60 protein-coding genes and 2 pseudogenes (1 of these 62 running past the window's edge) are annotated in these 54,146 nt (G+C 71.7%); 30 read left to right on the top strand and 32 right to left on the bottom strand.

Translation table 11 applies throughout. The features are described 5' to 3' along the window. From ACGFZK_RS30635 to ACGFZK_RS30605, 7 genes are all read left to right on the top strand, one after another. Positions 1-763 carry the final stretch of a VgrG-related protein gene (locus ACGFZK_RS30635; protein ID WP_393852103.1) on the top strand. Its footprint begins 1,055 nt before the window's first position, so only the last 763 of its 1,818 coding nucleotides appear in the window; its start codon lies beyond the left edge, outside the window; the stop codon is at positions 761-763. 57 nt (positions 764-820) lie between these two features. Further along, positions 821-1,138: a PAAR domain-containing protein gene (locus ACGFZK_RS30630; RefSeq protein ID WP_393852102.1), complete on the top strand. Its 318-nt coding sequence runs from the start codon at positions 821-823 to the stop codon at positions 1,136-1,138. Continuing rightward, positions 1,138-1,560: a GPW/gp25 family protein gene (locus ACGFZK_RS30625; protein WP_190184825.1), complete on the top strand. Its 423-nt coding sequence runs from the start codon at positions 1,138-1,140 to the stop codon at positions 1,558-1,560. The genes ACGFZK_RS30630 and ACGFZK_RS30625 overlap by 1 nt, the downstream gene beginning before the upstream one ends. Further along, the gene (locus ACGFZK_RS30620; RefSeq protein ID WP_393852101.1) at positions 1,560-3,539 is read left to right on the top strand and encodes a putative baseplate assembly protein; all 1,980 of its coding nucleotides are present in this window, start codon (positions 1,560-1,562) and stop codon (positions 3,537-3,539) included. Before ACGFZK_RS30625 ends, ACGFZK_RS30620 begins: the two co-directional genes overlap by 1 nt. Next, on the top strand, positions 3,536-4,099 hold the full coding sequence (locus ACGFZK_RS30615) for a phage tail protein (protein WP_393852100.1): 564 nt from the start codon (positions 3,536-3,538) through the stop codon (positions 4,097-4,099). Before ACGFZK_RS30620 ends, ACGFZK_RS30615 begins: the two co-directional genes overlap by 4 nt. 518 nt (positions 4,100-4,617) lie before the next feature. After that, on the top strand, positions 4,618-5,364 hold the full coding sequence (locus ACGFZK_RS30610) for an NADase-type glycan-binding domain-containing protein (protein WP_393852099.1): 747 nt from the start codon (positions 4,618-4,620) through the stop codon (positions 5,362-5,364). 39 nt (positions 5,365-5,403) lie between these two features. Then, positions 5,404-5,964, top strand: a complete 561-nt coding sequence (locus ACGFZK_RS30605) for a GNAT family N-acetyltransferase (protein ID WP_393852098.1) — start codon at positions 5,404-5,406, stop codon at positions 5,962-5,964. Here the strand turns inward: ACGFZK_RS30605 and ACGFZK_RS30600 are convergent. After that, positions 5,948-6,844 carry an NADP-dependent oxidoreductase gene (locus tag ACGFZK_RS30600; protein WP_393852152.1) on the bottom strand — a complete coding sequence of 299 codons (897 nt, stop codon included), beginning with the start codon at positions 6,842-6,844 and terminating at the stop codon, positions 5,948-5,950. The two genes, ACGFZK_RS30605 and ACGFZK_RS30600, sit on opposite strands and share 17 nt — an antisense overlap. Before the next feature lie 128 nt (positions 6,845-6,972). On the opposite strand from ACGFZK_RS30600, the gene ACGFZK_RS30595 reads away from it, so the two are divergent. Both ACGFZK_RS30595 and ACGFZK_RS30590 read left to right on the top strand, forming a co-directional pair. Then, positions 6,973-7,389 (top strand): winged helix-turn-helix transcriptional regulator, encoded by a 417-nt coding sequence (locus ACGFZK_RS30595; protein WP_393852097.1) that lies wholly within the window; start codon positions 6,973-6,975, stop codon positions 7,387-7,389. Between the two features lie 42 nt (positions 7,390-7,431). Next, positions 7,432-8,160, top strand: coding sequence for a Mut7-C RNAse domain-containing protein (locus tag ACGFZK_RS30590; protein ID WP_393852096.1), 729 nt, complete (start codon positions 7,432-7,434; stop codon positions 8,158-8,160). A 35-nt stretch (positions 8,161-8,195) separates the two neighbouring features. Here the strand turns inward: ACGFZK_RS30590 and ACGFZK_RS30585 are convergent, their stop codons facing one another. Continuing rightward, positions 8,196-8,687: a hypothetical protein gene (locus tag ACGFZK_RS30585; RefSeq protein WP_393852095.1), complete on the bottom strand. Its 492-nt coding sequence runs from the start codon at positions 8,685-8,687 to the stop codon at positions 8,196-8,198. A 173-nt stretch (positions 8,688-8,860) separates the two neighbouring features. On the opposite strand from ACGFZK_RS30585, the pseudogene ACGFZK_RS30580 reads away from it, so the two are divergent. Together ACGFZK_RS30580 and ACGFZK_RS30575 are read left to right on the top strand one after the other, a co-directional pair. Further along, positions 8,861-9,118: pseudogene (locus ACGFZK_RS30580) on the top strand (YnfA family protein); the annotation flags it as partial. 63 nt (positions 9,119-9,181) lie between these two features. Beyond that, positions 9,182-9,946 (top strand): SDR family NAD(P)-dependent oxidoreductase, encoded by a 765-nt coding sequence (locus ACGFZK_RS30575; RefSeq protein WP_393852094.1) that lies wholly within the window; start codon positions 9,182-9,184, stop codon positions 9,944-9,946. A gap of 57 nt (positions 9,947-10,003) precedes the next feature. Here ACGFZK_RS30575 and ACGFZK_RS30570 read toward each other — a convergent pair whose 3' ends face one another. Then, a complete protein-coding gene (locus ACGFZK_RS30570; protein WP_393852093.1) occupies positions 10,004-10,177 on the bottom strand; it encodes a hypothetical protein in 174 nt (57 codons plus the stop codon). 169 nt (positions 10,178-10,346) lie between these two features. Here ACGFZK_RS30570 and ACGFZK_RS30565 point away from each other — a divergent pair, with 169 nt between their 5' ends. Then, a complete protein-coding gene (locus ACGFZK_RS30565) occupies positions 10,347-10,955 on the top strand; it encodes a Uma2 family endonuclease (protein WP_393852092.1) in 609 nt (202 codons plus the stop codon). A gap of 75 nt (positions 10,956-11,030) precedes the next feature. Here ACGFZK_RS30565 and ACGFZK_RS30560 read toward each other — a convergent pair whose 3' ends face one another. Next, on the bottom strand, positions 11,031-12,224 hold the full coding sequence (locus ACGFZK_RS30560; protein ID WP_393852091.1) for an RtcB family protein: 1,194 nt from the start codon (positions 12,222-12,224) through the stop codon (positions 11,031-11,033). A 191-nt stretch (positions 12,225-12,415) separates the two neighbouring features. Between ACGFZK_RS30560 and ACGFZK_RS30555 the strand changes: the two genes are divergently transcribed. The 3 genes from ACGFZK_RS30555 (at position 12,416) to ACGFZK_RS30545 (ending at position 15,543) form a co-directional block, all read left to right on the top strand. After that, positions 12,416-13,267 carry a DUF3558 domain-containing protein gene (locus ACGFZK_RS30555; protein WP_393852090.1) on the top strand — a complete coding sequence of 284 codons (852 nt, stop codon included), beginning with the start codon at positions 12,416-12,418 and terminating at the stop codon, positions 13,265-13,267. 114 nt (positions 13,268-13,381) lie between these two features. Then, the gene (locus ACGFZK_RS30550) at positions 13,382-14,143 is read left to right on the top strand and encodes a DUF3558 family protein (RefSeq protein WP_393852089.1); all 762 of its coding nucleotides are present in this window, start codon (positions 13,382-13,384) and stop codon (positions 14,141-14,143) included. Positions 14,144-14,256: 113 nt separating this feature from the next. Further along, positions 14,257-15,543 (top strand): DUF2637 domain-containing protein, encoded by a 1,287-nt coding sequence (locus tag ACGFZK_RS30545; RefSeq protein WP_393852151.1) that lies wholly within the window; start codon positions 14,257-14,259, stop codon positions 15,541-15,543. Between the two features lie 76 nt (positions 15,544-15,619). Here ACGFZK_RS30545 and lysS read toward each other — a convergent pair whose 3' ends face one another. Then, positions 15,620-17,347, bottom strand: a complete 1,728-nt coding sequence (gene lysS, locus ACGFZK_RS30540) for a lysine--tRNA ligase (RefSeq protein ID WP_393852088.1) — start codon at positions 17,345-17,347, stop codon at positions 15,620-15,622. Between the two features lie 180 nt (positions 17,348-17,527). On the opposite strand from lysS, the gene argS reads away from it, so the two are divergent. Beyond that, entirely contained in the window at positions 17,528-19,297 is a 1,770-nt protein-coding gene (argS, locus tag ACGFZK_RS30535; RefSeq protein ID WP_393852087.1) for an arginine--tRNA ligase, read from the top strand. A gap of 66 nt (positions 19,298-19,363) precedes the next feature. Here argS and ACGFZK_RS30530 read toward each other — a convergent pair whose 3' ends face one another. Further along, complete coding sequence (locus ACGFZK_RS30530) at positions 19,364-19,768, bottom strand: PIN domain nuclease (RefSeq protein WP_393852086.1); 405 nt, start codon at positions 19,766-19,768, stop codon at positions 19,364-19,366. Continuing rightward, positions 19,765-20,007, bottom strand: coding sequence for a type II toxin-antitoxin system VapB family antitoxin (locus ACGFZK_RS30525; RefSeq protein ID WP_393852085.1), 243 nt, complete (start codon positions 20,005-20,007; stop codon positions 19,765-19,767). The genes ACGFZK_RS30530 and ACGFZK_RS30525 overlap by 4 nt, the downstream gene beginning before the upstream one ends. A 182-nt stretch (positions 20,008-20,189) precedes the next feature. Here ACGFZK_RS30525 and ACGFZK_RS30520 point away from each other — a divergent pair, with 182 nt between their 5' ends. From ACGFZK_RS30520 to ACGFZK_RS30510, 3 genes and pseudogenes are all read left to right on the top strand, one after another. After that, positions 20,190-20,537 carry a DUF6247 family protein gene (locus ACGFZK_RS30520; RefSeq protein WP_393852084.1) on the top strand — a complete coding sequence of 116 codons (348 nt, stop codon included), beginning with the start codon at positions 20,190-20,192 and terminating at the stop codon, positions 20,535-20,537. A 318-nt stretch (positions 20,538-20,855) separates the two neighbouring features. Further along, on the top strand, positions 20,856-21,653 hold the full coding sequence (locus ACGFZK_RS30515) for a VOC family protein (RefSeq protein ID WP_393852150.1): 798 nt from the start codon (positions 20,856-20,858) through the stop codon (positions 21,651-21,653). 82 nt (positions 21,654-21,735) lie between these two features. After that, positions 21,736-22,065: pseudogene (locus tag ACGFZK_RS30510) on the top strand (DUF3995 domain-containing protein); the annotation flags it as partial. A gap of 32 nt (positions 22,066-22,097) precedes the next feature. Here the strand turns inward: ACGFZK_RS30510 and ACGFZK_RS30505 are convergent. Further along, a complete protein-coding gene (locus tag ACGFZK_RS30505) occupies positions 22,098-22,424 on the bottom strand; it encodes an ATP-binding protein (RefSeq protein WP_393852149.1) in 327 nt (108 codons plus the stop codon). A gap of 263 nt (positions 22,425-22,687) precedes the next feature. On the opposite strand from ACGFZK_RS30505, the gene ACGFZK_RS30500 reads away from it, so the two are divergent. Together ACGFZK_RS30500 and ACGFZK_RS30495 are read left to right on the top strand one after the other, a co-directional pair. Beyond that, on the top strand, positions 22,688-23,473 hold the full coding sequence (locus ACGFZK_RS30500; protein WP_393852083.1) for a helix-turn-helix domain-containing protein: 786 nt from the start codon (positions 22,688-22,690) through the stop codon (positions 23,471-23,473). Continuing rightward, positions 23,470-23,649, top strand: a complete 180-nt coding sequence (locus ACGFZK_RS30495) for a DUF397 domain-containing protein (protein ID WP_393852082.1) — start codon at positions 23,470-23,472, stop codon at positions 23,647-23,649. Before ACGFZK_RS30500 ends, ACGFZK_RS30495 begins: the two co-directional genes overlap by 4 nt. A 15-nt stretch (positions 23,650-23,664) precedes the next feature. Here ACGFZK_RS30495 and ACGFZK_RS30490 read toward each other — a convergent pair whose 3' ends face one another. Next, a complete protein-coding gene (locus tag ACGFZK_RS30490) occupies positions 23,665-24,426 on the bottom strand; it encodes a TetR/AcrR family transcriptional regulator (protein WP_393852081.1) in 762 nt (253 codons plus the stop codon). Positions 24,427-24,527: 101 nt separating this feature from the next. Between ACGFZK_RS30490 and ACGFZK_RS30485 the strand changes: the two genes are divergently transcribed. Further along, positions 24,528-25,463: an ATP-binding cassette domain-containing protein gene (locus ACGFZK_RS30485; protein ID WP_393852080.1), complete on the top strand. Its 936-nt coding sequence runs from the start codon at positions 24,528-24,530 to the stop codon at positions 25,461-25,463. 5 nt (positions 25,464-25,468) lie between these two features. Continuing rightward, a complete protein-coding gene (locus ACGFZK_RS30480) occupies positions 25,469-26,215 on the top strand; it encodes an ABC transporter permease (protein ID WP_393852148.1) in 747 nt (248 codons plus the stop codon). Positions 26,216-26,263: 48 nt separating this feature from the next. Here ACGFZK_RS30480 and ACGFZK_RS30475 read toward each other — a convergent pair whose 3' ends face one another. The 8 genes from ACGFZK_RS30475 to ACGFZK_RS30440 all read right to left on the bottom strand — a co-directional run bounded on the left by ACGFZK_RS30475 (position 26,264) and on the right by ACGFZK_RS30440 (position 31,584). After that, positions 26,264-26,536, bottom strand: a complete 273-nt coding sequence (locus tag ACGFZK_RS30475) for a DUF1876 domain-containing protein (RefSeq protein ID WP_393852079.1) — start codon at positions 26,534-26,536, stop codon at positions 26,264-26,266. Positions 26,537-26,617: 81 nt separating this feature from the next. Further along, the gene (locus ACGFZK_RS30470; protein ID WP_393852078.1) at positions 26,618-27,274 is read right to left on the bottom strand and encodes a contact-dependent growth inhibition system immunity protein; all 657 of its coding nucleotides are present in this window, start codon (positions 27,272-27,274) and stop codon (positions 26,618-26,620) included. A 12-nt stretch (positions 27,275-27,286) separates the two neighbouring features. Next, positions 27,287-27,586, bottom strand: coding sequence for an RNase A-like domain-containing protein (locus tag ACGFZK_RS30465; protein ID WP_393852077.1), 300 nt, complete (start codon positions 27,584-27,586; stop codon positions 27,287-27,289). A 12-nt stretch (positions 27,587-27,598) separates the two neighbouring features. Continuing rightward, positions 27,599-28,171, bottom strand: a complete 573-nt coding sequence (locus tag ACGFZK_RS30460; protein WP_393852076.1) for a hypothetical protein — start codon at positions 28,169-28,171, stop codon at positions 27,599-27,601. Then, positions 28,168-29,985 (bottom strand): RNase A-like domain-containing protein, encoded by a 1,818-nt coding sequence (locus ACGFZK_RS30455; RefSeq protein ID WP_393852075.1) that lies wholly within the window; start codon positions 29,983-29,985, stop codon positions 28,168-28,170. Before ACGFZK_RS30455 ends, ACGFZK_RS30460 begins: the two co-directional genes overlap by 4 nt. Next, positions 29,985-30,290, bottom strand: a complete 306-nt coding sequence (locus ACGFZK_RS30450) for a WXG100 family type VII secretion target (RefSeq protein WP_393852074.1) — start codon at positions 30,288-30,290, stop codon at positions 29,985-29,987. Before ACGFZK_RS30450 ends, ACGFZK_RS30455 begins: the two co-directional genes overlap by 1 nt. Before the next feature lie 23 nt (positions 30,291-30,313). Then, positions 30,314-30,703: a WXG100 family type VII secretion target gene (locus ACGFZK_RS30445; RefSeq protein ID WP_393852073.1), complete on the bottom strand. Its 390-nt coding sequence runs from the start codon at positions 30,701-30,703 to the stop codon at positions 30,314-30,316. A 149-nt stretch (positions 30,704-30,852) separates the two neighbouring features. After that, positions 30,853-31,584 (bottom strand): helix-turn-helix domain-containing protein, encoded by a 732-nt coding sequence (locus tag ACGFZK_RS30440; RefSeq protein WP_393852072.1) that lies wholly within the window; start codon positions 31,582-31,584, stop codon positions 30,853-30,855. 245 nt (positions 31,585-31,829) lie between these two features. Here ACGFZK_RS30440 and ACGFZK_RS30435 point away from each other — a divergent pair, with 245 nt between their 5' ends. Genes ACGFZK_RS30435 through ACGFZK_RS30425 form a run of 3 tightly spaced genes read left to right on the top strand, consistent with a single transcriptional unit; the run spans position 31,830 to position 34,248 of the window. Next, complete coding sequence (locus tag ACGFZK_RS30435; RefSeq protein WP_393852071.1) at positions 31,830-32,495, top strand: DUF4097 family beta strand repeat-containing protein; 666 nt, start codon at positions 31,830-31,832, stop codon at positions 32,493-32,495. An 11-nt stretch (positions 32,496-32,506) separates the two neighbouring features. Beyond that, on the top strand, positions 32,507-33,466 hold the full coding sequence (locus tag ACGFZK_RS30430; protein ID WP_393852070.1) for an ATP-binding cassette domain-containing protein: 960 nt from the start codon (positions 32,507-32,509) through the stop codon (positions 33,464-33,466). Then, positions 33,463-34,248, top strand: a complete 786-nt coding sequence (locus tag ACGFZK_RS30425) for an ABC transporter permease (RefSeq protein WP_393852069.1) — start codon at positions 33,463-33,465, stop codon at positions 34,246-34,248. The genes ACGFZK_RS30430 and ACGFZK_RS30425 overlap by 4 nt, the downstream gene beginning before the upstream one ends. Before the next feature lie 132 nt (positions 34,249-34,380). Here the strand turns inward: ACGFZK_RS30425 and hemB are convergent, their stop codons facing one another. Both hemB and ACGFZK_RS30415 read right to left on the bottom strand, forming a co-directional pair. Further along, positions 34,381-35,382 carry a porphobilinogen synthase gene (gene hemB, locus ACGFZK_RS30420; RefSeq protein ID WP_393852068.1) on the bottom strand — a complete coding sequence of 334 codons (1,002 nt, stop codon included), beginning with the start codon at positions 35,380-35,382 and terminating at the stop codon, positions 34,381-34,383. 96 nt (positions 35,383-35,478) lie between these two features. Next, entirely contained in the window at positions 35,479-36,549 is a 1,071-nt protein-coding gene (locus ACGFZK_RS30415) for a saccharopine dehydrogenase NADP-binding domain-containing protein (protein WP_393852067.1), read from the bottom strand. 107 nt (positions 36,550-36,656) lie between these two features. Between ACGFZK_RS30415 and ACGFZK_RS30410 the strand changes: the two genes are divergently transcribed. Beyond that, the gene (locus ACGFZK_RS30410; RefSeq protein ID WP_393852066.1) at positions 36,657-37,634 is read left to right on the top strand and encodes a GlxA family transcriptional regulator; all 978 of its coding nucleotides are present in this window, start codon (positions 36,657-36,659) and stop codon (positions 37,632-37,634) included. 117 nt (positions 37,635-37,751) lie between these two features. On the opposite strand, the gene ACGFZK_RS30405 is transcribed toward ACGFZK_RS30410, so the two are convergent. The 5 genes from ACGFZK_RS30405 to ACGFZK_RS30385 form a co-directional block, all read right to left on the bottom strand. Next, positions 37,752-39,419, bottom strand: a complete 1,668-nt coding sequence (locus ACGFZK_RS30405; protein ID WP_393852065.1) for a uroporphyrinogen-III synthase — start codon at positions 39,417-39,419, stop codon at positions 37,752-37,754. Then, positions 39,416-40,384 carry a hydroxymethylbilane synthase gene (gene hemC, locus ACGFZK_RS30400; RefSeq protein WP_393852064.1) on the bottom strand — a complete coding sequence of 323 codons (969 nt, stop codon included), beginning with the start codon at positions 40,382-40,384 and terminating at the stop codon, positions 39,416-39,418. The genes ACGFZK_RS30405 and hemC overlap by 4 nt, the downstream gene beginning before the upstream one ends. Then, entirely contained in the window at positions 40,381-42,096 is a 1,716-nt protein-coding gene (locus ACGFZK_RS30395) for a glutamyl-tRNA reductase (protein ID WP_393852063.1), read from the bottom strand. The genes hemC and ACGFZK_RS30395 overlap by 4 nt, the downstream gene beginning before the upstream one ends. Further along, complete coding sequence (locus ACGFZK_RS30390) at positions 42,093-42,899, bottom strand: redox-sensing transcriptional repressor Rex (protein ID WP_393852062.1); 807 nt, start codon at positions 42,897-42,899, stop codon at positions 42,093-42,095. The genes ACGFZK_RS30395 and ACGFZK_RS30390 overlap by 4 nt, the downstream gene beginning before the upstream one ends. A gap of 273 nt (positions 42,900-43,172) precedes the next feature. After that, positions 43,173-43,451, bottom strand: coding sequence for a glutaredoxin family protein (locus ACGFZK_RS30385; protein WP_351302573.1), 279 nt, complete (start codon positions 43,449-43,451; stop codon positions 43,173-43,175). Between the two features lie 106 nt (positions 43,452-43,557). Between ACGFZK_RS30385 and ACGFZK_RS30380 the strand changes: the two genes are divergently transcribed. The 3 genes from ACGFZK_RS30380 to ACGFZK_RS30370 all read left to right on the top strand — a co-directional run bounded on the left by ACGFZK_RS30380 (position 43,558) and on the right by ACGFZK_RS30370 (position 47,142). Continuing rightward, on the top strand, positions 43,558-44,532 hold the full coding sequence (locus ACGFZK_RS30380) for an HAD family hydrolase (RefSeq protein ID WP_393852061.1): 975 nt from the start codon (positions 43,558-43,560) through the stop codon (positions 44,530-44,532). A gap of 360 nt (positions 44,533-44,892) precedes the next feature. After that, positions 44,893-45,708: an ECF subfamily RNA polymerase sigma factor, BldN family gene (locus ACGFZK_RS30375; RefSeq protein WP_393852060.1), complete on the top strand. Its 816-nt coding sequence runs from the start codon at positions 44,893-44,895 to the stop codon at positions 45,706-45,708. A 228-nt stretch (positions 45,709-45,936) separates the two neighbouring features. Next, positions 45,937-47,142 (top strand): DUF5667 domain-containing protein, encoded by a 1,206-nt coding sequence (locus ACGFZK_RS30370; protein ID WP_393852059.1) that lies wholly within the window; start codon positions 45,937-45,939, stop codon positions 47,140-47,142. A 60-nt stretch (positions 47,143-47,202) separates the two neighbouring features. Here ACGFZK_RS30370 and ACGFZK_RS30365 read toward each other — a convergent pair whose 3' ends face one another. The 8 genes from ACGFZK_RS30365 to ACGFZK_RS30330 all read right to left on the bottom strand — a co-directional run bounded on the left by ACGFZK_RS30365 (position 47,203) and on the right by ACGFZK_RS30330 (position 53,931). Then, positions 47,203-48,195, bottom strand: a complete 993-nt coding sequence (locus tag ACGFZK_RS30365) for a lysophospholipid acyltransferase family protein (RefSeq protein WP_393852058.1) — start codon at positions 48,193-48,195, stop codon at positions 47,203-47,205. Then, complete coding sequence (locus tag ACGFZK_RS30360) at positions 48,195-49,292, bottom strand: NAD-dependent epimerase/dehydratase family protein (protein WP_393852057.1); 1,098 nt, start codon at positions 49,290-49,292, stop codon at positions 48,195-48,197. The genes ACGFZK_RS30365 and ACGFZK_RS30360 overlap by 1 nt, the downstream gene beginning before the upstream one ends. Positions 49,293-49,387: 95 nt before the next feature. Beyond that, positions 49,388-49,486, bottom strand: a complete 99-nt coding sequence (locus ACGFZK_RS30355; RefSeq protein ID WP_003948845.1) for a 30S ribosomal protein bS22 — start codon at positions 49,484-49,486, stop codon at positions 49,388-49,390. Positions 49,487-49,628: 142 nt separating this feature from the next. Continuing rightward, positions 49,629-49,838, bottom strand: a complete 210-nt coding sequence (locus ACGFZK_RS30350; RefSeq protein WP_008738568.1) for a helix-turn-helix domain-containing protein — start codon at positions 49,836-49,838, stop codon at positions 49,629-49,631. 114 nt (positions 49,839-49,952) lie between these two features. After that, complete coding sequence (locus tag ACGFZK_RS30345) at positions 49,953-50,783, bottom strand: phosphatase (RefSeq protein ID WP_393852147.1); 831 nt, start codon at positions 50,781-50,783, stop codon at positions 49,953-49,955. Positions 50,784-50,875: 92 nt separating this feature from the next. Then, on the bottom strand, positions 50,876-52,024 hold the full coding sequence (locus tag ACGFZK_RS30340) for an acetoin utilization protein AcuC (protein ID WP_393852146.1): 1,149 nt from the start codon (positions 52,022-52,024) through the stop codon (positions 50,876-50,878). Then, a complete protein-coding gene (locus tag ACGFZK_RS30335; protein WP_393852056.1) occupies positions 51,996-53,222 on the bottom strand; it encodes an MFS transporter in 1,227 nt (408 codons plus the stop codon). The genes ACGFZK_RS30340 and ACGFZK_RS30335 overlap by 29 nt, the downstream gene beginning before the upstream one ends. Positions 53,223-53,265: 43 nt before the next feature. After that, positions 53,266-53,931 (bottom strand): HAD family hydrolase, encoded by a 666-nt coding sequence (locus tag ACGFZK_RS30330; protein ID WP_393852055.1) that lies wholly within the window; start codon positions 53,929-53,931, stop codon positions 53,266-53,268. Positions 53,932-54,146 lie beyond the last annotated feature (215 nt).

Raw genomic sequence — 54,146 nt, 5'->3', positions numbered from 1 at the left:
CACCGTGTGGGTCAGCTCCAGCCCGGACCGCTCCCTGGCCGGCCTGGTGACCGGCGCCAACGCGCCGGGGCGCGGCCCCCGCATCCCGGGGCTCGCGATCGGCGTGGTGACGGACGTGCGCGAGCCGAACGGTTCCGAACGCGGCGCCGTGCGGCTGAAGTTTCCCTGGCTGGACGACACCTACGTCACCGGCTGGGTGCGCACCGTCCAGTGGGGCGGCAAGGGCGGCGGCGGTGTGGTGAGCCCCGAGGTCAACGACGAGGTGCTCGTCGGGTTCGAGCAGGGACTGCTCGACAGCCCGTACGTCATCGGCGGGCTCTACAACGGCGTGGACCAGCCCTCACCGCACGACGTGCCGCTGATCGACAAGACCAGCGGAAAGGTCAACCGCCGCTCGGTGGTGTCACGTTCGGGCCACCGCGTGGAGCTGCTGGACGCGGCGGCGCCGGGCCCTTCCGGACTGCGGCTGGTGACCGGGGACGAGCGGCTGGAAGTACGCATGGACGACCGCCGGGACCGCATCGAGCTCACCGTGTACGCGGGGCGGGGCCGCCCGCTGACCTCGGTCCTCCTGGACAAGAGCGGCATCACCCTGGACGCCGGCAAGGGCACGGTGAAGGTGTCCGGCCGGCAGGTGGACATCGACGGCTCCGCCGGGGTCAGCATCGGCGGCCGGTCGGTGCGGGTGAACGGAACCTCGGACGTCACCGTCAACGGCGGCCTGCTCGCCGTCCTCAAGGCCCGGCTCATCCGGATCAACTAAAAGCCCTTCCATGTCACTTGCCCTTCCACCCCGGCCCCCTTCCCCGAGGAGCACCCGATGCCAGCCGCAGCCCGTACGGGCGACCCCACCAACCACGGTGGCCGGATCGCCACGCCGCCGCCCGGCGCCGCCGCGGCGGTCGCGACGGTGCTGATCGGCGGGCAGCCCGCCGCCGTCGTGGGAAGCCTGCACGTCTGCCCGGTCCCGCCGCACGCGGCAACGGGACCGGCCAACGTGCTCATGCCGAACCCGGCCGCCCTCGCCGCGGGCGCGGTGCTCATCGGCGGGCTGCCCGCCGCGCGGGCGCGCGACCAGACCGCGTGCGGCGCGATGGTCCTGACCGGCGCCGTGAACGTCCTGATCGGCGGTGTGTGATGAGCGAACGGTTCATCGGGCGCGGCTGGGCGTTCCCCCTGCGGGTCGGGCCGACCGGCGGGATCGCCATGGTCGAGCGGGAACGGGAGCTCGAGGAGGCCATCCGGCTGGTCCTGGGCACCGCTCCGGGGGAGCGGCCGATGCGGCCCGAATTCGGCTGCGGCATCCACGAGTACGTGTTCGCCCCCGGCGACGGCGACACCGCCGGGCGCGTCGCCCAGCAGGTGCGCGAGGCCCTGGAGCGCTGGGAACCCCGGATCGCGGTGGACGAGGTCGTCGTGGCCTTCGACGCCGTGGAGGCGGGCACCCTCTACATCGACGTGCACTACACGGTGCGCACCACCAACGACCGGCGCAACCTGGTCTTCCCCTTCTACACGATCCCCTCCGAGGAGGGGGCCGAGGAAATGGTCGCGGACTGATGGCGCTGCCCTCCCCCAACCTGGACGACCGACGGTTCCAGCAACTCGTCGACGAGGCGAAGCGGTACGTGCAGCAGCGCGCGCCGGAGTGGACCGACCACAACGTCTCCGACCCGGGCGTCACCCTGATCGAGACGTTCGCCTACCTCGTCGACCAGCTGCTGTACCGGCTGAACCGGGTCCCGGACAAGAACTACCTGGCGTTCCTGGACCTGTTGGACATCCAGCTGTACCCGCCCTCGGCCGCCGTCGCCGACGTCGACTTCTGGCTGTCGGCCCCGCAGCCCGACACGGTGACGCTGCCCGCCGGCACCGAGGTGACGACCGCCGCCGGTGAGTCCGAGGAAGCCGTGGTGTTCGCGACCACCGGCGATCTGCGCATCGTGCCGTCCGAGTTGACGCGCCTGGTCACCGCACCCCGCACCGGTGACATGACCGACCGGACCGGTGCGCTCGCCGAGGGCCGCGACATACCGTGCTTCCAGGCGACGCCCGAGCCCGGCGACGCGCTGCTGTTCGGCCTGCCGACGGCGGTACCGCGCTGCGTGGTCGCGGTCCGTCTCGACAGCCGCGTCGAGGGCGTCGGTGTCGACCCGCGCCAGCCCCCGCTGGTGTGGGAGGCATGGGACGGCGGCCGGTGGCAGCGCTGCGAGACCGACTCCGACAGCACCGGCGGCCTCAACCGGCCCGGTGAGGTCATCGTGTACGTACCCGCCGGGCACACCGCATCGCTGCTGAGCGGCACCCGCGCGGGCTGGCTGCGCTGCCGGGTCACCGAGCCGGAGCCCGGCCAGCCGTTCTACTCGGAGTCCCCGACCGTGCGCGAGGCCGCCGTCTTCACCGTCGGCGGCACGATGACCGTGGAGCACGCCGAGCGGGTGAACGAGGTACCGCTCGGCGCGTCGGAGGGGGTGGCGGGGCAGACCTTCCGGCTCGGCCGCCCGCCCGTGCTGCTCGACGGGGAACCGCCGGTGGTGGAGGTGTCCTCCACCGAAGGATGGCAGCGCTGGGAGGTGGTGGAGCACTTCGGCCGCTCGGGTCCCGACGACCGGCACGTGCGTGTGAACGCCACCACCGGCGAGTTCGCGTTCCCGCCCGTGCTGCGCGAGGCCGACGGCACCCTGCGGCCCTGCGGCGCCGTGCCGCCCAAGGGCTCCCAGGTCCGCGTCGCCCGCTACCGCACCGGCGGAGGCCCTGCGGGCAACGTCTCGCGCGGCGCGATCTCCGTACTGCGCAGCTCCGTCCCGTACGTCGCCCGGGTCACCAACCGGGAGGCGGCGCGCGGTGGAGTCGCCGGGGAGACGATCGACAACGCCAAGCTGCGGGCACCGCAGACGCTGCGCATGCAGGAGCGCGCGGTGACCGCCGAGGACTACGAGATCATCGCCCGCCAGGCGGCGCCCTCGGTGCGCCGGGTCCGCTGCCTGCCCGCCACGGACGCGACGGGCGGACCGGCCGGCGCGGGCGCGGTACGCGTACTGGTGGTGCCGGACGCGGTGGCCGACGAGGGCGACGACCGGCTCCGCTTCGAGCAGTTGATCCCCTCCGACCAGGTGCTCACCTCGATCACCACCACCCTCGACGAACGGCGCCTGATCGGCACCCGCCTCGTCGTGGAGCCGCCCGTCTACCAGGGCGTCACCGTGGTCGCCCGGCTGTCGGCGCCCGCCCCGGACGCCGACCGGGTACGCGAGGCGGCACTGGCCGCGCTGTTCCGCCACCTCAACCCCCTGCGCGGCGGGCCCGACGGCGCCGGCTGGCCGTTCGGACGGCCCGTCCAGTACGGCGAGGTGTTCGGCGTACTGCAACGCGCCATCGGGGACGTCCTGGTGGAGGAGATCCGGATGTTCGCCGCCGACCCGATCACCGGGCGGCGCGGCGCCCCCGTCGACCGGATCGACATCGGAGCGGGCTCGCTGGTCTTCTCCTACCAGCACCAGGTGGTCGTGACGGAACCGGAGAAGGGGGTGCACCGATGAACCGAGCCGCCGTCCCCGGCCTGCCCAGCCGGCACCCGATCGGCGGGCAGCTGCCCGCGCTGTACGCCGACGACGACTTCGCCCAGCGGTTCACGGCGGGGCTGGACACCGTTCTCGCCCCGGTGTTCACGACCCTCGACAACCTGCCCTCCTACTTCGACCCCCGGCTCGCCCCGGCCGACTTCCTGTCCTGGCTGGCCTCCTGGGTGGGCGGCATCGACGACCCCGGGTGGCCCACCGGGATACGGCGCGAGGCGGTGGCGCGCGCGGTGGAACTGCACCGCTGGCGCGGCACCCGGCGCGGCCTGACCGAGGCCCTGCGCCTGGTGCTGGGTGTGTCCGCCGAGGTCAGCGGGGACGGCGGGGCCGCGTGGTCCCGTACGGCCGGTGCCGAGCTGCCCGCCGCTCCGGCCGGCGAGGTCCTGGTCCGGGTGTGGCCGTACCGCGAGGCCGCGGTGGATGCGGACCGGGTCCGCGCGCTCGTGCGCACCCTGTGCCCCGTCCACACGGTCTGCCGGGTCGAGGTCCTGTCCGGGCCGCCCGCAGGCGAAGGGAAGTGACAGTGGTGCGTGCGTGTCCCGTGTGCGGGTCGTCCAACGGCGTGACGGACGACTTCTGCGGCAACTGCGGCGCCTACCTGGGCTGGTCGGGCTCGGCTCCGGCGCGGAGCCCGGCCGCTCCGGAGGCCGGCGCCCCCGACCCGGCCGGCGACGCCCGACCCGCGGCAGAGCCGCCGGCTCCGCCCGCCGAGACGGGCTCGGCCCGACCTGCGCCCGGCAGGGCCGGGTCGGCCCCGGCTGCTCCCTCCCGAGCGGAGTCGGCCCCCTCCGCACCCCCCGCGGCAGAGCCGCCGGCTGCGCCCGCCGAGACGGGCTCGGCCCCTGCGGCAGAGCCGGCCCCTCCGGCGCCCTCCGGGGGACAGTCGTCCGGCCCCGCGGCGACGCCCAGCGCAGCGCGGCCGCCCCACGCACCACCGGCACCTGACGCCCGGCCGCCGGCCGCCGCGGAGCCCGCTGCCCGCCCACCCGCCGCCCCCGCGGGAGCGGCCCCGCAGGCCGTCCGGCCCGCGAAGGCCGCCGTGCCGCGCCCGGTCGTGCGCCCCGCCGCGGTGAGCGACGACGACGTGTCCGGCGTGCCGTGCCCCGCCTGCCGGACGCCCAACCCGCCGGACCGCCGGTTCTGCCGTCGCTGCGCGGCTCCGCTGACGCCCACCACCGCACCGGCTTCCCTGCCGTGGTGGCGGACGGTTTGGCCGTTCCGCCGCCGCACGCGCGCGGGTTCGGGCCGTACGACGCGCTTCCTGGTGGTCCTGGCCGTCGTACTGGCCCTCTGCGCGGGCGGCTTCCTGCTGCTGCCGGCCGGACGCCACCTGATCGAGGACACCCGCGACAAGCTCGGCAAGGCCAAGGCGGTGACCGCCGCCCGCATCGAGGCGAGCGCCGAGGTACCCGGGCATCCGGTGGGTGACGCCACGGACGGGCTCAGCAACCGCTACTGGGGCACGCCGGGCCCCGGCGCCTCGGTGACGTACACCTTCGCCAAGCCGTTCCGCCTGGTCGACGTGATCATCACCAACGGCGCCTCCTCATCGCCCGAGGAGTACGCGAAGCAGGCGCGGGCGCTCCAGATCGACATGGAGGTGACGGCGCGGGACGGCCGGAAGGTCCACAGGAAGCTCGCCCTGAGCGACAAGCCCGGACCCCAGACGTTCCCCACCGGCATCAGCGACGCCATGACGGTCCGGCTGGTCCTGGAGGCACCCGCCGGGGCGGCGCCGGACCGCCATCTCGCCCTGGCGGAGGTGGAGTTCTTCCAGCGGAGCTGACGGCCCCCGGACGGGACAGGACCGCAGTAGCGTGTCCGGATGGAGACACACGTACGACTGGAAGCCTGGTCCGCGGGGGACTTCTGGCTGCTGGAGCGCAAGAACGAGCCGGCCATGACCGAGTTCCTCGGCGGCCCCGAACCGGCCGCGAAGCTCGTCGACCGGCAGCGGCGCTACGAGGCCCTGAGCGCGCGGGAGCCGGCCGCCGGACGGATGTTCCGCGTGGTGTGGACACCCGCCGGGGACGAAGGCGCCGAGAGCGTCGGCTCCGTCGGCTTCTGGGAGCGGGCTTGGCAGGGCGAGCCGGTCTACGAGGCCGGCTGGGGCATCCTGCCCGAGTTCCGGGGCCACGGGCTGGCGGTCGCGGCGCTGACGGAGCTCCTGGCGTACGTCCGCGTCCACGGCACCCGCGACAGCGTCCACGCCTTCCCGGGCACCGACCACCCGGCGTCCAACGCCGTGTGCCGGCGGGCCGGCTTCGAGTACCTGGGCGACGTCGACTTCGAGTACCCGCCCGGAGTGCCCCACCCGAGCTGCGACTGGCGCTACCGGGTGGGGCGGCCGCAGGGCGCGGTGGGCCCGGTCACGCCGTCAGGATGATCCGGCCGCGGACCCCCGCGGTCCCGAGGCGGGCGTGGGCCTCGGCGGCCTCGCCGAGCGGGAAGGTGGCCGCGACCCGGAGGGTGAGCGCACCCGCGTCGACCAGGGCCACCAGGCGGGCCAGGTGCGCCCCGTCCGCCGCGACCTCCTGCTCCTCGACCCGGATGCCGCGCTCCGCGGCCGGGGCGTGGTTCGGGATCAGGCCGACGTAGACCCCGCCGTCGCGGACGGAGTCCAGCGCGGTCCCGCCCAGCACGGCCGCGTCCAGGACCCCGTCCACGGGCCCGGCCGGAGCCGCGCCGCGCGGCACGAAGCCGGCCGCACCCAGGGACCGCAGGAGCTCCTCGTCCTCCGGGGCCGCCAGGGCCGTCACCACCAGGCCGGCCCGGGCGGCGAGTTGCACGGCCAGGCCGCCGACCACGCCCGCGGCTCCGGTGATCAGCACCGAGGCCCCGGGGGCGAGCCCCAGCAGGTCCACCGCGCGGGCGGCGGTGAGACCGGCGAGCGGGAGCCCGGCGGCGGTCACGGCGTCCACGGTGGCCGGCGCGGCGGCGACGGCGGTGGCGTCGAGGACCACGTACTGCGCGTGCGTGCCCAGCGGCTTCACCGGCCCGTAGTGCAGTCCGACGACCAGGTCGCCGGCATGCCAGCCGGTCACGCCCGCGCCGACCTCGTCGATCTCGCCGGCCACGTCCCAGCCGAGGCCGAGCCGCTGTCCGGCGCCCCCGAAGATCCCGGCGCGGACCGCGCCGTCCACCGGGTTGAGGCCCGCCGCCGCGACCCGGACCCGGAGCTGGCCGGCCGCGGGGCGGGGCGCCGGCACTTCGGCCAGGAGGACCTGCTCCGGGCCGCCGAACTCCGTCACGACGGCCGCCAGCATCGTCTGCTCGCTCATCTTCGTCTCTCCCCTTGGTCGGTTGTTCTCCTGAGCACTAACCTAGGGAGAGGTACTCTCTTTTCGTAAGTACGCACTCCAAGGTGCGTACCCGACCCGGAAGTGGGGCACCCATGGCCACCAGCACCGCCGCGGCCCGCCGCGAGGAAGCCCGTTCCGCTTACGACGCGTTCCTCAAGGAGTGCCCCACCAGCCAGCTCCTGGCCCGGATCAGCGACAAGTGGGTCGGCCTCGTCGTCAGCGCCCTCGGCCAGGCCGAGGACCGCACCATGCGCTACAGCGACCTCGGCCGCAAGATCCCCGGCGTCAGCCAGAAGATGCTCACCCAGACCCTCCGCTCCCTCGAACGCGACGGCCTCGTCACCCGCACCGTCACCCCCACCGTCCCCGCCCGGGTCGACTACCGGCTCACCGACCTCGGCAGCAGCCTCGGCTGCCTCCTGTCCTCCGTGAAGCTCTGGGCCGAGAACCACTTCGACGAGGTCAGCGCCCATCGCGACAGCTACGACGAGACCGCCGCGACGTCATAAATTCAGCCGCGACCAGCGCCCCCGCAATGGCATGCTGACAGGGTGAACGGACCCGGTATTCAGCTCACCCTCGCCCCCGAACTGCGCCTCTTCGCCCCGCCCAGCCGGCGCGCGGACCGCGTACCGACCGTGACCGACGGCGCGTCCAGCCTCGGCCACGTCGTCGAATCGGCCGGCGTCCCGCTCACCGAGGTCGGCCGCCTCCTCGTCGACGGCCACGAGGTGCCCGTCTCCTACGTGCCCCAGGACGGCCAGAGCGTCGAGGTGCTCGGGGTCGAGCGGCCCCAGCAGGTCCCCGGCGCCCCGCTCCGCTTCCTCCTCGACGTCCACCTCGGCACCCTCGCCCGCCGCCTGCGCCTGCTCGGCGTCGACGCCGCGTACGAGAACGAGGACATCGGCGACCCCGCCCTCGCCACCCGCTCCGCCGCCGAGCAGCGCGTCCTGCTCTCCCGCGACCGCGGACTGCTGCGCCGCCGCGAGCTGTTCGCCGGCGCGTACGTCTACAGCGACAACCCGGACGAGCAACTGCGCGACGTCCTCAGCCGGTTCGCGCCCGCGCTCGCACCGTGGACCCGCTGCACCGCCTGCAACGGCCCCCTGCGCGAGGCCGACAAGGAGAGCGTCGGCGACCGCCTGGAGCACGGCACGCACCGCTCCTACGACGTGTTCGCGCAGTGCGCCGAGTGCGAGCGCGTCTACTGGCGCGGCGCCCACCACGCCCGCCTGGAGCGGATCGTCGACGAGGCCCTGGTGGAGTTCGGCTCGGCCTAAGGGCTGCCTTTTCCGGATCTTCGGGCGGGCAGGGCCTAGAAGGCGTAGGTGTCGCCCGTGTCCAGGGCCAGCACCACATGCTCGTTGTTGGTGAGGTCCCGGTCCGTCGCGCCGCCGTTCCACCACGTGTCGACCCGCATCACCACCTCCGGCGCCGGCTCCCGCAGCTCCAGCAGCAGCCCGATGTGCCGCCCCCGCCCGTGCAGCGGCAGCGGTCCCGTCTCGCACACCACCTCGCGCAGACCCGCCCGCGCGCAGCCCTCCGCCAGCGCCTGCCGGTCCGCGAGCTCCGCCGACAGCCGCACCCGCACCGTCGCGTTCGGCAGCGCGGCGGGCCCGTCGTTCTCCGGGACCAGCCAGACCCGCAGCCGCGCCCCCGACAGGGTCACCCGGCCGTGGTAGGCCACATCGGCCTCCGGCTCGTTCGACGCCGGCACACGCGCCGACGCATGCGCCGGCCCCTGGGCCCCCGCCTGCGCCCACGCCGACCCGGGAACACCCGCGCCGAGCGCCAGCAAACCCGCCACCACCACACTCCGTACGGCACCACGGCGCACCGACACCACCTCCTCGCGCGCAGGCTAGCCAGCAGCGCCACCGACCGGTCGGACCATCACACGAACGAGGGCGGGCCCACCCCCATCTGCCGTGCGTACCTTTGAGCCATGCCGATCGCCGGCCTCGCCCGCTCCGCCGGCATGGCGTGCGCGCACCAAGGGGCTGGGCCTGGATCGGCGTCGGCGTGATCGCCCTCGGCCTCTACGGCTTCGTCGCCACCCTCCAGCCCCAGGGCGACTTCGCCCGCGTCCTCGCCGCCTACGACGGTGTCTTCGTCGCCGGGTCCCTCGCCTGGGGCGTCGTCGCCGACGGCTACCGCCCCGACCGCCGGGACATCGCCGGGGCCCTCGTCTGCCTCGCCGGAATGGCCCTGATCATGTACGCCCCGCGCGGCCGCTGAGCCGCGCCCGTGCCGCCTATGCTGGCGGGTAATCGCCCGTACGAACGACCGAGGAGCCCGCACATGAGCACGGCCGCCACCCGAACCGCCGTAGTCACCGGCGCGAGCAGCGGCATCGGCGCGGCCACCGCCCGGCAGCTCGCCGCAGCCGGCTACCACGTCGTCCTCACCGCCCGCCGCAAGGACCGCATCGAGGCCCTCGCCGCCGAGCTGACCTCCGCCGGCCACTCCGCGGCCGCGCACGCCCTCGACGTCACCGACCGCGCCGCCGTCGACGCCCTCGCGGCCTCCCTCGACCGCTGCGACGTACTCGTCAACAACGCCGGCGGCGCCATCGGAGCCGAGCCCGTCGCCACCGGCGACCCGGCCGACTGGCGCACGATGTACGAGGTCAACGTCATCGGCACGCTCCACGTCACCCAGGCCCTGCTGCCGGCCCTCATCGCCTCCGGCGACGGCACGGTCGTGATCCTCTCCTCCACCGCCGGCCACTCCACCTACGAGGGCGGGGCCGGCTACGTCGCCGCCAAGAACGGCGCCCGCGTCCTCGCCGAGACCCTGCGCCTGGAGATCGTCGGCCGGCCCGTCCGCGTCATCGAGATCGCCCCGGGCATGGTCAAGACCGAGGAGTTCGCGAAGACCCGTTTCCGCGGCGACGCGGAAAAGGCGGAGAAGGTCTACGCGGGCGTCGCGGAGCCCCTGTCCGCCGACGACGTGGCCGACACCATCACCTGGGCGGTGACCCGCCCCAGCCACGTCAACATCGACCTCCTGGTGGTCCGCCCCCGCGCCCAGGCCTCGAACACGAAGGTCCACCGCGAGCTCTAGGCCGGGCCCGGCCGCACGAGGCCCGCTACACGAGGCCGGCCGCCTTCAGGTGCGGCATCAGGGCCGCGGGCTTCGCCCCGCGGCCCTCGCCGCGTCCAGGGCCCGCCGGAGGTCCGCCGCCGGCGTCGGTGCGAAGTGCAGCAGCACGATGTCCCCGGCCTGCAGCCGCGGCGTGGGCTGGGTCCCGCCCCAGGTGGTGAAGTCGTGCGTCCGCGTGATCAGCGCCTTCACCCCGCACGCCTTCGCCGCGACCCGCAGATCTCCACATGCCGCACACCCTGGTCTAGGCCAAAATGCGGGTCAACCCTCATGCCTCAAGCGGAAGTTGGCGCCCCGCACCCTGGGCCCGTATGGGTGAATGCACACGGAATGTCGGCGGGCGCGGTTACGATCCGAAAGCGTGAGCCGCGAGAAGGAGGAAGCTGTGGCCGTGACACAGAACGAGACCACGATCGCGGAAGCCGCCGATCGACTCTCCAAGGAGCTTCCCGGACACCGAGTGGAGATTCTCCAGGGGAGGCTCACCGTGACACCACCCGCGGACGGGTCACACGCGCTCTCGCTGAGCTGGCTCATCGAGAAGTTCTACGACGCCGACGCCCGAAAGGCGGGGCTGAGATACGTCCAGGGGATCGGCCTCTGGCTGCCGACAGGATCCGACGACTACGCGATTCCGGATTTCGCTCTCGTCGAGGCCGACTTCCGCGACCACAAGGTCCAGAAGAACTGCTACGCAGCCGACGTCTTCCGCCTTGTCGTCGAAGTGACGTCGTCGAACTGGTCCGACGACATCGGCGTCAAGGTCGACAGCTATGCGAAGGCCGACATCCCGGTGTACGTCATCGCCGACCGCCACCACGACGAGGCCGTCCTCTGCTGCGACCCCCGCAACGGCACGTACCGCCTGCGCAGGACCTACAAGCGGGGCGAATCCCTCCCCCTGCCCCCATCCATCGGGGTCTCCGTCGAGCTCCCGGTGGACCTCCTCCTCGACGGCGACGAGGCCTGACCCCCGACGCACGGGAGCCCGGACCGATCGCACCGGTCCGGACTCCCGCACTCCCCCGGCATCCGCGCCCGGGCCTCAGCCCTTGACGCAGATGACCTGCTTGAGCTTGGCCACGACCTCGACCAGGTCGGTCTGCTGGTCGATGACCTGCTCGATGGACTTGTACGCGCCGGGGATCTCGTCCACGACGCCCGAGTCCTTGCGGCACTCCACACCCTTGGTCTGTTCCGCCAGGTCCCGCGCCGAGAACCTCTTCTTCGCCGCCGTACGGCTCATCTTCCGGCCCGCTCCGTGCGAGGCCGAGTTGAAGGACTTCTCGTTGCCGAGCCCCTTCACGATGTACGAGCCCGTGCCCATCGAGCCCGGGATGATCCCGTAGTCGCCACTGCCGGCCCGGATCGCGCCCTTGCGCGTGACCAGCAGATCCATGCCGTCGTACCGCTCCTCCGCCACGTAGTTGTGGTGGCAGCTGATCTCGCGGTCGAAGGAGACCTTCGCCTTCCGGAACTCCTTGCGGATGACCTCCTTGAACAGGCTCATCATGGCCGCGCGGTTGTACTTGGCGTACTCCTGCGCCCAGAAGAGGTCGTTGCGGTACGCCGCCATCTCGGGCGTGGCCGCGAGGAAGACGGCGAGGTCCCGGTCGACCAGGTTCTGGTTGTGGTCGAGCCCCCGGGCCACCTCGATGTGGTGGGCCGCGAGCTCGTTGCCGATGTTCCGGGAGCCGGAGTGCAGCATCAGCCAGACCGAACCCGACTCGTCAAGACAGAACTCGATGAAGTGATTTCCGGATCCGAGCGTCCCGATCTGCTTCATCGCGCGCTCGTGACGGAATTTGACCGCATCGGTGAGGTAGTCGAAGCGCTGCCAGAGGTCGTCGTACCCCTCCACCGAGAAGCCGTACAGCCGCGACGGGTCCACCGCCTCCTTGTGCAGACCCGTGCCCACCGGAATCGCCCGCTCGATCTTCGACCGCAGCCCCGACAGGTCCCCCGGCAGGTCGTTCGCCGTCAGGGAGGTCTTCACCGCCGACATGCCGCAGCCGATGTCCACACCCACGGCCGCCGGGCAGACCGCGTCCTTCATGGCGATCACCGAGCCGACGGTGGCGCCCTTGCCGTAGTGGACGTCCGGCATGACGGCCAGGCCCTTGATCCAGGGGAGGGTGGCGACGTTGCGCAGCTGCTGCATCGCGCCGTCCTCGACCGACGCCGGGTCGGTCCACATCCGGATCGGGACCTTCGCCCCAGGTACCTCTACATACGACATTAGGAATCAATCCCCCGAAAACCACAGAAAAGTAGGAAAGCGCAAAAGCCTCGCTCTTGATCCCAAATACGACACGGGACCGGCGCCAGCACCAGCGTGTGCGATAGACATTGTGTCCAGCCGCGCCCGAGTCGCGGCAACGCATTTTCCTGACCGTCGGGGGGCCCGCCGGTCGAAGGGAGCCAGTGGACGTGCAGCGCAAGGCGGTACGGCGGCGAGTCCTGCCAGGCATCGCGATGCTCACCGCGCTCGCGGCCGGGGCGGCCGGCCTGACCGGGTGCACCGGCGGGAGCGGCGGCGGAGGCACCAGCGACTCGAAGGCCGGCGGGAGCTCCGCCGCGCCCGCCCAACCGGGGAAGTACCGCAGTCTGCCCGCGCCCTGCCGGGCCGGCGCCGACAGCAAGAAGCTCAAGGGCATGCTCCCGGCCGGGGACAGCCTCACCCCGGAGCAGCGCGACCAGATGTACGCCGGCGTCGCGGACGCCTCGTACGACGGCGACCGGCACGTGGGCTGCCGCTGGACCGGGCAGAGCCCGGAGGAGACGCGGCTGCTGTCGGTCGGCTTCGAGCGCGTGGTCTCGTACGACCGGACCGCCACCAGCGACGACGACAAGGCCAAGCAGGTCTACGTGCGCCGGCTCACCGACGCCCACCTGCCCTTCCCCGGACCGACCGGGAGCCCCACGCCCTCGGCTCCCACCCCCGCCGCCCCCACGCCCTCGGCCCCGGCCCCGGGCACGCCCGCCTCGGGGGCACCGTCGTCCCCCGCCGCGAGCCCGTCCGCCTCGGCCCCGGTCGAGCTCGGATCCCGCGTCCTGGAGGACCTCGGCAGCGACGCCTTCCTGGAGGACAAGCTCAGCCCCGCCGGGGCCAGCGCCGCGCAGTCCCGCACCGTGCGGATTGTGTTCCGCGCCTCGAATGTCATCGTCACCGTCGAGTACAGCGTGCAGCCCACGCTGCCCGGCACGGTGCCGCCGAGCACCGAAACCCAGGACAAGGCACGGCAGTTGGCACAGGCCCTGGCCGAGCGTTTCAGCGAGTGAGTGGTGCGCGCCACGCCCCGGCGTGACCGCGCGCACAGCAGGCGGCCACCCGGTCGGGCTACCGTTGCCCGGTCCCGCGTCCGAAGAACAACCGACCAACGTACTGAAGGAACCATGCACCGATCAGCCTCGCGCCTCACCCGCGTTCTCGCCTGCGCAGCCGTCCCGGTGATCCTCACCGTCGCCGGGTGTTCGTCCGACTCGGGCAAGGAGTCGGGCTCGAACGGCAGCAAGAAGTCCGGTTCGTCCGCGTCCGCCAAGCCCGACGCGAAGTCCTCCAAGGCCCTGGAGAAGGCGGCCTTCGCCACCCTCCCGGACCCCTGCAAGGCGCTCGGGACGGCGACGATAGACACGCTCGTCCCCGACGCGAAGGACAAGAACGGCACCGCGGCCAAGGCGAACGACCTGGCCGCCAATGCCAGCTGCACCTGGAACGGTCTGGACGACGACGGCCTGAAGGGCTCGCAGTACCGCTGGCTCTCGCTCTCCTACTTCCGCACCGACTCCCACGCCACGCTCGGCGACGCCAACAAGCGTGCCGAGGAGCAGTACAACAAGACGGTCGAGGGGGCGAAGACCACCGAGGGCGCGCTGGACCCGAAGGCGGAGGCCGCGGCCGGGGTCGGCGACCAGGCGACGTCGGTCGTCTACACGGTGAAGAAGGACGGCGACTACTACAACACGACGGTCGTGGCGCGCACCCAGAACGTGGTGATCACGCTCGACTACAACGGCGCGGGGCTCGAAGGGGCCGGCGCGCCGGATCACGGGAAGCTGCTCCAGGACGCGATCGCGGCGGCCAAGGAGGCTGTGACCTCGGTGGACACGGCGAACAAGGCGCCGGCGGAGCAGCCGCAGTCCCCCGCGCCCCAGTAGGGGTGGTCCCGGAGCGGGGCCTCTTGGGCACTGACATCCAGTCACCCGTACGCTGTGCCTGCCGCGGGTCGGTAAAGGCGCGGTAAGTGCTCGACAAGGGGAGGGGATCGCGGGTGGCCGCGATGCAGCTGACTCGTACGCACCGGATACTCATAGGCGTCGTGGTCGCGGGAGCCGTGGTCATCGCGGGGATCGGGTTCGCCGGCTCGTACTCCGCCGTGCGTGCGCTCGCCCTGCAGAAGGGGTTCGGCAGCTTCTCGCTGGTGTTCCCCATCGGTATCGACGCGGGCATCTGTGTCCTGCTCGCGCTGGACCTGCTGCTGACGTGGCTCCGGATCCCCTTCCCGCTGCTGCGCCAGACGGCGTGGCTGCTGACGGCGGCGACGATCGCCTTCAACGGCGCGGCGTCCTGGCCGGACCCGCTGGGTGTCGGGATGCACGCCGTCATCCCGATGCTGTTCGTGGTGACGGTGGAGGCCGCGCGGCACGCGGTGGGCCGGATCGCGGACATCACCGCGGACCGGCACATGGAGGGTGTGCGGATCACCCGGTGGCTGCTGTCGCCGATACCGACCTTCAAGCTGTGGCGCCGGATGAAGCTGTGGGAGCTGCGCTCCTACGAGCAGGCGGTCGGCATGGAGCAGGACCGGCTGATCTACCAGGCCCGCCTGCAGGCGCGGTACGGGCGCTCCTGGCGGCGGAAGGCTCCGGTGGAGGCGCTGATGCCGCTGAAGCTGGCCAAGATCGGCGTGCCGCTCGCGGAGACGACCGCGGAAGCGCTGGCGGCGACGGGCATCGAGCCGGCGGTGCTGCCCCCGGTGGAGCAGCAGGCTCCGGCCCTGGCGGCCGCGTCGGCGCCCGTACCCGGTCCCGGACAGCAGGCCCAGCCCCAGGCCCAGCCCCCACAGCAGCAGCAGGACCCGGCCGGTGATCCCGGCGCTCCCGGCGCCGCCCACCACGTCCCGCCGGCCTTCGCGGTGGAGCCGACGGCCATGCCCGCGGCCCACAACAGCGCCTGGTTCGCCGCTCCGCTGGCCCCCCAGGCGGCGTACGAGGGCGGCTACAACCCCCAGTACGTGGAGGGTCTGGAGCCGACCCCGGTGCTGCCCCCGATGGGCCCGGACGAGGAGCAGCCCGGGCAGCAGGAGGTCCTGATTCCGGCCCCGCGCGAGGAATACGGCCCCGAGACGCCGGACGAGGCCGAGTTCGCCGTGGCGGCGTACAAGGTGTTCTGCGCGCTGGTCGAGGAGACACAGGACTACCCGTCCGCCGAGGCCCTCGACATAACCCTCTCGGACCGCTTCGGCGTGACGCACCCGCGCAGCGGTTCGCTCCTGCGCCGGATGATCCCGTCGTTCCGGCAGCAGCACCACAAGGACCGGGAGGCCGAGCCCGCGTAGCGGCAGGCCGCCACCGACATGCGCACGGGCCCGCACCCCCTGAGGGGTGCGGGCCCGTGCGCGTACGTGCCGGGGCTCAGACCGCGAGCAGCTTGCGCACGCGGTCCGCGCCCACCGCCAGCAGCAGCGTGGGCAGTCGCGGCCCGGTCTCCCGGGTCACGAGGAGCCGGTAGAGCAGGGCGAAGAACGTGCGCTGCGCGACCTTGAGTTCCGGCGTCGGCTTGGCGTCGGGCTCCAGTCCGGCCATGACCTTCGGGACGCCGTAGACGAGCGTGGTCAGCCCGTCCAGTGACCAGTGCGAGTCCAGCCCGTCCAGCAGCAGCCGCAGCGACTCGCGGCCCTCGTCGTCCAGGGACGACAGCAGCTCGGCATCGGCCTCCTCGCGTACGAGGGTCCGCTGGTCGGCCGGGACCTGGGTGGTGATCCAGTTCTCGGCGCGGTCCAGGCGCGGCCGTACCTCGTCGAGGGAGGTGAGCGGCTGCGTCGGGTCGAGGTCGGTCAGGATGCGCAGGGTCTGCTCGTCGTGCCCGGCGGTGATGTCGACCACGGACGCGAGCGTCCGGTACGGCAGCGGGCGCGGGGTGCGCGGCAGCTCGGCGGCGGCGGTGCGCACGGCACGGGTGTGCGCGGCCGCGTCGGCGGGCAGCACGGAGCCGTCGGCGACCTTGGCCTCCAGCTTGTCCCACTCGTCGTAGAGCCGCTGGATCTCCTGATCGAAGGCGATCTTGAAGGACTGGTTGGGGCGGCGGCGGGCGTAGAGCCAGCGCAGCAGCTGCGGCTCCATGATCTTCAGCGCGTCGGCCGGGGTGGGGACCCCGCCCTTGCTGGAGGACATCTTGGCCATGCCGCTGATGCCGACGAACGCGTACATCGGCCCGATCGGCTGCTCGCCGCCGAAGATGTGCACGATCTGGCCGCCGACCTGGAAGGACGAGCCGGGCGAGGAGTGGTCGACGCCCGAGGGCTCGAAGATCACGCCCTCGTAGGCCCAGCGCATCGGCCAGTCGACCTTCCACACCAGCTTGCCGCGGTTGAACTCGCTGAGCTTGACCGTCTCGGTGAACTCGTCCTCGGTGCAGACGTAGGTCATCTCGGTGGTCTCGTCGTCGTACGAGGTGACCTTGGTGAAGTCCTTGCCGCACTCGCCGCAGTACGGCTTGTACGGGAAGTACCCGCCCTCGCCGGTGCTGCCGTCGTCCTCGGCCGCCGCGCCGGAGCCCTCGGCGGCCTCCAGCTCGGCCTCGTCGACCTGCTTCTGCTGGGGCTTCTTGCCCCCCGGCTTCTGCTTGGTGCGGTACTGGTCGAGCACGGCGTCGATGTCACCGCGGTGCTTCATCGCGAACAGCACCTGCTCGCGGTAAACACCGGTGGTGTACTGCTCGGTCTGGCTGATGGGGTCGTACTCGACGCCCATCTCGGCCAGGGCCTCGACGAAGACGGCCTTGAAGTGCTCGGCCCAGTTCGGGTACGCCGAGCCGGCCGGGGCGGGCACGGCGGTCAGCGGGCGCCCGATGTGCTGGGCCCACGACTCGTCGATGCCGGGCACGCCCGCGGGCACCTTCCGGTACCGGTCGTAGTCGTCCCACGAAATGAGGTGACGAACCTCGATGCCCCGGCGGCGGATCTCGTCCGCGACCAGGTGCGGGGTCATGACCTCGCGGAGGTTGCCCAGGTGGATGGGGCCGGAAGGGGAGAGTCCGGACGCGACGACGACAGGTTTGCCGGGTGCTCGGCGCTCCGCCTCGGCGATGACCTCGTCCGCGAAACGGGAGACCCAGTCGGTCTCGGTGCTGCTCTGAGCCACGACACGTCCTTCTATCTCGAATGCTGGCTTCAGCCATTCTCCCAGACGGAACAGGCCGCTCCGGGGTTGCCCGGCGCTCGGTGTTAACCCGGGAAAGGGGCAGCCCCCTCGTGGGATACTCGGCACTTGTCGGAACAACCAAGTGCACCCACCGGCACAACCTCACAGGAACGGCAGCTCATGGCCTCGGTCCCTTCCCTCGCTTCTTCCGTCAACCAGCGCGTCGCGGACGCCCTCGTCTCCGCCCTGCCGGAGGCCGGTGCCGCCGACCCGCTGCTGCGACGAAGCGACCGGGCCGACTTCCAGGCCAACGGCATCCTGGCGCTCGCGAAGAAGGCGAAGGCCAACCCGCGCGAGCTGGCGACGACCGTGGTCGAGGGCATCCCGACCGGTGACCTGATCCAGGACATCGAGGTCTCCGGCCCCGGCTTCCTCAACATCACCATCACCGACCGGGCGATCATCGAGACCCTGGCCGCACGGGCCGGCGACGACCGCCTCGGCGTCCCGCTCGCGGCGAACCCGGGCACCACCGTGATCGACTACGCGCAGCCGAACGTCGCCAAGGAAATGCACGTCGGTCACCTGCGCTCCGCCGTGATCGGCGCGGCGATGGTGGAGATCCTGGAGTTCACGGGCGAGAAGGTGGTCCGTCGCCACCACATCGGCGACTGGGGCACCCAGTTCGGCATGCTCATCCAGTACCTGCTGGAGCACCCGCACGAGCTGGACCACAAGCCGGGCGAGGAGGTCTCCGGCGAGGAGGCCATGTCCAACCTGAACCGCCTCTACAAGGCCTCGCGCACGCTCTTCGACTCCGACGAGGAGTTCAAGACGCGGGCCCGGGCCCGGGTGGTGGACCTCCAGGCGGGCGACCCGGAGACCCTCTCCCTCTGGCAGCGGTTCGTGGACGAGTCGAAGATCTACTTCTACTCCGTCTTCAACAAGCTGGACATGGACATCCAGGACCCCGACGTGGTCGGCGAGTCCGGCTACAACGACATGCTGGTGGAGACCTGCAAGCTGCTGGAGGAGTCGGGCGTCGCCGTCCGCTCCAACGGCGCGCTCTGCGTCTTCTTCGACGACGTCAAGGGCCCGGACGGCAACCCGACCCCGCTGATCGTGCAGAAGTCGGACGGCGGCTTCGGCTACGCGGCCACCGACCTGTCGGCGATCCGCGACCGGGTGGGCAACCTCGGCGCGACCGAGCTGATCTACGTGGTCGACGCCCGGCAGTCCCTGCACTTCAAGATGGTCTTCGAGACGGCCCGCCGGGCGGGCTGGCTGAACGAGGACACCAAGGCCGTGCAGCTGGCCTTCGGCACCGTGCTCGGCAAGGACGGCAAGCCGTTCAAGACCCGTGAGGGCGAGACGGTCCGGCTGGTGGACCTGCTGGACGAGGCCGTGGACCGCGCGACGGCCGTGGTGCGCGAGAAGGCCGAGAAGGTGGGCCTGACCGAGGCGGAGATCGTCGAGAACGGCCAGTACGTGGGCATCGGCGCGGTGAAGTACGCCGACCTGTCCACCTCGGCCGCGCGCGACTACAAGTTCGACCTGGACCAGATGGTCTCGCTCAACGGCGACACCTCGGTGTACCTCCAGTACGCGTACGCCCGGATCAGGTCCATCATGCGCAACGCGGGCGACCGCAAGCCGGTCGCGCACCCGGAGCTGGAGCTGGCCCCGGCCGAGCGCGCGCTGGGCCTGCACCTGGACCACTTCGGCGAGCTCATCGCCGAGGCGGCCGCGGACCACGCCCCGCACAAGGTGGCGGCGTACCTCTACCAGCTGTCCTCGCTGTTCACCACGTTCTACGCCGACTGCCCCGTCGTGAAGCCGGAGCCGGAGCTGGTCGTGGGCGAGAACCGCCTCTTCCTGTGCGACCTCACGGCCCGCACCCTCAGCAAGGGCATGTCCCTCCTGGGCATCCGCACCCCCGAGAAGCTCTGACGTCCGGCTGCTGCTGACGGACGGGCGCCGCCCCCGGCCTTCGGGCCGGGGGCGGCGCCGTTTCGATCAGCCGAGGATGCGCCGTACCGGCTGTCCCGTGACCCGGGCGATCGTTTCGAAGTCGGCGTCCTGATGCAGGACCGTCAATCCGTGCTGCTGCGCGATGACCGCCACGAGCAGGTCCACGGGGCTCGCGCACTGGTGCGCACCGGCGTCCGCCAGCCGCCGTTGGAGGGCTTCCGTCTCCGCCCACACCGCATCACGTGCGGTCCAGTAGGGGAATACCGCCCGGAGCAGGCCATCGGCCTCGTAGTAGGCGGGCCGACCACCGACCGCTCGCAGGAACTCCTGCCGGACCGGCTCACACAGCCCCACCCGGCCGGACTCGACCAGTTGGTCCCACTCGGATCCGGCCTGACGCCGGTAGAACCGCACGAGGGCGCTCGTATCGATGAGGAAGTCCTCGCTCACGCGGCCGACTGCCCCTTGCCGTCGGCCGGACCGTCGACGTCACCGTGCCCGATGGCCCCGAAGTCGATCTCGCCCTCGTCGACCATCTGCCGCATCCGCTCGATGGCCGCTGCCCGGCGCCTGCGGTCCGCGATCTCGCGGAGGGCGGCGTTGACGGTGTCCTTCTTCGTGGTGGTACCGAGGAGCTGCGCGGCTTCGGCGAGCGCTTCGTCGTCGAGGTCGATCACCGTTCTGGACATGGCCGCCTCCGGATCGTCGCCGTATATACGATTCAAGAAAAGGATATCAACTACGCGTCGACCGCACCACGGTTCCACCCTGCGGCCCCGGCGCATCCGCCCCGAGGGCCGTCGCGTTCCCCGGCCGCGGCCGGGCCCGGACGGCTAGGGTGGACGTGTCCGATCCGAGGAGGAACCGGAAGATGACGACCGCGACGCCTGAGCCCGGCGGGTCCGTGCCGCCGATGCCGGAGTACACGCCGAAGGCGTTGCGTGCCGCCATAGCCGCCCACGCCCCGGCGCTGCTGCCCGACTTCGACAACGCCTGGCGGCAGCAGATCGCCGACGCCTACGACATCGCGCCGGTACCCGCGTTCATGGCCCGCTGGTGGGGCGAGTACGCCCTTGCGCGCGACCCCGAGCTGGACCGCCACGTCAACGATCTCGAAAAGCGGGCGGTCGGAGCCACGGACGCCGAAGCGGCCCACAAGCTCCTCGACGAGGCCTCTCGCATCCGCCACGAGCTGCGCAAGCGGGAGCCCGGCGAGTGAGCGAAGAGTTCACCGGGCCGCCGTGGGCCGTGGACTGTACCCAGGACGCCGAGAAATACCGGCTCGGTCTGCCCGACGCAGCCCGCGAGGCGCTGTGAGAAGTCCTCTTCAAGCTTCGACGGATTCCGCGGGTGGATCCGTTTCACGTTCCTCCCCAGGGTGGCCGAGCCGCAGATCGTGGTCGAGGAGATCTTCTGGCAGTAGGAGCGGGCAGGGCGGGCCGGCTGTTCACCCGTACGGCTCGATTCGGGCCGTACGGGCCGGGTAGGGGACGGCCCGTCCTTCCCCCACCCACCAACGGAGACCTTCGTGCCCGACATGAACGGCCCCTACAAGCCCGGCACCCCGTGCTGGATCGACCTGATGGTCCCCGACCAGCAGGCCGCCCTCGACTTCTACTGCGACCTCTTCGGCTGGCAGGGCGAGGTCGGTCCGGCCGAACAGGGCGGCTACTCCGTCTGCACCCTCAAGGGTCAGCCGGTCGCAGGCATCATGAAGGCGATGAACCCGGACGGCACCGTCCCGGACCCGATGCCCCCGACCGTGTGGACCACGTACCTGTCCACCGACTCCCTCGACTCCACCCTCAAGTCCGTCACCGACGCCCACGGCACGGTCATGATGGGTCCGGTGGACGTCATGGACCTCGGGCGGATGGCCGTCGCCGCCGACCCGACCGGAGCCGTGTTCGGCCTCTGGCAGCCCGGCTCCTTCGACGGCGCCGGCATCGTCAACGAGCACGGCGCCCTCATCTGGAACGAGCTGAGCACCAGCGACGTCCCCGCCGCCGCCGCGTTCTACTCCGCGATCCTGCCGATCTCCACGGCCGCCTCCACGATGTCGGGCGCCGAGGGGTACACGGAGTTCAAGGCCTCCGGCCGCGTGGTGGGCGGAATGATGAACCTGGACAAGACACCGCCCGGCACTCCCCCGAACTGGCTGCCGTACTTCCACGTCGACAACGTCGACGAGATCCAGGCCGCCGCCGAACGGGCCGGGGCCAACGTCCTCGCCCCCGCCTTCGACATGGTGGCGGGCCGCATGGCCGTCCTGACCGACCCGCAGGGCGGCCCCTTCGCGGTGATCACGGCGACCATGCCGGAGCAGCCCGCCTGATGTGACCCGGCGCACAGGGAATGTTCGCCCTGTGCGCCCCCTCCTTCCCGGTGACGGTTCGTCCACCACGAAGGGGGCTCACATGAGGAACAAGCGCGCGGGGACGGCTCTGGCCGGGCTGCTGGCGGCCGACGGGGTGCTCCACCTGTACTGGGCCACCGGCGCGACCTGGCCCGCCGCCGACGAACGCGCCCTCTCGCTGGCCGTCCTCGGCATCGAGACCTCCTTCGGGCCGGGCGCGGTGCTCCCGCTGGCCGCCGTGCTGCTGACGGGAGCCACCGCCGTACTCGCCCACGCCCGGGGCCGCGGCGGCCGGGCGACCCGGGCCGTCACGGGGGCGGTCGCGGCCGGCCTGACCGTACGGGGCCTCGCGGGCCTCGGCTGGGCCGCGGGCCTCCTCCCCAGCCCGCCGGACAGCCCCTTCTACGCCCTCAACCTGGCGCTCTACACCCCGCTCTGCCTCGCTGCGGCCTGGACCGCGGCCCGCCTCGCCGCGCGGCGGAACTCGCACCAGACGACCTTCCCGGGGGTCCGGGCCAGCACCCCCCAGTCGTCGGCGAGCGCGGCCACGAGGGTCAGGCCGTGACCGTGCGGCCGCCCGGTGATCCGGGAGAACCCGGGCCCGCTGTCGTGCACCTCGACCCGGACGGTCGCGTCCTCGAAGCCGAACAGCCGCAGCAGGTACCCGCGGCCGGGCGGGACGCCGTACCGCAGCGCGTTGGTCGCCAGCTCGCTCACGCAGAGCAACACCTCTTCGGGGCGTTCGTGCACGCCCCACGCCCGCAAGGTGTCACGTGTGAACTGCCGCGCAGCTGCGACAGTTCGGGGCGAGCGCAGGTAGAGGCGCTCGCGCACGAGCGCCGCCTGAATAGTTGGATTCACCAGGCGATCGTTGCGTTGCGTGACTAGCGTGTGGCTGAGCGCCGACCCGTACTCCTTGATGAGTACGGGTCCGCACGGGGTATTCCGCTTGCATGGGTGGGGAGTTCGCTGTCATGCCACCGAGGAAACGAGTACGGCCGAACGCGACGACCATGAAGATGGTCGGCGCGATGGTGGCCGCCGCCCGCATCGCCAAGAACCTGACCCAGAAACAGCTCGGAGAGCTGGTCCGCTTGGATGCGGAGACCATCGCGTCCATCGAACAGGGCCGCCGCGCCCTGATGCCGAACGTCGCCGAGCTGATGGACCTGCACCTGGGCCTGCCGGGCCTGCTGACCGTGGCAGCGCTCGAGATGCCCGAGCGGGATGCGAGCCCTCCCTGGTCGGAGGAGTACATGGAGCTCGAGAAGGAGGCCATCGCCCTCAACTGGTACGAATCCATGGTCATTCCGGGAGTTCTCCAGACCGAGAACTACATGCGGGCTCTCTTCCGTTGCCGCGTACCGGCATTCCTCCCGGAGGAGATCGAGGCGCTGATCGTCCGACGAGTCTCCCGGGTGCAGATGCTGCATCAGCAGCACCCGCCGAGCGTCTCCTTCGTGATCTCGGAAACGGGACTCCGCGACCGGATCGGCGGCGACGCAATCTGGGCCGAGCAGGTACGTCACCTGCTGGCCTGCATGGAGTTTCCCCACGTCACCATGCAGATTCTGCCGCTCGGCCAGACGTACCATCCGGCCCTCTCCGGCTCATTCACCATGTTGGAGACACCCGATCACGTGCACCGCGGCTACTTCGAAGGTCAGCGCGGCAGCAAGCTCGTCACCGATCCCGATGACGTCAGCATCCTGGCCCAGCGGTATGCAATGCTGCGGACTCAGGCCCTCAACCCTCGTGAGACAAGGCGCCTGCTGGACCGCATGCTAGGAGAGCTATGAGCGCCGCACTGAAGTGGTTCAAGTCCAGTCACAGCAGTCCCGACGGCGACCAGTGCGTGGAAGTCGCCCAGGGGGTAGCCCAGGTCCACGTCAGGGACTCCAAGGTCCAGGACGGCCCCGTCCTGGATCTCGCCCCGGCGAGCTGGGCGCAGCTGACCGGCTGGGTCGGCAAGTAGCGCGGCCCGCGACGGTCAGCGCGACCGCTCGGCGACCAGCGGGGCGAGGCCGTCCAAGATCCGGTCCAGGCCGAAGCGGAACTGGAAGTCCGGCTCTCCGGAGCCGCTGAAGGCGTCCGAGTCCAGCAGCCGCGTCACGGCCGGGTGGCTGTCCGGGCCGGCGAGCAGCCGCAGCGTGCGTACGTACTGGGCCAGGGCCTGCTCCGGGGCCACGCCCGACTTCACGATGGCGTCGATCATGTCCGCGGCCATGGTGGCCTCGTTCCGCACCAGGCCGCCGATCAGGATGATCGTGGAAAGCTTCTCGCCCTCCTTCAGGCCCGTGCCGGCCATCGCGCCGAGCCCCCGGTCCATCCAGGCCAGCTGGTTGGGGGTGGCCGGCGGGGCCGTGATCGGGATGCGCAGGATCCAGGAGTTGGCCATCAGGACGGCCCGCTGTGCGTACGCCCAGTTCGTCAGCAGCTCGCGCCACCCCCACCCCTCCGCCTCCGGCGGCAACGGCGGCGGGGTGCCGACCCCCGCGTCCGACATGAGGACGTACAGCTCCTCCTTGGCGGCGACGTACCGGTAGAGGGACATCGTCGAGACGCCCAGTTCCTTGGCCACCCGGCCCATGGAGACGGCGTCCATCCCCTCACCCGCGGCCAGCGTCACGGCCGCCTCCACGATCTTCGGCAGCGTGAGCGTGGGGCGCGGCCCCTTGCCGGGGCGTTCGCGCAGACCCCAGGCCATCTCCAGGCTCGCCGGGAGTCCGGTCCCGCTGTCCTCGTCCGCCATGACCGCCCACTCCTCGATTGACCCCCATCCTAGTTCTGTGTATTACTTACACAGAAGAGCGTAACCCATACGCAGAACCGGCGAAGGGAGCAGCATCCCTCATGACCACGCACGCCTCCGGCGACCTCGGGATCCACGCCACCGGCCTGACCAAGTCCTACGGCGACCTCCGCGTCCTCGACGGCATCGACCTGGCCGTCCCGCGCGGCAGCGTCCTCGCCCTCCTCGGCCCCAACGGCGCCGGCAAGACCACCACCGTCCGGATCCTCGCCACCCTCACCGCCGCCGACGCCGGCACCGCCCGCGTCGCCGGGCACGACACCGTCAGCGAACGCTCCCGGGTCCGCGAACTCATCTCCCTCACCGGCCAGTTCGCCGCCCTCGACGACCTCCTGACCGGCACCGAGACCCTGCGCATGATGGGCCGCCTCGCCGGGCTCTCCCCGCGCGCCGCCCGCACCCGCGCCGACGGGCTCCTCGCCCGCTTCGGGCTCACCGAAGCCGCCGGCCGCACCGCGAAGACGTACTCCGGCGGCATGCGCCGCCGCCTCGACCTCGCCGCCAGCCTCGTCTCCCGCCCCGAGGTGCTCTTCCTGGACGAGCCGACCAACGGCCTCGACCCGCGCAGCCGCCAGGACCTGTGGGACCTCGTACGGGAGCTGCGCGCCGACGGCACCACCGTCCTGCTCACCACCCAGTACCTGGAGGAGGCCGACCGGCTCGCCGACCGCGTCGCCGTCCTCTCCGGCGGCCGCATCGCCGCCGAGGGCACTGCGGCCGAACTCAAGGCCCGCGTCGCCGGACACCGCCTGGACCTGACCCTCACCACCGGCGCCGCCTACGAGGCCCTCGCCCCGCGCGCCGTACACCTCGACCCCGACGAGCTCACCCTCGGCCTGCCCACGGACGGCACCGCCGCCCACGTCCGGGCCCTGCTCGACGAACTCGACCCGGACCGCACCGACATCGACCGCTTCAGCCTGCGCAGCGCCACCCTCGACGACGTCTTTCTCGCCCTGACGGGAGCCGACCGATGACCGCCATGCCCGTGAGCGCCTTCGCCCTGACAGGCCGCAGCCTGCGCATCAGCAGCCGCCGGCCCGACGCGCTGATCGCCGCCCTGATGCTGCCCGTCATGCTGATGCTGATCTTCGTCTACTTCTTCGGCGGGGCCATCGACACCGGGACGGCGTACGTGACGTACGTGGTCCCCGGCGCCATGCTGCTCTGCGCGGGCTTCGGCGCGGCCTCCACCGCCGTCAGCGTCTGCGAGGACATGACGAACGGCGTCATCGACCGCTTCCGCTCCCTCGACATCGGCGCCCTTCCGATCCTCGCCGGGCACGTCGCGGCCTCGGTGGTGCGCAACCTGATCTCCACCACCCTGGTCCTCGCCGTGGCCCTCGCCATCGGCTTCCGGCCCCAGGCGGGCCCGGCCGCCTTCCTCGCCGCGGCCGGCCTGCTGCTGACGTACATCACGGCGATCTCGTGGCTGGCCGCCGCACTCGGTCTGCTCGCCAAGTCCCCGGAGGCGGCGGGCGGGTTCACCTTCCTGATGATGTTCCTGCCGTACCCGTCCAGCGCCTTCGTCCCCATCGAGACCATGCCCGGCTGGCTCCACGGCTTCGCCGACCACCAGCCGCTGACCCCGGTGATCGAATCCCTGCGCGCACTGCTTCTGGCCCAGCCCGCCGGTGACGCCCCGTGGATCGCCCTGACCTGGTGCGCGGGCATCACGGTCGCGGCGGTGACGCTGGCGGGCGCGCTGTTCCGCAGCAGGACCCGCTGAAGGACCCCTGCCGGAGCCCCTCAACAGGTCGATGGTGCGACCGCTCGCTCAGCCACTGAGCGGGTACGAATGCCGGCCCGTCGCCTCGTCGATCTCGGCGTGGGCCTTCTGCAACATCTGCGACGCGAGATCCATGAGCGCACGTGCGCCCGCAATCTCCTCCCCGACCCTCAACTGCTCCGGGTCGGAAGGATGACGCAGGGCATAACCCCGCGCCCTCATCTCGGAGCCGTCCCCGAGCCTGACCAGGGCCGCCGCACTCGTGCGGTGGCCCTCCTCGGTGAATTCGAGCTCCACATGCCACCCGACCAGCGTGGACATGGTGCATCACCTCCAGGAGGTCACCCTTCCCTCCAGGGTGCGCCCGCAGCCGGTACGGCGCGAGCCGGGGCTCCGGTGCGGTCAGCCCCCGGTCAGGGCCGCCGCCACCGCCTGGAACCACGCTCCGTACGAGAGCGGCTCGGGCGGATTGACCTCCATGCCGAGCTCCGCGGCGGCTAGGGCGTAGTCGCCCTCGTCCAGCGGGAGGGCGAGCAGCTCGTGGAGCTCGCCGACGAGGCGGGCGACGAGCTGCGGGTCGGTGGTGGCGGCGTAGTCGGCGACCGCGGCCTCGTGGTCGGTGAACTCGTCGACGATGTCCTGCGAGAACCAGCCGCCCAGCAGCTGGCCGGTCTCCGGGAACCGTGCGTGCCACTCCCAGTGCGTCTGCGGGGTCGCCGGCGGTGGCACCTCGCCGTCCTCGACGCTCTGCTTGAGGTGGTCGGCGAGCACGAGCAGCCAGTGGCCGATGGCGGACTGGGGGATCCCGACGTCGGGGACGGCGTAGAACTCGCTGAGGTCGATCCGCAGGCGCCCGGGAGGGTTACGGCTGTACTCGCGCAGCTGGCGCTCCGCCTCCGCGACGGCCCAGGGGCGGGTGTGCCAGGTGTGGCGCAGGTAGGCGTCGAGCGCGGGGCTGCGCTGCTCGGCCGTGTCCTCGCCCTGCTGGCCGAGGTAGGCGCGCATCACCTGATCCAGCTCGCCGTAGCGCCGGTCGTGTTCGAGGGGCTTCATGGCCACGGTCGGTTGCCTCTACAGGTAGAACGGGAGGGTGGTCTGGACGACGAATCCGTACGGACTGGCGGGCTCACGGCGCAGCACGACACGGGCGGCGCGGACATCGACGGGCTCCCGTCCGGCGAGCAGCATCGCCTCCAACTGCACCCGGCCGACGGGCTCCTCACGGGACGGCCAGGCGGCCTCGATGGTCAGGCGCGCCCGCGTTCCCTGGGCGAGCCATCGGTGGATGGCCTGCTCGTTGGCGGTGACCACCTGCTGGGTGGCCCACTGGGCGGTCTCCCGGTCGGGGTAGGTGGCGGATCGGGTCAGCATCGGATCATTGTCTCAATTCGCGTTGAACGACCAGAAGACGCCGACCTCGTCCGCGGACACCGCGATCAGGCCGAGGTCCATCATGAGGTCGGTGAACTGGTGGCCGCCTTCGAGGTCCCGCGCGAGGAAGTCGGGCGCGTCGCAGGTGCGCGCGAGGTCGGAGGAGGTCCAGAACACCGCATCGTGGCCGAACCGGTCCAGCACGGTCCGGGCGTCCGCGAGCACCGTGTCCCGGTCCTCCCGGAACCGGACCGGGGAACCTTCGAACCACCACTCCTGCGCGAACGAGGCGAGGAGCCCGGCGGCGGCACCCGCCGTGATCGGCCGGAGCCCGGAGCGCACATCCTCGGCGGTCAGCGCACGGAACGGGTACGAGGGACGGACCGTCTTGCGTGCTTCCTCGTCCATCTGCCACTCCAGGGCGGACCACCCCCGCGGGTCGGGGACCGCTCGCTCCATGGCCGCGAGCACGTCCTCGGCCCAGTCCTCGTGCAGCCGGGGGCCGCACCTGGCGAAGGTATAGACGTCCTCCAGGAGCCGCACCAGTGCGGCTTCCCAGGCGTGGCCGTCAAGGGTGTTCATCATGGTCCCTGAAGGTCCTTCGGTCGCGGCGAGGGCATCGACGTGTAGATGACATACGGGGGATCGAGGTTGGAATCGTACTTGAGGATGGTCTTGACATATTTGACGTCGACTGCCTTGGCGTCGAGGCCGTGGTCCTTGTAACCCGTCCCGGGAATCGTGCCCGGAGAGCCGTCCTGGTTTTCCGTGGGCTGCTTGGAGACGTAACTGCCACTGACCTCACCGTTGGGCGTGGCCGTCTCGACAGCGAATTTGTTGCCGTCCCCCGGGTTGGAGGCGAGCCATGCGTCGATCTCCGCCTGCTTCAGCCGCAGGTTCTGCTCGGTGAGCCGCTGCGCGTCCGCGATCGTCTTGAAGCTCGACGAACCGCCGATGCTCGGCTTGGCGTTCTCGGGCCATGTATTGGACGGGTTGGACTGGTCCCGCAGGCGCTGCGCGAGCTGTTCGTCGGTCTTGCCCACGTGCTTGTCCAGGGTGTGACCGCCGCCGAGGTACTCGTTGGCCGCCAGGTCGAAGGCCATGTTGCCGTTCGCGCCCGGAACGGTCCACTGCTGCTCGTGCTTGAAGTCGTTGAGCGAACGGGCGCCGAAGGCGTGGGCGCGGGCGACGCCGGCCTCGTACTTCGGGGCGCTCCGGTGCGCTTCGTCCAGGACGTCCTGGAGCGCGTTCATGCGCGTGGTGAGGCCGTCCACGATGCCGGTGTACTTGTCCACGATCCGATTGAGCTTGGCCTTGTCCAGCTTCAGGACCGTGTTGACGTCGAACTTCAGCAGGAGGCCGGTGGCCCCGCCGATCCCGCTGGCCACGCTGGTGACAGCGCCGGCGATGCTCTTGAGGCTGGGCTTCTCCTTGGCCTTCTCCAGGTCTTCGATGATGCTCATGGCGGCCTTCTTCATGGCCCGCTTGAGCTCTTCGAAGACGTCGTGGTTCAGTTCGACGGCCGCTTCCGCGTACTCGCGCAGGCAGTCGCTGATTTTGATCGCCACGTCCTTCAGCACGGTCATCACCGGCTCGCTTCCCGTGGCCACCCTTGCCCCGTGCCCGCCCGAGGAGTGTGCCCACTGGTAGCCGTGCCGGGACTGGCCCCAGTCCGTCGCGCCCCACAGCGCGCTGCAGAAGGTCCGCATGGCGGCTTCCCAGTCGGCCTTCTGGTGGTTGGTGATCGTGCCCATGGCCATGGTCAGCTCGTCCGCCGCGCCGGTCACGATGGTCGAGGCGTTCATCCAGCTGTGGCAGTGCGAGTTGAGGTAATGCTGCTGCGGGAAGGGGTGGACGTCCGCCACCTTGCCGACGCGGAAGACGTTCTTGGCGACGGGCTGCAGGAGGTCGCGGACGATCTCCGGTATGCCCTCCATCGCGCCGCGGATCAGGTCGTCACCGCCGTCGTCGTCACCCCACTTGATGTCGGGGACGCTGTCGAACTTGGGCTCCTTGTCGATGACCGTGGGCAGGGGGCGCTGCTCCGCGGCCTTGCCGGGCTTGGGGTGGGACGCCGCATCGGCCTTGGTGTAGGCGTTGGCGGTCTCCGTGAAGCCGACGGCCACGCCGCCGACGCTGACCACGCTCTTGCCCCACACCTCCAGCCAGCGGTTGCCGATCTTCTTGTAGGCCTGCGCGAACTGCTCGGCCTCGGTGCCCGCCCCACCCGCGTCTGGGTACTCCTTCAGCTCCCGCAGGAGGGTGTTCGCGCCGCGCATCATGGGGTCCTGCGCCTTGGCTATCCGGCCCGAGACGCTCCAGAGCTGCGGCGGCTTGACGTCGATGGTGCCGCCTCCCGCGGGCGGCGCGGGGGTGGGGCCCGGTGTGGGGCCGGCCATCAGGCGCCGCCTCCCCAGCCCTGCAGCACGGACTTGTTCGCCGCGGCGTAGTTCAGGTGCCCCTTGACCACGACCTCGTGCAGCCAGGCCTGCGCGGCCTTGAGGTCCTGGGCCGAGCGGTCCCACTTGTCCAGCTCGTCGATGAAGGCCTCGCGGGCTTCCCCGTCCCAGCTCAGCACGGCCTTCTTGGCTCGCCCGTAGAGCAGGTCCAGCTTCTCGTTGAGGTCCTTGAGAATCGTCTCCAGGTCTCCCGACAGGCGCTGCAGGGTCGCGAAATCGACAGTTATCCGGTCGTCGTCCGACATGGTGGTGCTGTTCCTCGCTGCTCTCAGATGTCCTGCAGACGGCTGTGCGGGGCCGGGGCGGGCGGGTCCGGCACGGTCAGCTCCGCGGCGGACGCGGACACGTCCTCGCTGCCCTGGACGCGCTTGAACGCGGCCAGGACCTCCAGCTCCTGGGCGGTGAAGCCGTCGCGGGAGGCTCTGGTGGCCTCTTCGAGGAGGGAGAGCACCTGCCGGATGCGCACGGCGTCCTCGGCGGCGCCCCGGTGCAGGGCGCGGTAGGCCGCGGCCGTCGGCCCCTGCCAGCCCGCCGCGATGCTGTCGACCACCCGGTCCATGTCCCGGATCTGCCGCTCCAGATGACCCTGCATCTGGTCCAGGTCGTCCGCCAGCGTGGTGAGCCCGTCCTCCGAGACCCTGAGATCGCCGTCCTGCATGTCCTCCCCCTCCGTGGCGGCCCTGCCGCGCCACAGCCCGCGTACGCCCAGGATTCTCGCAGGTCATCGGAGCGGGCACCTGAGTACGCGCACTCATGTTCGGGCGCCGGCCGCCGAGTTCGGCGTACGGGGCGGCGCCCGGCCCCCGCTCAGGCCGGGTCGTCCGGGGGTGTCGCCGGCTTCGTGTGGAGGACCTCGCGCGCCTGTTCCGCGGCACGGGTCAGGCTCTCGGACACGAAGTCCATGAAGCGGGCGATGTTCTCCAGGCGGTTGGCGGCAGGGGTGTCGGGTCCGAGGATGCTGACGCCCTGGCGTGCGGTTTCTATGATCAGGGCGTTGGCGCGGGCCGTCGCGATCATCGCCTGGTACCAGACGTCGTCGTCCACGAAGTAGCGCTCGCGGCGGCGTTCGTCGCGTTCCCGGCGGACGAGGCCCTGGCCCTCCAGGAACGTGATCGCCTTGGAGATGGACGCCGGGCTGACCTGGAGGCGCTGCACGAGCTCGGAAGCGGTGAGGCTGCCCGCGTCGGTGATGTAGAGGCAGGCCATCACCCGGGCCATCATCTTGGGCGTGCCCGCCTGTACGAGGACGTCGGTGAACGCCTCCTCGTACTCGCGCACCGCCTCGGCGTCGCGCCCGTGGGCCTGCGGGGTCTGTGCCGCGCCGCGGGGGGTGGACTGCCTGCGGTGGGCGCGGCGTTCGGTGGCACGGTGAGCCAGGTCGGCGCGGTAGGCGTTGGGGCCACCGTTGCGCATCACCTCGCGCGAGACGGTCGAGGTCGGCCGGTCGAGGCGCCGGGCGATCTCGGCATAGGCGAGGCCGTCGGCCAGTCCCAGCGCGATCTGCTGACGTTCCTGCTGGTTGAGCCTGCCTCCCGGCATCGAGGTCTCCTTCATCGTCTGTGAGGGCCTCACTATAGCGTTCACCCTCATTTCATTGCAACGCAACACACCTTCGCTGTTGCGTTAAGCGCGAAACCATTGCAATGAATTCCCGCCTATGACCTGGGATTACAGGGTTTATGCGCAACGAGGTCGTTGCTAAAATCCTGAACGCAACGTAGCTTTTCACTCATCGGAAACGACGCGGCGCACGGAGCGCCCGCCGCAGATGAAGGAGAAGCACCATGCAGAAGTTCACCACCCCCACCCCGGTCACCGCCGTCCTCGACATCCCCGCGGGACGCATCCGGTTCATCGCCGCCGACCGGACCGACACGACCGTCGAGATCCTCCCCGCCGACCCCGCCAAGAGCCGCGACACCAAGGCCGCCGAACAGACCACCGCCGCCTACGCGGACGGCGTGCTGCGGATCGGGACCGCCCCTGCGAAGAACCGGCTCCTCGGCCAGCCCGGCTCCGTCGAGATCACCGTCCGGCTGCCCGCCGGCTCGCGCATCGACGCCAAGGCCGCCAGCGCCGAACTCCGCGGCGTAGGACGCCTCGGCGACGTCACCTACGAAGCCGCCCACGGCACGGTCAAGCTCGACGAGACCGCCGCCGCCCGCCTCACCCTCCAGGCCGGCGACATCACCGTCGGCAGCCTCGCCGGCCCCGCCGCCATCAGCACCCAAAAGGGCGACCTGCACATCGACGAGGCCCGGCGCGGCACCGTCGAACTCGCCACCCGGGCCGGTCACATCACCGTCGGCGCCGCCCGCGGCGTCTCCGCCACCCTCGACGCCGGCACCACCCTCGGCCGCATCCACAACACCCTCAAGAACACCGGCACCCCCGACCTGACGATCCACGCCACCACCGACCACGGCGACATCACCGCCCGCAGCCTCTAAGGAGCCCCCTCATGACCAACCTGGCGATCGCGGCGAACGGGCTGCGCAAGTCCTACGGCGACAAGACCGTCCTCGACGGCATCGACCTCGCCGTCCCCGAAGGCACGGTCTTCTCCCTGCTCGGCCCGAACGGCGCCGGCAAGACCACCGCCGTCAAGATCCTCTCCACCCTCGTCACCGCCGACGCCGGCGACCTGCACGTCGCCGGCCACGACCTGGCCACCCACCCCCAGGCGGTCCGCTCCGCGATCGGCGTCACCGGCCAGTTCTCCGCGGTCGACGGCCTGATCACCGGCGAGGAGAACATGCTCCTCCTCGCCGACCTGCACCACCTCTCCAAGCGCGAGGGGCGGCGGGTCACCGCCGAACTCCTGGAACGCTTCGACCTCGTCGAAGCCGCAAAGAAGCCCGCCTCCACCTACTCCGGCGGCATGAAGCGCCGCCTCGACATCGCCCTCACCCTGGTCGGCAGCCCGCGGATCATCTTCCTCGACGAGCCGACCACCGGCCTCGACCCGCGCAGCCGCCACACCATGTGGCAGATCATCCGCGAGCTCGTCACCGGCGGCGTCACCGTCTTCCTCACCACCCAGTACCTGGAGGAAGCCGACCAGCTCGCCGACCGCATCGCCGTCCTCAACGACGGAAGGATCGCCGCCGAGGGCACCGCCGACCAGCTCAAGCGGCTCGTCCCCGGCGGGCACGTCCGGCTCCGCTTCACCGACCCGGCCGCCTACCGGTCCGCCGCGTCCGCCCTCACCGAGGTCACCCGGGACGAGGAATCCCTGTCCCTCCAGATCCCCAGCGACGGCAGCCAGCGCGAGCTGCGCGCCGTCCTCGACCGGCTCGACTCGGCCGGCATCGAGGCGGACGAACTGACCGTGCACACCCCCGACCTCGACGACGTGTTCTTCGCCCTGACCGGCAGCGCCGCCACCCTCCCGCACCAGCCCAAGGAGAACGTCCGATGAGCTCCCTCGCCCTCGCCGCCCGCGACTGCTCCACGATGCTGCGCCGCAACCTCCTGCACGCCCGGCGCTACCCCTCCCTCACGCTGAACCTGCTGCTCACCCCGGTCATGCTGCTCCTGCTCTTCGTCTATGTCTTCGGCGACGTGATGAGCGCGGGCATGGGCGGCGCCGGCCGCTCCGAGTACGTCGCCTACGTCGTCCCGGGCATCCTGCTCATGACCATCGGCAGCACCGTCATCGGGGCCGCGGTGTCCGTCTCCACCGACATGTCCGAGGGCATCATCGCCCGCTTCCGCACGCTGGCGATCTACCGCGGCTCCGTCCTCATCGGGCACGTCGTCGGCAGCGTCCTGCAGTCCGTCGCCAGTGTGGTCCTCGTCGGAGCCGTCGCCGTCGCCATCGGCTTCCGGTCCACGGGCGCCACGGCCCTGGAGTGGCTGGCGGCCTTCGGACTGCTCTCCCTCTTCGCCCTGGCGCTCACCTGGATCGCGGTCGGAATGGGCATGGCCAGCCCGAACGCCGAGGCCGCCAGCAACAGCGCGATGCCGCTGATCCTCCTGCCGCTGATCTCCAGCGCGTTCACCCCGATCGAGGCGATGCCGGGCTGGTTCCAGCCGATCGCCCAGTACCAGCCCTTCACCCCCGCCATCGAGACCCTGCGCGGCCTGCTCCTCGGCACCGAGATCGGCCACAACGGCTGGCTCGCGGTGGCCTGGTCCATCGGCCTGGCCGCCCTCGGCTACCGCTGGTCGACCGCCTCGTTCAACCGCGACCCGAAGTAACCGGCATGACCCCGCGGGCCACCCCGCACCTCGCTCCGCCCCAGGGCGGCGTCACTCCGACACCACGGTCGGCGTACGCCGCCCCGTCGGCGTTCCCGCCCGGCCGGCCCGGAGCGTCGACCGGCCCCGACGTCAGCGGGTCTCGCGCAGCCAGCCCGCGACCTCGGTCGCCCAGTAGGTGAGGATCGTGTCGGCGCCCGCCCGCTTGATGCCCAGCAGGGTCTCCAGGATGGCCCGTTCGCGCTCGATCCAGCCCTTCTCCGCGGCCGCCTCGATCATCGCGAACTCGCCGCTGATCTGGTACGCCGCCACCGGAACGTCCACCGCCTGCGCGACCCGGTACAGGATGTCGAGGTAGGGACCGGCCGGCTTGACCATCACCATGTCCGCGCCCTCCTCCAGGTCGAGGGCCAGCTCCCGCAGCGACTCCCGGGCGTTCGCCGGGTCCTGCTGGTACGTCTTGCGGTCACCCTGCAGCGAGGAGGCGACGGCCTCGCGGAAGGGACCGTAGAAGGCGGAGGAGTACTTCGCCGTGTACGCGAGGATCGAGACGTCCTCGTGCCCGGTCTCGTCCAGCGCATCGCGGATGACGCCGACCTGCCCGTCCATCATCCCGCTGGGCCCGACCACGTGGACGCCCGCGTCCGCCTGGACCTGCGCCATCTCGGCGTACCGCTCCAGCGTCGCGTCGTTGTCGACGCGCCCGTTCTCGTCCAGCACACCGCAGTGGCCGTGGTCGGTGTACTCGTCCAGGCACAGGTCCGACATGATCACCAGGTCGTCCCCGACCTCGGCCTTCACGTCACGGATCGCGACCTGCAGGATCCCGTCCGGCTCGGTGCCCGCCGTGCCCAGCGCGTCCTTGTTCTCGTCGGCCGGGACACCGAACAGCATGATCCCGGAGACCCCCGCCTCGACCGCCTCCACGGCGGCCTTCCGCAGCGTGTCCCGGGTGTGCTGCACGACGCCCGGCATAGCGGAGATCGCCAGGGGCTCGCTGATGCCCTCCCGGACGAACGCCGGGAGGATCAGGTCCGAGGGGTGCAGCCGGTTCTCGGCGACCATCCGCCGCATCGCCGGGGTGGTGCGCAGCCGGCGGGGCCGCGAACCGGGGAAGGATCCGTACGCGCTCATCTTCAGTCGCCTCTTCGAGCATCGACAGCAGTCCGGACCAGGGTAGAGCCCGGGCCCCCCGCTCCCGGGCTCCGCCCTGTCCGGACCGCCCGCCGGTCAGTGCGAGAGCTCCACCGACAGGTACGGGGCCAGCGCCCGCAGGAAGTCCGCCGCGTCGAACATCGCGGCGGCCGAGGCCACCCCCGTCGTCCGGGTGCGCCCCGACAGCAGGCGCTCGACGGCCTCCACCGCCAGCGGCGCCGTGACCGCGTAGATGTCCCGGCCCCGGGCCGTGGCGCGGCGTTCGACGCCGCCCGCGCGCACCAGGACGTCGACGACGAAGGTCTGGTCCGACCGCCCGAGGTCGTCGACCGGCTCCGGCGCCGGTGTGTCCGCCCCGGCCAGGTCCCGCGCTGCCTCCACGGCCATGTAGGTGCGCACCTCCGGCACGTCCACGTGGCTGGGCACGGTGACGACGTCGGCCATGGTGAACTCCGCGATCACCCTCCGCCGGCCCAGCGGCTCGGGGAAGTTCCACTCCTGCTCCACCGGCCGGTCCTCGTGGTACTGCAGGGCGCCCTCCGTGAACCGCACCCGACGGCCCGCGCGGCGCTCGTGCGACACCGCGCCGGCCACCCGGGTGCCCGGCGTGGGCCGCCAGCCGCTCAGCCCGTACGCGACGTGCACCTCGTCCGCCGCCGTCCACTCCCCCATGGCCGCGCTCACCAGCAGGTCGCCCAGGCCCCCGTAGAAGGCCATGGCCGGCACCACGGGCACCTCCGCCTTGCGGGCCGCTTCCGCGCGGTCGGCGAACATCGCCGCGTTCGCCTCGATCTCCGCCGCGACGTCGACGTACGGGATCCCCGCGCGCAGCGCCGCCTCGACGACCGGGCCGCCGGTCACCGCGAACGGCCCGGCGGCGTTGACGACCGCCGCCGCTCCGGCGAGGGCCCGGTCCAGCGAGGCCGGGTCGTCCACGGTGGCCGGGCGGACGAGGGCGTCCGCGCCGCCCTCGGCCGCCAGCGCCTCCAACCGGGCCGCGTTGCGGCCGGAGACGACGGTGGCGATGCCGCGCCTGCGCAGCTCGGCGACGACGAAACGACCGGTGTGTCCCGTCGCCCCGTAGACCACCACTGCGCCCGTCGCACCCGTCGTACCCGTCGTACCCGTCGTACCCGTCGTGCTCATCGCTCTCCCCGTCCGCCACGTGCCCATCGCCTCGATGAACCCAGTCTCGGGGCGGGCGGGACCCGACCGTGATGGTCCGGAACGACACCACCCGTACAGTTTCGGACATGCCCATGCCCATGCCCACGCCCAGGCCCAGGCCCACCGTCGCCCTAGCGGCCGCCGGGCGCATGCTGCACTTCGAGCTGGCGGTGGCCCACGAGATCTTCGGCAATCCCCCGCTCGACGCCCCGCAGGGCTGGTACGACGTCCTGCTCTGCGGCCCCGGCCCGGTGCGCGTCGGCCCGTTCACCGTCGAGCCCGACCACGGGCTGGAGCACCTCGCCCGGGCCGGCACCGTGATCGTGCCCGCGTGCGCCGACGTGGACGAACCCCCGCCGCCCGAGCTGGTCGACGCCGTACGCGCGGCCCACGAGGCGGGAGCCCGGGTCGCCTCCCTGTGCACCGGGGCCTTCGTGCTGGGCGCCGCGGGCCTGCTGGACGGCCGGCGGGCCACCACCCACTGGGCGCACGCCGCGGAGCTGAGCGCACGGCACCCGCGGGCCGAGGTCGACCCGGACGTGCTCTACACCGACAACGGCAGCGTGCTCACGGCCGCGGGCAAGGCCGCCGCCGTGGACCTGTGCCTGCACCTGATCCACCTCGACCACGGCGCCGCCGTCGCCAACGCCATCGCCCGCCGCCTGGTCATGGCCCCGCACCGGCCCGGCGGTCAGGCCCAGTTCGTGTCCACCCCGGTGCAGGCCACGGGCGACCACCAGCTCGCGGACCTGCTCGCCTGGGCCCAGCAGCGCCTCGACCGGCCGCTGACCGTCACCGACATGGCCCGCAGGGCCAGTACGAGCCCGCGCCACCTCGGGCGGCAGTTCCGGGCGGTCACCGGCCAGACCCCGCTGCAGTGGCTGCTGACCCAGCGCGTGCGCCGCGCCCAGGAGTTGCTGGAGGCCACCGACGAGACCGTCGAGGCGGTCGCCGTCGCCACCGGCATGGGCACCGCCACGACCCTGCGGCGCCAGTTCAAGCGGCTCGTGGGCGTCCCGCCCGACACCTACCGCCGTACGTTCCGCACCGCGAACCCGGCCTAAGGGCTGTCCTGCCGATCAGGCCGGGGCCTGGCGGGTGCCAGCCCGGATACGCGAGAGGGGCCCGGGCGCTCATCGCACCCGGGCCCCTCTCCCACCGGCCGTTCCGGCCTAAGCCACTCACGTCGTACGACGACGACGCGCCCCCGGCCGTCGCTCGCTCGGCCGGAACACCGCCTCGCCGGCCTCCTTGGCCGCCTCGCGGCGCGCGGCACCGTACTCGGCCAAAGCCTCCGCCAGCTTGCTCACGCTGGGCTCCGGGGACAGTACGTCCACGCGCAGCCCGTGCTCCTCCGCCGTCTTGGCCGTCGCCGGCCCGATACAGGCGATGACGGTCACGTTGTGCGGCTTCCCGGCGATGCCCACCAGGTTGCGCACGGTGCTCGACGACGTGAAGAGAACGGCGTCGAAGCCGCCGCCCTTGATCGCCTCGCGCGTGTCCGCCGGCGGCGGCGACGCGCGCACCGTCCGGTAGGCGGTGACGTCGTCGACCTCCCACCCGAGCTCGATCAGCCCGGCGACCAGCGTCTCGGTCGCGATGTCGGCCCGCGGCAGGAAGACGCGGTCGATCGGGTCGAAGACCGGGTCGTACGGCGGCCAGTCCTCCAGCAGCCCGGCCGCGGACTGCTCACCGCTGGGCACCAGGTCCGGCTTGACGCCGAACTCCACGAGCGCGGCGGCGGTCTGCTCGCCCACCGCGGCGACCTTGATGCCCGCGAAGGCGCGCGCGTCGAGCCCGTACTCCTCGAACTTCTCGCGGACGGCCTTCACGGCGTTGACCGAGGTGAAGGCGATCCACTCGTAGCGGCCCGTCACCAGGCCCTTCACCGCACGCTCCATCTGCTGCGGGGTGCGCGGCGGTTCCACGGCGATGGTCGGCACCTCGTGGGGCACCGCACCGTACGAACGCAGCTGGTCGGAGAGCGAGGCGGCCTGCTCCTTGGTGCGGGGTACGAGGACCCGCCAGCCGAACAGCGGCTTGGACTCGAACCAGGACAGGTCCTCGCGCCGCGCGGCGGCGCTGTGCTCACCGACCACGGCTATGACGGACCGGGCGCCCTCGGGCGAGGGGAGCACCTTGCCCTGCTTGAACACCTGGGCGATCGTGCCCAGCGTCGCGCACCAGGTCCGCTGCCGCGTGGTGGTACCGGCGACGGTCACGGTCAGCGGGGTGTCGGGCTTGCGCCCGGCGCCCACCAGCTCGGCGGCGGCCGCCGAGACGGTCTCCAGCGTCGCGGAGACGACGAGGATGCCGTCGCTCGTGCCCGCCTCGCTCCAGCAGCGCGGCGAGGCGGTCCTCGCGTCGACGAACCGCACGTCCGTGCCCTGCTTGTCGCGCAGCGGGACACCTGCGTACGCGGGCACGCCCACCGCGGTCGCGACACCGGGCACCACCTCGAAGGGGATGCCGGCGCTCGCGCAGACGAGCATCTCCTCGGCGGCGTTGCCGTCGAGCCCGGGGTCGCCCGTGACGGCACGCACGACCCGCCTGCCGGAGCGTGCGGCCTCCATGACAAGATTGGCCGCGTCCCGGATCACCGGGACCCCGGCGGCTGCTGACACTTCGTCAGCAACCGTCAGCTGCGGCGTGTCGACATTCGCGCGCGCATGCGTCCGTACGACCTCGAGCACCTCGGGCTCCGCGATCAGTACGTCCGCGGCGGCGAGCGCCTCGACGGCGCGCAGCGTCAGCAGACCCGGGTCGCCCGGGCCGGCACCGAGGAAGGTGACGCGTCCGTGGGCGGCGACGGCCGGAATAGCGGAGGTGGTCGGAATTGAGGGGTTCAAAGCGATCGCTCCCCCATCAGACCGGCCGCGCCCTTGGCCAGCATCTCGTCCGCGAGTTCGCGGCCGAGCGCCATGGCCTCGTCGTACGACTGGGGCACGGGACCGGTGGTGGACAGCTGCACCAGCGTCGAGCCGTCGAGGGTTCCGACGACGCCGCGCAGGCGCATTTCATTGACAATCTCCCCGTCCGCCAGCAGGTCGGCGAACGCGCCCACGGGTGCGCTGCAGCCTGCCTCCAGGGCGGCGAGCAGGGAACGCTCGGCCGTCACGGCGGCCCGGGTGCGCGGGTCGTCGAGTTCGCCGAGCGCGGCGACGAGGTCCGTGTCGGACGCGAGGCACTCCACGGCGAGGGCACCCTGGCCGGGAGCCGGCAGGACACTGTCGACGGACAGCAGGTCGGTCGCCTCGTCACCGCGCCCGATCCGGTTCAGGCCGGCGGCCGCCAGGACGACGGCATCGAGCTCACCGTCACGGACGAAGCCGATCCGGGTGTCGACGTTGCCGCGGATCGGCACCGTCTCGATCCGCTTGCCGAGCGACAGCGCCAGGTGGTTGAGCTGGGCGGTGCGCCGCGGCGACCCGGTACCGATCCGGGCACCGTCGGGCAGCTCCTCGAAGGTCAGGCCGTCCCGGGCGACCAGCGCGTCCCGCGCGTCCTCGCGGCGCGGCATGGCCGCGATCACGAGGTCGTCGGGCTGCGCGGTCGGCAGGTCCTTCAGCGAGTGCACCGCGAAGTCGACCTCGCCGCGCAGCAGTGCGTCGCGCAGGGCGGTGACGAACACGCCCGTCCCGCCGATCTGCGAGAGGTGCTCGCGCGAGACGTCGCCGTAGGTCGTGATCTCCACGAGCTCGACGGCCCGGCCGGTGATGGCCCGTACCGCGTCGGCGACGTGCCCCGACTGGGACATGGCCAGCTTGCTCCGCCGCGTACCGAGCCGCAGCGGCTGGTCGGGACGTGTGTTCATGATGCCCGTCCTGGGTCGTCGTCGTTCATCGGATCGGCCGCGTCCGCCCGGCTGACGGAAGCAACCGTCTGAGGGTCGAGGTCGAAGAGTTCGCGCAGTGCGTCCGCGTACCCGGCGCCGCCGGGCTCGCTCGCGAGCTGCTTGACGCGCACGGTCGGCGCGTGGAGGAGCTTGTCCACGACGCGGCGCACGGTCTGGGTGACCTCGGCACGCTGCCGTTCGTCGAGGTCGGGCACGCGCCCGTCGAGCCGCGCCACTTCCATGGCCACGACCTCGGCCGCCATGGCCCGCAGAGCCACGACGGTGGGCGTGATGTGGGCGGCCCGCTGCGCCGCCCCGAAGGCCGCCACTTCCTGGGCGACTATCCGGCGTACGGCGTCGACGTCGGCCGCCATCGGGGCGTCGGCGGACGCCTCGGCGAGCGACTCGATGTCCACGAGCCGGACGCCCGGGATCCGGTGCACGGCCGCGTCGATGTCCCTGGGCATGGCCAGGTCGAGCAGCGCGAGCCGGACGGTGGCCGCGTGGGCGTGCGTACGGGTGCTCCTGCGGGGCTGCCGCTGTGCCGCGGCCTCGCCCTGGTCGGCCCAGGTGCCGTGCAGCTCGAGGGAGTTGGCGTCGACCCCGGTCAGCGCGGACCGTCCGTCGGGCCCCACGGGGCACCCGTCGGCCTCGACGGGAGCACTGATGGTCCGAGCGGCCCCGGCGTCAGCCAAACGCCTCCCGCCTTCGGCAGCGGCCGCAAGACGAGCCACGACATCGGCCAATTCCAGCCCCGCCGGCGTTTGAGGCGCGGGGGTCCGGGGGCGGAGCCCCTGGGAGGCCCGGGGCGCAGCCCCGGCCTCGTCCCGCTCCGCCGGCGCGAGTCCACCGGCGCCCCAGGACACGGCGCTGAGCACGTCGTCGGCGCTCAGCACGAGCCCCGTCGCACCGGTGCAGGACACCACCACGTCGACTCGTGTCAGCTCATCGGCGACCCGGGCCATCGGCACGGCCACGGCCGAGACCCCGGTGCCCGAGGCAACCAGAATCTCCGCGAGCCGGTCCGCCCGGTCGGCGGTCCGGTTCGCCACGACGATCTCGGCGACACCGACCCGCGCCAGCGTCGCCGCCGCCAGCGAGGACATGGACCCGGCACCGATGACCAGCGCCCGCTTGCCGGCGGCCCACTCGTCGACCGGCGTCCCCACCGCGAGCTGCTCCAGCCCGAAAGTCACCAGCGACTGCCCGGCCCGGTCGATCCCGGTCTCCGAGTGCGCCCGCTTGCCGACCCGCAGGGCCTGCTGGAACAGGTCGTTGATCAGCCGGCCGGCGGTGTGCAGCTCCTGGCCCAGCGCCAGCGCGTCCTTGATCTGGCCGAGGATCTGCCCCTCGCCCACGACCATCGAGTCCAGCCCGCACGCCACCGAGAACAGGTGGTGCACCGCCCGGTCCTCGTAGTGCACGTACAGGTACGGAGTGAGCTCCTCCAGCGCGACGCTGCTGTGCTGCGCGAGCAGCGTGGACAGCTCGGCGACGCCGGCGTGGAACTTGTCCACGTCCGCGTACAGCTCGATCCGGTTGCAGGTGGCGAGCACGGTCGCCTCGGTCGCCGGTTCGGCGGCCAGGGTGTCGTGCAGCAGCTTCACCTTGGCATCGGCGGACAGCGAGGCACGTTCCAGCACGCTCACGGGTGCGCTGCGGTGGCTCAGTCCCACGACGAGCAGGCTCATGCCGGCATCACCGCCGGCACGTCACCCTCGGGGCCGCCCTTGCGCGTCTCGGCGGTGGTCCGCCCGGCCGGCGGCACCACGGCCGCGGCGGGGGCGGCGCCGCCCACGGAGGAGCCGCCGGCGGCAGCGGCGGCCGCTTCCTCACCGGCCTTGCGCTGCTCGTGGAAGGCGAGGATCTGGAGCTCGATGGAGAGGTCGACCTTGCGCACGTCCACGCCCTCGGGCACGGACAGCACGGTGGGCGCGAAGTTCAGGATGGAGGTGACACCGGCCGCGATCAGCCGCTCGCTGACCTGCTGGGCGGCGCCGGCGGGCGTGGCGATGACACCGATCGAGACGCCGTTCTCCGAGATGATCTTCTCCAGATCATCGGTGTGCTGCACGGACATGCCCGCGACCGGCTTGCCGGCCATCGCCGGGTCCGCGTCGATGAGGGCCGCCACGCGGAAGCCGCGCGCGGAGAAGCCGCCGTAGTTGGCGAGCGCGGCGCCGAGGTTGCCGATGCCGACGATGACGACCGGCCAGTCCTGGGTCAGGCCGAGCTCGCGGGAGATCTGGTAGACGAGGTACTCGACGTCGTAGCCGACGCCGCGGGTCCCGTAGGAGCCCAGGTACGAGAAGTCCTTGCGCAGCTTCGCGGAGTTGACTCCGGCGGCGGCCGCGAGCTCCTCGGAGGACACCGTGGGCACCGATCGCTCGGAGAGCGCGGTGAGGGCACGCAAGTACAGCGGAAGCCGGGCGACAGTGGCCTCGGGAATACCTCGGCTGCGGGTCGCCGGTCGGTGAGTTCGGCCAGTTGCCACGATGCTCCTGCGGGATGAGCGGGGCTGCAGGCGGCCACTTGTCCCAGGACCGCCCCGTCGACAGCAGGCTATGCCTTTGTGAACGCGTGCACAAAGATTGTGTCCGATTTGTCCGAGCAAAGTGACCGGGGTCACGCGACTCCGGCATGGAGAGCCGGAACCGATGGGACGCCGAACCCGTTCAAATCCCAAAGGGGGCAAAACCGTGCACTCTCCTCACAGATACGCCCCCGAGACCCCATAAATCGCCCATGATGGTAACCGGGAAGAGGGTCAGGCCTCCAACGCCCGCCGGAGCCGGTCAGGGTTCACCCTCCAGAAGGTGTGCTGCTCGCCGTCCACGAGCACGACCGGAATCTGCTCCCAGTGCAGCCGGTAGAGCTCCTCGTCCTGTGAGATGTCCTTCTTCTCCCACTGTGCACCCGTCTCGGCGCACACCTTCGCCACCACCTCCTCCGCCTCGTCGCACAGGTGGCACCCCGGCTTCCCGATGAGCGTCACCATCCGCTCGCCGGGACGCTTCTTTTCCTTACGGCGCAACAAAGGGCTCATGCCGCCATTCTCCCGCGCCCCCGCGTAACAGGAGCGCCCCGAAGAGTTCACGCCTCCGCATCCCATCGGTTCGGGAACTCCCGAACACAGTGGCTATGCTCGCGTCATGGCCGCTCTCGGATGGCTCCCCCCTCGTCGGCGCTCCGCCACCGCACGCAGCGTGCTGGCGGGCGAGGCCTCGGCCGAGGCCGCCCGCAAGTCCGCTCTGGCCGAGGTCCCACCGCTCACCGAACCGGAAACGGAACCGGCAGCCCTGGCCGAAGAGGGCCCGGAGGAGATCGCGCACGAGCCCGCCTTCCCGGTCGCCGGCGACGATCTGGCCGCCGCCTTCTTCGACCTCGACAACACCGTCATGCAGGGCGCCGCGATCTTCCACTTCGGCCGCGGCCTCTACAAGCGCGAGTTCTTCCGGCGCCGCGAACTCGCCCGCTTCGCCTGGCAGCAGGCCTGGTTCCGGCTCGCCGGTGTCGAGGACCCCGAGCACATGCAGGACGCCCGCGACAGCGCCCTGTCCATCGTCAAGGGCCACAAGGTCTCCGAACTGATGGCCATCGGCGAGGAGATCTACGACGAGTACATGGCCGAGCGGATCTGGCCGGGCACCCGCGCCCTGGCCCAGGCCCACCTCGACGCCGGTCAGAAGGTGTGGCTGGTGACGGCCGCCCCCGTGGAGACGGCCACGATCATCGCCCGCCGCCTCGGCCTGACCGGGGCCCTGGGCACCGTCGCCGAATCCGTCGACGGGATCTACACCGGCCGCCTGGTCGGCGAGCCGCTGCACGGCCCCGCGAAGGCCGAGGCGGTCCGCGCCCTGGCGGCCGCCGAGGGGCTGGACCTCGAACGCTGCGCCGCGTACAGCGATTCGCACAACGACATCCCGATGCTGTCACTGGTCGGACATCCGTACGCGATCAATCCCGACACAAAACTGCGCAAGCATGCCCGGACCAACGACTGGCGGCTGCGCGACTATCGGACCGGCCGCAAGGCCGTGAAGGTCGGCGTCCCGGCGGCCGCCGGCGTCGGCGCGATCGCGGGCGGCGCCGCCGCCGCCATCGCCCTGCACCGCCGCCGGAAGTAACAACACCAGGCCCGGGGCCCGCGCACCCCGGACCCGCCGGGACCACGACCCGGCCACGGCATTCGCTCACCTCTACCCGCGCCCGCGGCGCGGCACTCCGGCATGCCCGACTCGGTCGCGGGTCCCCCTGGAAGCGTCCATTCCGCGTCCCCAAGTGATCAGGAATCGATCACCATCTGCGACTGAATATGCCCTCGACACGCAACAGAAGTGTCGGAACCGGTGATTTGAGCAACTGGGTGTAGCGCTGCCTGTACGAAGCGTTATTCTCCTCAAACGCATGCCACCCGGCCATCTGTCGCCACGACGGATGAACGGTCCCGCACTGCACGTGATGGAAGCTCTGCCTCTGGGAGTCCCGTGTACCCACCTGTCGGGGTTGACGCCTCGGGCCTGGCTCAGCTGCGCGCAACGGTCCTCGACCACCTGCGCGGCTTCGTCCCCACCGCCGCGTACGCCGTCCCCGCCTTCGCCGCCGCGGTCCCTGCCGGCCTCGGCCCGGCCGGTCCTTGCTATGCCCTGACCGACGGCGGCGCGACGGTGGGCAGACGAGGTCGAGCCGCCGGCGGCTCGAACGCCGCCGGCACCGGCACCCAGGCCACCCACCGCCGCCCCACGGCGGACAGCGACCAGGCCCGCATGATGGACCTGGTCGAACGCGCCCAGGCGGGCGAGGCCGAGGCCTTCGGCCGCCTCTACGACCAGTACAGCGACACGGTCTACCGGTACATCTACTACCGCGTCGGCGGTAAGGCGACCGCGGAGGACCTCACCAGCGAGACGTTCCTGCGCGCCCTGCGCCGGATCTCCACCTTCACCTGGCAGGGCCGCGACTTCGGCGCCTGGCTCGTGACGATCGCCCGGAACCTGGTGGCGGACCACTTCAAGTCCAGCCGCTTCCGGCTGGAGGTCACCACCGGCGAGATGCTCGACGCGAACGAGGTCGAGCGCAGCCCCGAGGACTCCGTCCTGGAGTCCCTCTCCAACGCGGCCCTCCTGGAGGCCGTCCGCAAGCTCAATCCACAGCAGCAGGAGTGCGTGACCCTGCGCTTCCTGCAGGGCCTCTCGGTCGCCGAGACGGCCCGGGTGATGGGGAAGAACGAGGGCGCCATCAAGACGCTCCAGTACCGGGCGGTCCGCACCCTGGCCCGCCTCCTCCCCGAAGACGCCCGCTGACCCTCCGACACCACACAACCTCACATTCGGTGACCCCTCGATGACGCTGTGGTCAGATCATCCTTCGTCCGTAACCCAAGTGCCGCGACGCTCGTTGTGCGGAATGCAGGCTCCCTGTGGACATGCTTTGCCCGAAGCCGCTCACTCGAAAGTGTGGATGTGCTCAAGGAAGGCAACCTTCCGGACACCTTGGGGAGTCGATCGTCATGACGAGAGGAGGTGCCGCCAGTGATCGCGAACGTGACCCCGCACCGGCGGGCGAACGCCTTCGCCCAGGCCCTGGAAGATCGGACCCCGTCCGACCTTTCGGAACCGGACTCGGCGGCCGAGCAGTCCGAGGCACCTGCCGAACCTGCCGACCACGACCGGCTGTTGGCCCTGGCGAGCGTGCTCGGCGAAAGAATGCCGCGCCCAGTGCTGGACCCCGAGGTCAAAGTGGTGCAACGAGCCCAGCTCATTGCCGCCATGGAGACCATGGTGCTGGAGGAGAGGGCCGGGGGCAGTGCCGCATCGGACCCTCAGGTGCCCGAACAGCGGACCGGCCGCGGCGCCCACCGGGCGACCCCGCTCCGGAAATTGCGACCCCGCTCCCGCTGGTCCAAGGGCATCGCAGCGGGCGGCCTCACCGTGGGTGTGGCCGCAGGGGCCTTCAGCGGAGTGGCCGCTGCCAGTTCCGACGCCCTGCCCGGTGACCACCTCTACCCCGTGAAGCGGGGCATGGAGGACCTGAAGCTGGGGATGGCCGACGACGACGCGGACCGGGGCGAGCTCTATCTCGACCAGGCCTCGAACCGCCTGTCGGAAGCCCGCCGGCTGATGGAACGAGGCCGGTTGGGCACCCTGGACCACGAGTCCCTGGGCGCGATCCGCCGGGCACTGGCGGGCGTGAAGCACGACGCGGAGGCGGGCCACCGCCTCCTCCAGGCCGCGTACGAACGGGACGGCTCGCTCGGCCCGATCCAGAAGCTGTCGTCGTTCTCCCGCTCCCACCGCGACGCGTGGGGCAAGCTCCGCGAGAAGCTCCCGGCCCAGCTCACGGACGTGGGCGGTGAGGTGGAGTCGGTCTTCCAGGCCATAGACGATGACGTGGCTCCGCTCCAGCGCCTGCTCCCCAAGGCACCGGAGCAGCCCCGCGGCACCGGAGGCACCCCCGGCTCGTCCAGCAAGCCGGGCACCCCCAGCGGCACACAGCAGTCCGCCCCGGCCGCCGGCACACCGTCCGGCAGCCCCACGGCGCCGTCCCCCTCGGGCAGCTCTCGGCCTCCCGCCGGCGGCCTCCTCGGTGGTACGGGCGACCTGCTCAACCCGCCCGCGGGACAGTCGGCACCGCCCGTCTCGGGCCTGCCGGACGACCCCCAGCCGGACATCACCATCCCGCCCCTGCTCCCGGGGCTCCTCCCGGGCCTGGGCCTGGGCGCGGAGGACGCCGAGTAGCGAAAGGGCGGGGCTGCCTCGGCAGCCCCGCCCTTCCCCTCTGACCCGCCCGACGGCCGGTCAGAAGAACACGGACCGCCGCTGCACCAGCAGCTTGTAGAGCGTGTGCTGGATCTGCTCGCGCACCTGGTCCGTGAGGTTGAACATCAGCATCGGGTCCTCCGCCGCCTCCGCGGCATACCCGTCCGTCGCGATCGGCTCGCCGAACTGGATCGTCCACTTCGTCGGCAACGGCACCGCCCCGAGCGGCCCCAGCCACGGGAACGTCGGCGTGATCGGGAAGTACGGCACCCCCAGCAGCCGTGCCAGCGTCTTCGCGTTGCCGACCATGGGGTAGATCTCCTCCGCCCCCACGATCGAGCACGGCACGATCGGCGTCCCCGCCCGCAGCGCCGTCGACACGAACCCGCCCCGGCCGAACCGCTGCAGCTTGTACCGGTCCCCGAACGGCTTCCCTATCCCCTTGAAGCCCTCGGGCATCACCCCGACCAGCTCCCCGGCCTCCAGCAGCCGCTGCGCGTCCTCCGCGCACGCCAGGGTGTGCCCCGCCTTGCGGGCCAGCTCGTTGACCACCGGCAGCATGAACACCAGGTCCGCCGCCAGCAGCCGCAGGTGCCGCTCCGCCGGATGGCGGTCGTGCACGGCGACCTGGAGCATCAGCCCGTCCAGCGGCAGCGTCCCGGAGTGGTTCGCCACGATCAGCGCACCGCCCTCCGCCGGGATGTTCTCGATGCCCTTGACCTCGACCCGGAAGTACTTGTCGTACAGCGGCCGCATCAGGGACATCAGGACCTGGTCCGTCAGTTCCTTGTCGTAGCCGAAGTCGTCGACCTCGTAGTCCCCGGTGACCCGCCGCCGCAGGAACGCCAGCCCACCGGCGATCCGCCGGTCCCAGCTGTCACCGGGCACCGCCGGCGCGGCGGACTCGGGAGCGACCTCGGGAGCGGGCGGCGACTCCACCTCCGGATCGGGCGCGGACACCGCCCGCACCCGGCGGGGGATCCGCCGCCGCGGCCGGTCCTCGTCGAACGGAATGACCTTGGCGTCCGCCACTATCGCTTCGCTCCTTCAGCCGCGTGGGCCTCGTCCTTGTCGTCCTTGAGACCCTCTGCGAGACCGTCCGCGTTCAGCATGGCCGCCACCCGGTCCACGGCCCGCCCGACCCGCTCCGGCGGCAGCAGCCCGCTCCCCCGGCTCCGTGCGAAGTCCGCGAAGGTCTCGGCGGTCGTGTAGAGCGGTTCAAAGCCGAGTACCTCGCGCATCTGCGTGGTCTCCACGACCCGGCCGTGGGTGAGCAGCCTTATCTGCTCCGGCGAGAAGTCCGTGGCCCCGACCGCCCGCAGCGCGGAGCCCACCCAGTTCAACGCGGGCAGCAGCAGCGGCAGCGTCGGCCGCCCCAGCCGCCGCGAGCACTGCGACAGCAGCAGTACGCCGTCGCCCGCGATGTTGAAGGTCCCGCTGTTCAGGGTCCCGCGCCGGGGCTCCCGCGCCGCCAGCCGCAGCACTTCGAGCACATCGTCCTCGTGCACGAACTGCAGCCGCGGGTCGTACCCCAGCACGGTCGGCATCACCGGGATCGAGAAGTACTCGGCGAGCGCCGAATCCGCGAAGGGTCCCAGGATGTTCGCGAACCGCAGCACGCACACCGCGACGTCCGGCCGTCTGCGCGCGAAGCCCCGTACATAGCCCTCGACCTCGGCGGCGTCCTTCGCGAAGCCGCCCGCCGGCAGCGATTTCGGCTCCGTGGTCTCGGTGAAGACGGCCGGATCCCGCGGGGTGCCCCCGTAGACGCTGGTGCTCGACTTCACCACGAGCCGCCGTACCGTCGGTGACTTCTGGCAGGCCCCGAGGAGCTGCATGGTGCCGATGACGTTCGTTTCCTTGACGGTGCTGTGCGCGCCGCCCGTGCCCGCACTGCCCCCGGTGACCGCCAGATGGACCACCGTGTCCACGGCGTGCTCGGCCAGCACCCTGGCGATCGCCGACTGTCTGATGTCCGTACGGACGAACTCCGCCGATCCGAGCCGGTGCGGCGGTGTCACCGCGTCCACCGCGATCACCCGCTCGACGTCCGGGTCACGCTGGATCCGGCGCACGAAGCGGCCGCCCAACTGCCGGGCAGCCCCGGTGACGAGTACGACCTTCCCCACGAGCTCAGCGCCTCCCTAGAAGAAGTCCCCCGGCTGCACCGCAGCCCCTCCACCAGGATGGTGGAGGGGCTGCGGAGAACACGTACAGCTGCCGTTTACTTCTTGTTACGGCGCTGGACGCGGGTGCGCTTGAGCAGCTTGCGGTGCTTCTTCTTAGCCATCCGCTTGCGCCGCTTCTTGATAACAGAGCCCACGACTACCCTCGCTCACTTCTCTTCACTGGTGCGGGGCGTCTGGGCCCACACGACCTACGTCGGCCTAGCCTACCCGCCCGAGCTCTGAGCTTGTAATCCGAGCGCTTGCGACTCGTAGCCGGGGCTCTCCCGAGCCTCAGTCTCAGGCCGACTCCACCCCCACATAGGACTCTCGGAGGTACTCGTGAACCGCGTTCTCGGGGACCCGGAAGGACCGGCCCACCCGGATTGCGGGCAGATGACCGTTGTGCACCAGCCGGTACACGGTCATCTTCGACACTCGCATCACCGAGGCGACCTCCGCCACGGTCAGGAACTGAACCTCACTGAGAGGCCTCTCGCCAGCAGCCATGACACACCTTGACCTTCCGCGCATGACGGGCACCGGCTTCCCCTCCGGTTACTCCTCGTCGTCGCACGCTCACTCCCCAGAGTAGGGGCGCGTGATACGAGTGGGGAAGAGGAGCTACGGCCACTCCTGCCGACCCGTCAGACTCGCGCGGCCGAGGACGTAACGAGCCAGCGGCCGGTAGTAGTCCGCGCGCACCGCGTCATCCAGCGGAACGGCCACCGAGACCCGCCCCTCGGCCTCCCCGACGAACAGCGCGGGATCATCCGTATCCGCCAGCCCGATCGCCTCCACACCGAGCTGACCTGCACCGCAGACCCACCCGTGGTCCCCCACCACCAGCTCCGGCAGCGGCCCGCCGGCCTCCGCGAGAGCCCCCAGCGCCATCCGGACGGGCAGCGGCGAATGGGTGTGCACGCCGGTCGCACTCCCCGGCAGCCGCACGCCGGGTTCCCGCACCAGTGCGACCCCCCGTACGTATTCGATGCTGTACGTGCGTACGCCGAACCGCGTCGTCACGTCCACACCCACCCCCTGCGCCGGGGTGAGGACAACACATCCCGCCGCCGACAACGCCTCGGCCAAACCGGCGTAGAAGCCCAGGAGCCGATGCGGATGGCCCGTCCCGAACAACACCGGCGACCGCGCCCTCGCCGCCTCGCACAGCCGCCCCGCGAAGGCCTCCAGCGCGGCCACCGTCCGCTCCGGATCGATCACGTCCGGCCCGCTGACATGCGCCGGATCCGCCGAGACACCGCACTTGTCCGCCATCAGCCTCAGCAGATCACCCTCGCCCCAGCCCCACTCCGGATCCAGCCCCAGCATCACCCGCGGATCCCGCGCCGCGAACAGCCGGTAACTGCGCAGGCTCTCCTCCCGGGAAGTGGCGACGGGCCCGGCCAACCGGGCGGCCAGCAGATGCGCACGCAGCGCGCCGGTGCTCAACACCCTCCGATGCTGCCCCAACACATCTGGCGGGTCATCAATTCCACCGAACAGCCCCACAGTTGGCGTAACGATGCATCAGCGCAGCCACGCCGTCAGGTCAGCATGCCGCGCAGCGGATAGACCGCCCGGCGCGTGGCCAGAACGGCCTGATCCGTCCGGTCCGCCGGATCGTAACCCGCGTCCCAATCCGGCCACGACGGACTCCGCCCGTCCGTCATCCGGGCCGGCGCCAACTGCCGCGTCCGCGCGTACACCTCGTCCCGCCACGACGCCGGCACCGCCGTTTCGGGATCCACCGGCCGGTGCGCGGCGATCCCCACCAGGTGCGTCCACGACCGTGGTACGACGTCCACCACCGCGTACCCGCCGCCGCCCAGCGCCAGCCACTTCCCGTCCGCGTACTCGTGCGCGAGCCGGTGACAGGACTCCTGGACGGCGCGCTGGGCGTCCAGCGAGACCGCCAGGTGCGCGAGCGGGTCCTCGAAGTGCGTATCGGCCCCGTGCTGGGTCACCAGCACCTGCGGCCGGAAGTCCTCGAGCAGCTCCGGCACGACCGCGTGGAAGGCCCGCAGCCATCCCTCGTCACCGGTCCCGGCGGGCAGCGCGATGTTCACCGCCGACCCCTCCGCCCCCGGGCCGCCGGTCTCCTCGGGCCAGCCCGTCTGCGGGAACAGCGTCCGCGGATGCTCGTGCAGGGAGATGGTCAGCACCCGCGGGTCGTCCCAGAAGGCCGCCTGCACGCCGTCCCCGTGGTGCACGTCCACATCCACGTACGCGACCCGCTCGGCCCCCAGCTCCAGCAGCCGCGCCACGGCCAGCGACGCGTCGTTGTACACGCAGAAACCGGCCGCCCCGCCCGGCATGGCGTGGTGCAGCCCGCCGGCGAAGTTCACCGCGTGCTCGGCCTCCCCGCTCCACAGGGCCTCCGCGGCCGCCACGGACTGCCCGGCGATCAGCGCGGACGCCTCGTGCATCCCGTGGAAGGCCGGATCGTCCATGGTCCCCAGCCCGTACGACCCGTCCGCGGCCCCCGGGTCCGCGGACACCTCGCGCACCGCGGCGACGTAGTCCTCCCGGTGCACCAGCCTCAGCGTCGAATCCCCGGCCGCGGGCGCCGCCCGTACCTCCATCGCCCGGTCCAGCCCGAAGGCGCGCACCAGACCCATGGTCAGCGCCAGGCGCACCGGGTCCATCGGATGGCTCGGTCCGAAGTCATACCTCGTTACCGCCTCGTCCCACATCAACAGCCCGGTCACCGGCTCGCCGCTCATGCCGGACACCGTATCGGGCGCCCTCCGAGCCGAACGAGCGGGCTTGGAAGAGCGTCACCAGGACCAGCGCCATCGGCACCAGCATCGCGCCCCGGTAGCTCCAGGCATCGCCCACCGCCCCGACGAGCGGCGAGCCGATCAGGAAGCCGACGTAGTTGAAGATGTTGAGCCGCGCGACGGCCGTATCGGACGCCCCCGGGAACAGGCGCCCCGCGGCCGCGAAGGTCTGCGGCACGATCACGCACAGCCCGATCCCCAGCAGCGTGAAGCCGAGCATCCCCACCCACGCCCCCGGCGCCGCGGCCACCACCGCGAACCCGGCGGCGGCCACCAGCGTCCCGCCCCGCACCACGGCCGCCGCCCCGAAGCGCCGCACGCCCAGGTCCCCGGCGGCCCGCCCGAGGAGGGTGGTCACCATGTAGACGTTGTAGGGGACGGTCGCCATCTGCTCCGAGCTCCCGAGCACGTCCTGGAGGTACTTGGCACTCCAGTTCGCCACCGTCGAGTCCCCGATGTACGCGCACGCCATCACCAGGCACAGCGGCAGCAGCAGCTTGAACCCGCCGCTCCCCAGCCCCTTCTCGACGGCCTCCCCCCGGCCCGCCGCCCCGTCGACGTAGCGCCTGCTCCCCAGCAGCGCCAGCGGCAACAGCACGACCACGGCCGGCAGATAGCTCACGAAGAGGCTCAGCTCCCAGTGCGCCCCCGCCCACGCGGCCGACGCCCCCAGGATCCCGCCGAGGCTGTACGCGGCGTGGAAGCCGAGCATGATGCTGCGCCCGTACGCCCGCTGCAGGCTGACCCCGAGCATGTTCATCGAGGCGTCCAGCGCCCCCACCGACAGCCCGAACGCCCCCAGGGCCACCGCCACGTGCCACATCTGGCCGCCCGCTCCGACACCCAGCAGGGACAGCAGCACCAGCGGCTGCGCCCACCGCAGTACGAGGCTGGGCGCGACCCGCTTCACCAGGTGCTCGGTGGCCACGCTCGACGCCCCCGCGAGGACCGGCACGGCCGCGAGGAAGGCGGGCAGCAGGCCGTCGGATATCCCGTACCGGTCCTGGATGGCCGGGATCCGCGTCACGAGCAGCGCGAAGGCGACGCCTTGCACGAAGAAACTGAACCCCAGAGCGCCCCGGCCTCGCCGCAGCCGCACATCATCCGTCATGGCGGGTCAGCGTACGGCCACGGGCTACCCGTGGGTAGAGAGATCACATACCCAGTCCGGCCTCCAGCCCGAGCATCCCGGTGAGCTGCTTCATGTCCCCGAAGTGGCCGGTGGCCCCGGGGAGCCGGTCGGCGGGCAGCATCGCCGTGAACGCGTACACGTCCATGCCCGCGGCGACGGCGGCCTGGATGCCGAGCGGACTGTCCTCGACGACCACACAACGGGCCGGCTCCACGCCCATCTGCCGCGCCGCGTGCAGGTAGAGGTCGGGAGAGGGCTTCCCCTGACCCACGTCCTGCGCGCTGAAGATCCACTCTTCCTCGAACCACCCGTCGAGCCCGGCCACCCGGTGCCCGACCCGGATCCGGTCGTGACTCCCGGAGGAGGCCAGACAGTAGGCGACCCCTTGAGCGGTCAGCGCCCCCAGCACCTCCTCCACGCCGGGGACGGGCTTCAGGTCCTGCTCGAACGCGGCGACGGTCCGCGCGTGCAGCGTCTCGTCGAAGTCGGCCGGCAACTGCTGCCCGGTCCGCTCCTGGACGAGGTCGTGCACGCGGTGCACGGCGGACCCCATGTAGTCGCTGACCGACTCCTCATAGGTGGTCGGGTGCCCCAGCTCGGTCAGGTACCCGGCAAGGACGCTGTTGGCGAGCGGCTCGCTGTCCACCAGCACGCCGTCGTTGTCGAAGATGACGAGGTCATAGCCCATACCCCCACAGTACGAACTAAAGGGACGAAGAGCCCGTCTCGCCGGGCCGCCGACGACGCATCACCGGGCTGCTGCGGCCATTCGGACGACACCCCCACGGCGGGGGCCACCTATCTGGCCGTAAACGCAGAAAAGCCCCGCACCGAACCCGTAAAGGGCTGGTGCGGGGCTTCCGCAATAATTGTTCGGCGGCGTCCTACTCTCCCACAGGGTCC

It is taken from the genome of Streptomyces sp. NPDC048257, from assembly GCF_043201855.1.
Lineage (GTDB): Bacteria > Actinomycetota > Actinomycetes > Streptomycetales > Streptomycetaceae > Streptomyces.
The sequence above is the reverse complement of the archived record's forward strand: the minus strand, read 5'-3'. Positions and strand labels throughout refer to the sequence as shown.

Excerpts from the sequence above, each read along its gene's own strand:
- ACGFZK_RS30630 (WP_393852102.1), top strand. The coding sequence starts at position 821 with ATGCCAGCCGCAGCCCGTACGGGCGACCCCACCAACCACGGTGGCCGG.
- ACGFZK_RS30625 (WP_190184825.1), top strand. The coding sequence starts at position 1,138 with ATGAGCGAACGGTTCATCGGGCGCGGCTGGGCGTTCCCCCTGCGGGTC.
- ACGFZK_RS30620 (WP_393852101.1), top strand. The coding sequence starts at position 1,560 with ATGGCGCTGCCCTCCCCCAACCTGGACGACCGACGGTTCCAGCAACTC.
- ACGFZK_RS30615 (WP_393852100.1), top strand. The coding sequence starts at position 3,536 with ATGAACCGAGCCGCCGTCCCCGGCCTGCCCAGCCGGCACCCGATCGGC.
- ACGFZK_RS30605 (WP_393852098.1), top strand. The coding sequence starts at position 5,404 with ATGGAGACACACGTACGACTGGAAGCCTGGTCCGCGGGGGACTTCTGG.
- ACGFZK_RS30600 (WP_393852152.1), bottom strand. The coding sequence starts at position 6,844 with ATGCTGGCGGCCGTCGTGACGGAGTTCGGCGGCCCGGAGCAGGTCCTC.
- ACGFZK_RS30595 (WP_393852097.1), top strand. The coding sequence starts at position 6,973 with ATGGCCACCAGCACCGCCGCGGCCCGCCGCGAGGAAGCCCGTTCCGCT.
- ACGFZK_RS30575 (WP_393852094.1), top strand. The coding sequence starts at position 9,182 with ATGAGCACGGCCGCCACCCGAACCGCCGTAGTCACCGGCGCGAGCAGC.
- ACGFZK_RS30560 (WP_393852091.1), bottom strand. The coding sequence starts at position 12,224 with ATGTCGTATGTAGAGGTACCTGGGGCGAAGGTCCCGATCCGGATGTGG.
- ACGFZK_RS30550 (WP_393852089.1), top strand. The coding sequence starts at position 13,382 with ATGCACCGATCAGCCTCGCGCCTCACCCGCGTTCTCGCCTGCGCAGCC.
- argS (WP_393852087.1), top strand. The coding sequence starts at position 17,528 with ATGGCCTCGGTCCCTTCCCTCGCTTCTTCCGTCAACCAGCGCGTCGCG.
- ACGFZK_RS30525 (WP_393852085.1), bottom strand. The coding sequence starts at position 20,007 with ATGTCCAGAACGGTGATCGACCTCGACGACGAAGCGCTCGCCGAAGCC.
- ACGFZK_RS30520 (WP_393852084.1), top strand. The coding sequence starts at position 20,190 with ATGACGACCGCGACGCCTGAGCCCGGCGGGTCCGTGCCGCCGATGCCG.
- ACGFZK_RS30515 (WP_393852150.1), top strand. The coding sequence starts at position 20,856 with ATGAACGGCCCCTACAAGCCCGGCACCCCGTGCTGGATCGACCTGATG.
- ACGFZK_RS30500 (WP_393852083.1), top strand. The coding sequence starts at position 22,688 with ATGAAGATGGTCGGCGCGATGGTGGCCGCCGCCCGCATCGCCAAGAAC.
- ACGFZK_RS30495 (WP_393852082.1), top strand. The coding sequence starts at position 23,470 with ATGAGCGCCGCACTGAAGTGGTTCAAGTCCAGTCACAGCAGTCCCGAC.
- ACGFZK_RS30490 (WP_393852081.1), bottom strand. The coding sequence starts at position 24,426 with ATGGCGGACGAGGACAGCGGGACCGGACTCCCGGCGAGCCTGGAGATG.
- ACGFZK_RS30485 (WP_393852080.1), top strand. The coding sequence starts at position 24,528 with ATGACCACGCACGCCTCCGGCGACCTCGGGATCCACGCCACCGGCCTG.
- ACGFZK_RS30480 (WP_393852148.1), top strand. The coding sequence starts at position 25,469 with ATGCCCGTGAGCGCCTTCGCCCTGACAGGCCGCAGCCTGCGCATCAGC.
- ACGFZK_RS30475 (WP_393852079.1), bottom strand. The coding sequence starts at position 26,536 with ATGTCCACGCTGGTCGGGTGGCATGTGGAGCTCGAATTCACCGAGGAG.
- ACGFZK_RS30465 (WP_393852077.1), bottom strand. The coding sequence starts at position 27,586 with ATGCTGACCCGATCCGCCACCTACCCCGACCGGGAGACCGCCCAGTGG.
- ACGFZK_RS30460 (WP_393852076.1), bottom strand. The coding sequence starts at position 28,171 with ATGATGAACACCCTTGACGGCCACGCCTGGGAAGCCGCACTGGTGCGG.
- ACGFZK_RS30455 (WP_393852075.1), bottom strand. The coding sequence starts at position 29,985 with ATGGCCGGCCCCACACCGGGCCCCACCCCCGCGCCGCCCGCGGGAGGC.
- ACGFZK_RS30450 (WP_393852074.1), bottom strand. The coding sequence starts at position 30,290 with ATGTCGGACGACGACCGGATAACTGTCGATTTCGCGACCCTGCAGCGC.
- ACGFZK_RS30445 (WP_393852073.1), bottom strand. The coding sequence starts at position 30,703 with ATGCAGGACGGCGATCTCAGGGTCTCGGAGGACGGGCTCACCACGCTG.
- ACGFZK_RS30440 (WP_393852072.1), bottom strand. The coding sequence starts at position 31,584 with ATGCCGGGAGGCAGGCTCAACCAGCAGGAACGTCAGCAGATCGCGCTG.
- ACGFZK_RS30435 (WP_393852071.1), top strand. The coding sequence starts at position 31,830 with ATGCAGAAGTTCACCACCCCCACCCCGGTCACCGCCGTCCTCGACATC.
- ACGFZK_RS30430 (WP_393852070.1), top strand. The coding sequence starts at position 32,507 with ATGACCAACCTGGCGATCGCGGCGAACGGGCTGCGCAAGTCCTACGGC.
- ACGFZK_RS30425 (WP_393852069.1), top strand. The coding sequence starts at position 33,463 with ATGAGCTCCCTCGCCCTCGCCGCCCGCGACTGCTCCACGATGCTGCGC.
- hemB (WP_393852068.1), bottom strand. The coding sequence starts at position 35,382 with ATGAGCGCGTACGGATCCTTCCCCGGTTCGCGGCCCCGCCGGCTGCGC.
- ACGFZK_RS30415 (WP_393852067.1), bottom strand. The coding sequence starts at position 36,549 with ATGAGCACGACGGGTACGACGGGTACGACGGGTACGACGGGTGCGACG.
- ACGFZK_RS30410 (WP_393852066.1), top strand. The coding sequence starts at position 36,657 with ATGCCCATGCCCATGCCCACGCCCAGGCCCAGGCCCACCGTCGCCCTA.
- hemC (WP_393852064.1), bottom strand. The coding sequence starts at position 40,384 with ATGAACACACGTCCCGACCAGCCGCTGCGGCTCGGTACGCGGCGGAGC.
- ACGFZK_RS30395 (WP_393852063.1), bottom strand. The coding sequence starts at position 42,096 with ATGAGCCTGCTCGTCGTGGGACTGAGCCACCGCAGCGCACCCGTGAGC.
- ACGFZK_RS30385 (WP_351302573.1), bottom strand. The coding sequence starts at position 43,451 with ATGAGCCCTTTGTTGCGCCGTAAGGAAAAGAAGCGTCCCGGCGAGCGG.
- ACGFZK_RS30380 (WP_393852061.1), top strand. The coding sequence starts at position 43,558 with ATGGCCGCTCTCGGATGGCTCCCCCCTCGTCGGCGCTCCGCCACCGCA.
- ACGFZK_RS30350 (WP_008738568.1), bottom strand. The coding sequence starts at position 49,838 with ATGGCTGCTGGCGAGAGGCCTCTCAGTGAGGTTCAGTTCCTGACCGTG.
- ACGFZK_RS30340 (WP_393852146.1), bottom strand. The coding sequence starts at position 52,024 with ATGTGGGACGAGGCGGTAACGAGGTATGACTTCGGACCGAGCCATCCG.
- ACGFZK_RS30335 (WP_393852056.1), bottom strand. The coding sequence starts at position 53,222 with ATGACGGATGATGTGCGGCTGCGGCGAGGCCGGGGCGCTCTGGGGTTC.
- ACGFZK_RS30330 (WP_393852055.1), bottom strand. The coding sequence starts at position 53,931 with ATGGGCTATGACCTCGTCATCTTCGACAACGACGGCGTGCTGGTGGAC.